General features: G+C 58.3%; 56 protein-coding genes, 1 tRNA gene and 1 pseudogene (1 of these 58 running past the window's edge). 33 read left to right on the top strand and 25 right to left on the bottom strand.

Annotated features, from left to right (window positions below; genetic code table 11):
* Both FQ182_RS12495 and FQ182_RS12490 read right to left on the bottom strand, forming a co-directional pair.
* Positions 1 to 1,347: the 5' portion of a HAMP domain-containing sensor histidine kinase gene (locus FQ182_RS12495; RefSeq protein ID WP_149411969.1), read on the bottom strand. Its footprint begins 690 nt before the window's first position; the window shows 1,347 of its 2,037 coding nt (coding positions 1-1,347); its start codon is at positions 1,345 to 1,347; its stop codon lies beyond the left edge, outside the window.
* 46 nt (positions 1,348 to 1,393) lie between these two features.
* Complete coding sequence (locus FQ182_RS12490; RefSeq protein ID WP_149411970.1) at positions 1,394 to 2,311, bottom strand: putative 2-dehydropantoate 2-reductase; 918 nt, start codon at positions 2,309 to 2,311, stop codon at positions 1,394 to 1,396.
* Positions 2,312 to 2,441: 130 nt separating this feature from the next.
* On the opposite strand from FQ182_RS12490, the gene FQ182_RS12485 reads away from it, so the two are divergent.
* The gene (locus FQ182_RS12485) at positions 2,442 to 2,927 is read left to right on the top strand and encodes a YajQ family cyclic di-GMP-binding protein (RefSeq protein ID WP_133099584.1); all 486 of its coding nucleotides are present in this window, start codon (positions 2,442 to 2,444) and stop codon (positions 2,925 to 2,927) included.
* 132 nt (positions 2,928 to 3,059) lie between these two features.
* Positions 3,060 to 3,902 (top strand): mechanosensitive ion channel family protein, encoded by an 843-nt coding sequence (locus tag FQ182_RS12480; protein ID WP_149411971.1) that lies wholly within the window; start codon positions 3,060 to 3,062, stop codon positions 3,900 to 3,902.
* A gap of 189 nt (positions 3,903 to 4,091) precedes the next feature.
* Here the strand turns inward: FQ182_RS12480 and FQ182_RS12475 are convergent, their stop codons facing one another.
* The gene (locus FQ182_RS12475; RefSeq protein ID WP_149411972.1) at positions 4,092 to 5,372 is read right to left on the bottom strand and encodes an OprD family porin; all 1,281 of its coding nucleotides are present in this window, start codon (positions 5,370 to 5,372) and stop codon (positions 4,092 to 4,094) included.
* Between the two features lie 728 nt (positions 5,373 to 6,100).
* On the opposite strand from FQ182_RS12475, the gene FQ182_RS12470 reads away from it, so the two are divergent.
* Positions 6,101 to 6,526 carry an HIT domain-containing protein gene (locus tag FQ182_RS12470; RefSeq protein WP_149411973.1) on the top strand — a complete coding sequence of 142 codons (426 nt, stop codon included), beginning with the start codon at positions 6,101 to 6,103 and terminating at the stop codon, positions 6,524 to 6,526.
* 3 nt (positions 6,527 to 6,529) lie between these two features.
* Entirely contained in the window at positions 6,530 to 6,736 is a 207-nt protein-coding gene (locus tag FQ182_RS12465) for a SlyX family protein (RefSeq protein ID WP_133099580.1), read from the top strand.
* Between the two features lie 80 nt (positions 6,737 to 6,816).
* Here the strand turns inward: FQ182_RS12465 and FQ182_RS30675 are convergent, their stop codons facing one another.
* Complete coding sequence (locus FQ182_RS30675; RefSeq protein WP_149411974.1) at positions 6,817 to 7,419, bottom strand: cold-shock protein; 603 nt, start codon at positions 7,417 to 7,419, stop codon at positions 6,817 to 6,819.
* A gap of 429 nt (positions 7,420 to 7,848) precedes the next feature.
* On the opposite strand from FQ182_RS30675, the gene FQ182_RS12455 reads away from it, so the two are divergent.
* The 20 genes from FQ182_RS12455 to nadA all read left to right on the top strand — a co-directional run bounded on the left by FQ182_RS12455 (position 7,849) and on the right by nadA (position 23,754).
* Positions 7,849 to 8,322 (top strand): Dps family protein, encoded by a 474-nt coding sequence (locus FQ182_RS12455; protein WP_133099578.1) that lies wholly within the window; start codon positions 7,849 to 7,851, stop codon positions 8,320 to 8,322.
* 257 nt (positions 8,323 to 8,579) lie between these two features.
* Positions 8,580 to 8,801: an FmdB family zinc ribbon protein gene (locus tag FQ182_RS12450; RefSeq protein ID WP_010208103.1), complete on the top strand. Its 222-nt coding sequence runs from the start codon at positions 8,580 to 8,582 to the stop codon at positions 8,799 to 8,801.
* Between the two features lie 107 nt (positions 8,802 to 8,908).
* Complete coding sequence (gene aspS, locus FQ182_RS12445; protein WP_149411975.1) at positions 8,909 to 10,684, top strand: aspartate--tRNA ligase; 1,776 nt, start codon at positions 8,909 to 8,911, stop codon at positions 10,682 to 10,684.
* Positions 10,685 to 10,833: 149 nt separating this feature from the next.
* Positions 10,834 to 11,580 (top strand): YebC/PmpR family DNA-binding transcriptional regulator, encoded by a 747-nt coding sequence (locus tag FQ182_RS12440; protein ID WP_149411976.1) that lies wholly within the window; start codon positions 10,834 to 10,836, stop codon positions 11,578 to 11,580.
* A 123-nt stretch (positions 11,581 to 11,703) separates the two neighbouring features.
* A complete protein-coding gene (gene ruvC, locus FQ182_RS12435; RefSeq protein ID WP_133099575.1) occupies positions 11,704 to 12,228 on the top strand; it encodes a crossover junction endodeoxyribonuclease RuvC in 525 nt (174 codons plus the stop codon).
* 117 nt (positions 12,229 to 12,345) lie between these two features.
* Positions 12,346 to 12,957, top strand: a complete 612-nt coding sequence (ruvA, locus tag FQ182_RS12430; protein WP_149411977.1) for a Holliday junction branch migration protein RuvA — start codon at positions 12,346 to 12,348, stop codon at positions 12,955 to 12,957.
* Positions 12,958 to 14,016, top strand: coding sequence for a Holliday junction branch migration DNA helicase RuvB (gene ruvB, locus FQ182_RS12425; RefSeq protein ID WP_149411978.1), 1,059 nt, complete (start codon positions 12,958 to 12,960; stop codon positions 14,014 to 14,016).
* 139 nt (positions 14,017 to 14,155) lie between these two features.
* A complete protein-coding gene (gene ybgC, locus FQ182_RS12420; protein ID WP_149411979.1) occupies positions 14,156 to 14,623 on the top strand; it encodes a tol-pal system-associated acyl-CoA thioesterase in 468 nt (155 codons plus the stop codon).
* Complete coding sequence (gene tolQ, locus FQ182_RS12415) at positions 14,613 to 15,308, top strand: protein TolQ (RefSeq protein WP_149411980.1); 696 nt, start codon at positions 14,613 to 14,615, stop codon at positions 15,306 to 15,308. Before ybgC ends, tolQ begins: the two co-directional genes overlap by 11 nt.
* Before the next feature lie 23 nt (positions 15,309 to 15,331).
* A complete protein-coding gene (tolR, locus tag FQ182_RS12410; protein WP_178114448.1) occupies positions 15,332 to 15,784 on the top strand; it encodes a protein TolR in 453 nt (150 codons plus the stop codon).
* Complete coding sequence (gene tolA, locus FQ182_RS12405) at positions 15,784 to 16,854, top strand: cell envelope integrity protein TolA (RefSeq protein WP_149411981.1); 1,071 nt, start codon at positions 15,784 to 15,786, stop codon at positions 16,852 to 16,854. Before tolR ends, tolA begins: the two co-directional genes overlap by 1 nt.
* A gap of 17 nt (positions 16,855 to 16,871) precedes the next feature.
* A complete protein-coding gene (gene tolB, locus FQ182_RS12400) occupies positions 16,872 to 18,152 on the top strand; it encodes a Tol-Pal system beta propeller repeat protein TolB (RefSeq protein ID WP_178114441.1) in 1,281 nt (426 codons plus the stop codon).
* Between the two features lie 52 nt (positions 18,153 to 18,204).
* Positions 18,205 to 18,705, top strand: coding sequence for a peptidoglycan-associated lipoprotein Pal (gene pal / locus FQ182_RS12395; protein ID WP_133099567.1), 501 nt, complete (start codon positions 18,205 to 18,207; stop codon positions 18,703 to 18,705).
* Between the two features lie 6 nt (positions 18,706 to 18,711).
* Positions 18,712 to 19,554 carry a tol-pal system protein YbgF gene (ybgF, locus tag FQ182_RS12390; RefSeq protein ID WP_149411982.1) on the top strand — a complete coding sequence of 281 codons (843 nt, stop codon included), beginning with the start codon at positions 18,712 to 18,714 and terminating at the stop codon, positions 19,552 to 19,554.
* A 165-nt stretch (positions 19,555 to 19,719) separates the two neighbouring features.
* A complete protein-coding gene (gene queE / locus FQ182_RS12385) occupies positions 19,720 to 20,367 on the top strand; it encodes a 7-carboxy-7-deazaguanine synthase QueE (RefSeq protein WP_149411983.1) in 648 nt (215 codons plus the stop codon).
* A 1-nt stretch (position 20,368) separates the two neighbouring features.
* The gene (gene queC / locus FQ182_RS12380) at positions 20,369 to 21,058 is read left to right on the top strand and encodes a 7-cyano-7-deazaguanine synthase QueC (RefSeq protein ID WP_149411984.1); all 690 of its coding nucleotides are present in this window, start codon (positions 20,369 to 20,371) and stop codon (positions 21,056 to 21,058) included.
* A gap of 63 nt (positions 21,059 to 21,121) precedes the next feature.
* Positions 21,122 to 21,197: transfer RNA gene (locus FQ182_RS12375), tRNA-Lys, on the top strand.
* A gap of 153 nt (positions 21,198 to 21,350) precedes the next feature.
* Positions 21,351 to 21,755 (top strand): antitoxin Xre-like helix-turn-helix domain-containing protein, encoded by a 405-nt coding sequence (locus FQ182_RS12370; RefSeq protein WP_149411985.1) that lies wholly within the window; start codon positions 21,351 to 21,353, stop codon positions 21,753 to 21,755.
* On the top strand, positions 21,749 to 22,441 hold the full coding sequence (locus FQ182_RS12365; RefSeq protein ID WP_149411986.1) for an RES family NAD+ phosphorylase: 693 nt from the start codon (positions 21,749 to 21,751) through the stop codon (positions 22,439 to 22,441). Before FQ182_RS12370 ends, FQ182_RS12365 begins: the two co-directional genes overlap by 7 nt.
* A gap of 254 nt (positions 22,442 to 22,695) precedes the next feature.
* A complete protein-coding gene (gene nadA / locus FQ182_RS12360; protein ID WP_149411987.1) occupies positions 22,696 to 23,754 on the top strand; it encodes a quinolinate synthase NadA in 1,059 nt (352 codons plus the stop codon).
* Between the two features lie 7 nt (positions 23,755 to 23,761).
* Here nadA and FQ182_RS12355 read toward each other — a convergent pair whose 3' ends face one another.
* The 12 genes from FQ182_RS12355 to arcD (FQ182_RS12300) form a co-directional block, all read right to left on the bottom strand.
* Positions 23,762 to 24,250 carry an RDD family protein gene (locus tag FQ182_RS12355; protein ID WP_149411988.1) on the bottom strand — a complete coding sequence of 163 codons (489 nt, stop codon included), beginning with the start codon at positions 24,248 to 24,250 and terminating at the stop codon, positions 23,762 to 23,764.
* A gap of 95 nt (positions 24,251 to 24,345) precedes the next feature.
* Positions 24,346 to 24,561, bottom strand: coding sequence for a cold-shock protein (locus FQ182_RS12350; protein ID WP_133099556.1), 216 nt, complete (start codon positions 24,559 to 24,561; stop codon positions 24,346 to 24,348).
* Between the two features lie 388 nt (positions 24,562 to 24,949).
* On the bottom strand, positions 24,950 to 26,074 hold the full coding sequence (gene gcvT, locus FQ182_RS12345) for a glycine cleavage system aminomethyltransferase GcvT (RefSeq protein ID WP_149411989.1): 1,125 nt from the start codon (positions 26,072 to 26,074) through the stop codon (positions 24,950 to 24,952).
* Between the two features lie 39 nt (positions 26,075 to 26,113).
* Positions 26,114 to 27,490: an L-serine ammonia-lyase gene (locus tag FQ182_RS12340; RefSeq protein ID WP_149411990.1), complete on the bottom strand. Its 1,377-nt coding sequence runs from the start codon at positions 27,488 to 27,490 to the stop codon at positions 26,114 to 26,116.
* 147 nt (positions 27,491 to 27,637) lie between these two features.
* Complete coding sequence (gene gcvP, locus FQ182_RS12335; protein ID WP_149411991.1) at positions 27,638 to 30,487, bottom strand: aminomethyl-transferring glycine dehydrogenase; 2,850 nt, start codon at positions 30,485 to 30,487, stop codon at positions 27,638 to 27,640.
* A gap of 10 nt (positions 30,488 to 30,497) precedes the next feature.
* The gene (gene gcvH / locus FQ182_RS12330) at positions 30,498 to 30,881 is read right to left on the bottom strand and encodes a glycine cleavage system protein GcvH (protein WP_149411992.1); all 384 of its coding nucleotides are present in this window, start codon (positions 30,879 to 30,881) and stop codon (positions 30,498 to 30,500) included.
* 649 nt (positions 30,882 to 31,530) lie between these two features.
* Positions 31,531 to 33,039: a sigma-54-dependent transcriptional regulator gene (locus FQ182_RS12325; RefSeq protein WP_133099551.1), complete on the bottom strand. Its 1,509-nt coding sequence runs from the start codon at positions 33,037 to 33,039 to the stop codon at positions 31,531 to 31,533.
* 249 nt (positions 33,040 to 33,288) lie between these two features.
* Entirely contained in the window at positions 33,289 to 33,651 is a 363-nt protein-coding gene (locus FQ182_RS12320) for a DUF5064 family protein (RefSeq protein ID WP_149411993.1), read from the bottom strand.
* Between the two features lie 62 nt (positions 33,652 to 33,713).
* The gene (gene arcC, locus FQ182_RS12315) at positions 33,714 to 34,643 is read right to left on the bottom strand and encodes a carbamate kinase (RefSeq protein ID WP_149411994.1); all 930 of its coding nucleotides are present in this window, start codon (positions 34,641 to 34,643) and stop codon (positions 33,714 to 33,716) included.
* Between the two features lie 193 nt (positions 34,644 to 34,836).
* Positions 34,837 to 35,847 (bottom strand): ornithine carbamoyltransferase, encoded by a 1,011-nt coding sequence (locus tag FQ182_RS12310; protein WP_149411995.1) that lies wholly within the window; start codon positions 35,845 to 35,847, stop codon positions 34,837 to 34,839.
* Between the two features lie 69 nt (positions 35,848 to 35,916).
* A complete protein-coding gene (gene arcA / locus FQ182_RS12305) occupies positions 35,917 to 37,173 on the bottom strand; it encodes an arginine deiminase (protein WP_149411996.1) in 1,257 nt (418 codons plus the stop codon).
* 34 nt (positions 37,174 to 37,207) lie between these two features.
* Positions 37,208 to 38,635, bottom strand: a complete 1,428-nt coding sequence (gene arcD, locus FQ182_RS12300) for an arginine-ornithine antiporter (RefSeq protein WP_133099546.1) — start codon at positions 38,633 to 38,635, stop codon at positions 37,208 to 37,210.
* A gap of 450 nt (positions 38,636 to 39,085) precedes the next feature.
* Here arcD (FQ182_RS12300) and arcD (FQ182_RS12295) point away from each other — a divergent pair, with 450 nt between their 5' ends.
* Complete coding sequence (arcD, locus tag FQ182_RS12295) at positions 39,086 to 40,513, top strand: arginine-ornithine antiporter (RefSeq protein ID WP_149411997.1); 1,428 nt, start codon at positions 39,086 to 39,088, stop codon at positions 40,511 to 40,513.
* Positions 40,514 to 40,568: 55 nt separating this feature from the next.
* Here the strand turns inward: arcD (FQ182_RS12295) and FQ182_RS12290 are convergent, their stop codons facing one another.
* From FQ182_RS12290 to FQ182_RS12260, 7 genes are all read right to left on the bottom strand, one after another.
* Positions 40,569 to 41,918 (bottom strand): CoA transferase, encoded by a 1,350-nt coding sequence (locus FQ182_RS12290; protein ID WP_149411998.1) that lies wholly within the window; start codon positions 41,916 to 41,918, stop codon positions 40,569 to 40,571.
* Between the two features lie 40 nt (positions 41,919 to 41,958).
* The gene (locus FQ182_RS12285; RefSeq protein WP_149411999.1) at positions 41,959 to 43,302 is read right to left on the bottom strand and encodes a cell wall metabolism sensor histidine kinase WalK; all 1,344 of its coding nucleotides are present in this window, start codon (positions 43,300 to 43,302) and stop codon (positions 41,959 to 41,961) included.
* 66 nt (positions 43,303 to 43,368) lie between these two features.
* Positions 43,369 to 43,833 (bottom strand): LTXXQ domain protein, encoded by a 465-nt coding sequence (locus FQ182_RS12280; protein ID WP_149412000.1) that lies wholly within the window; start codon positions 43,831 to 43,833, stop codon positions 43,369 to 43,371.
* Between the two features lie 147 nt (positions 43,834 to 43,980).
* Positions 43,981 to 44,658, bottom strand: coding sequence for a response regulator transcription factor (locus FQ182_RS12275; RefSeq protein WP_149412001.1), 678 nt, complete (start codon positions 44,656 to 44,658; stop codon positions 43,981 to 43,983).
* 7 nt (positions 44,659 to 44,665) lie between these two features.
* Positions 44,666 to 45,088 carry a translation initiation factor 2 gene (locus FQ182_RS12270; protein WP_149412002.1) on the bottom strand — a complete coding sequence of 141 codons (423 nt, stop codon included), beginning with the start codon at positions 45,086 to 45,088 and terminating at the stop codon, positions 44,666 to 44,668.
* Between the two features lie 105 nt (positions 45,089 to 45,193).
* The gene (locus FQ182_RS12265; RefSeq protein ID WP_133099539.1) at positions 45,194 to 45,493 is read right to left on the bottom strand and encodes a YciI family protein; all 300 of its coding nucleotides are present in this window, start codon (positions 45,491 to 45,493) and stop codon (positions 45,194 to 45,196) included.
* Between the two features lies 1 nt (position 45,494).
* Entirely contained in the window at positions 45,495 to 46,091 is a 597-nt protein-coding gene (locus tag FQ182_RS12260) for a septation protein A (RefSeq protein ID WP_149412003.1), read from the bottom strand.
* An 87-nt stretch (positions 46,092 to 46,178) separates the two neighbouring features.
* On the opposite strand from FQ182_RS12260, the gene FQ182_RS12255 reads away from it, so the two are divergent.
* The 6 genes from FQ182_RS12255 to rluB all read left to right on the top strand — a co-directional run bounded on the left by FQ182_RS12255 (position 46,179) and on the right by rluB (position 51,183).
* Positions 46,179 to 47,042 carry a PHP domain-containing protein gene (locus FQ182_RS12255; RefSeq protein ID WP_149412004.1) on the top strand — a complete coding sequence of 288 codons (864 nt, stop codon included), beginning with the start codon at positions 46,179 to 46,181 and terminating at the stop codon, positions 47,040 to 47,042.
* A gap of 13 nt (positions 47,043 to 47,055) precedes the next feature.
* The gene (locus FQ182_RS12250) at positions 47,056 to 47,685 is read left to right on the top strand and encodes an L-threonylcarbamoyladenylate synthase (protein ID WP_053257721.1); all 630 of its coding nucleotides are present in this window, start codon (positions 47,056 to 47,058) and stop codon (positions 47,683 to 47,685) included.
* Between the two features lie 120 nt (positions 47,686 to 47,805).
* Positions 47,806 to 48,504, top strand: a complete 699-nt coding sequence (locus FQ182_RS12245) for a ScpA family protein (protein ID WP_178114447.1) — start codon at positions 47,806 to 47,808, stop codon at positions 48,502 to 48,504.
* 12 nt (positions 48,505 to 48,516) lie between these two features.
* A complete protein-coding gene (scpB, locus tag FQ182_RS12240; RefSeq protein WP_149412006.1) occupies positions 48,517 to 49,470 on the top strand; it encodes an SMC-Scp complex subunit ScpB in 954 nt (317 codons plus the stop codon).
* A 130-nt stretch (positions 49,471 to 49,600) separates the two neighbouring features.
* Entirely contained in the window at positions 49,601 to 49,792 is a 192-nt protein-coding gene (locus tag FQ182_RS12235; protein ID WP_149412007.1) for a DUF1289 domain-containing protein, read from the top strand.
* A 143-nt stretch (positions 49,793 to 49,935) separates the two neighbouring features.
* A complete protein-coding gene (rluB, locus tag FQ182_RS12230) occupies positions 49,936 to 51,183 on the top strand; it encodes a 23S rRNA pseudouridine(2605) synthase RluB (protein WP_149412008.1) in 1,248 nt (415 codons plus the stop codon).
* Positions 51,184 to 51,267: 84 nt separating this feature from the next.
* On the opposite strand, the gene FQ182_RS12225 is transcribed toward rluB, so the two are convergent.
* Together FQ182_RS12225 and FQ182_RS29730 are read right to left on the bottom strand one after the other, a co-directional pair.
* Positions 51,268 to 52,227, bottom strand: coding sequence for a leucyl aminopeptidase (locus tag FQ182_RS12225; protein WP_149412009.1), 960 nt, complete (start codon positions 52,225 to 52,227; stop codon positions 51,268 to 51,270).
* 74 nt (positions 52,228 to 52,301) lie between these two features.
* Entirely contained in the window at positions 52,302 to 52,439 is a 138-nt protein-coding gene (locus FQ182_RS29730) for a hypothetical protein (RefSeq protein WP_178114440.1), read from the bottom strand.
* Positions 52,440 to 52,866: 427 nt separating this feature from the next.
* On the opposite strand from FQ182_RS29730, the gene FQ182_RS12220 reads away from it, so the two are divergent.
* Both FQ182_RS12220 and tssI read left to right on the top strand, forming a co-directional pair.
* The gene (locus tag FQ182_RS12220) at positions 52,867 to 54,255 is read left to right on the top strand and encodes an amino acid permease (RefSeq protein ID WP_149412010.1); all 1,389 of its coding nucleotides are present in this window, start codon (positions 52,867 to 52,869) and stop codon (positions 54,253 to 54,255) included.
* A 625-nt stretch (positions 54,256 to 54,880) separates the two neighbouring features.
* Positions 54,881 to 56,188, top strand: a pseudogene (gene tssI / locus FQ182_RS12210) (type VI secretion system tip protein TssI/VgrG); the annotation flags it as partial.
* Positions 56,189 to 56,312 lie beyond the last annotated feature (124 nt).

The following is a 56,312-nucleotide window of genomic DNA, read 5'->3' as shown; positions in this document are numbered from 1 at the left end:
GTTTTTCGGCAGTTCCGCTGACAAGCGGCGGCGGATGTTCTGCACGTTATGCAGGATTGCCCCCAGCGGGTTATTGATTTCGTGGGCCATGCCAGCGGCGAGGCCACCGACGGACAACATCTTCTCCGACTGCACCATCATTTCTTCCAGGGACAGGCGCTGGGTGATGTCATCGATACGGATCACCACCCCGCGTCCGGCACCGCCCATCAGTGGGTAGAAGGTCAGGGCGTAATGCTTGGGCTCGTCGTCCTTGATCCAGGTCACGCGCTCGATTCGCTCCACGGTGTGTTGTTCCACCGTTGCCTTGAGTTGCGGCAGGTACGGCTTGAGCGGTTCGAAGGCGAGGAAGATTGGCTGGTTTAACGCCTCGTTCAGACGGGTGCCGGAAAGTGCGCTGGCCTCCTGGTTCCATTGGGTGACGTAGAGTTGTTCGTCCAGGGCGATCAGCGCCGACGGCATCGAGTCGATGATGCTGTTCAGGTAATTCTGAAAGCCCGTGAGTTTTTTCTCGATCTTGCTGCGTACCTGGACTTCCAGTTCCAGCTTGCGGTTGGTGTGGCGGGTTTCCTCGGCCAGGGCCTGAGCCTGGTCATAGGCGGCCTGGGAGTCGTCGCGAGCGCGCTTGAGCTGCTGCTCACGGGCTTCAATGCGCGAAAGCATGGTATTGAAGGCTTCGGCCAGGCTGCCGATTTCGTCATGGTTGCCGCGACTGGCGCGCAAGGCGTAGTTCTCTTCCCGCGTGACCTGGCGTGACAGCTCTTCCAGTTCATGGATCGGTCGGGTAATCAGGCGCTTGATCTGCCGGGCAATCACCATCCACAACAGTACACTGAAAATCAAGATGCCCAGGCTGGCGGTCAAGGTGCCGGTATAGAAGGCTACCGGTAGTTCGCTGGTGGCCACCAACAACAAATGCCCCGAAGGTTTGCCGGGGCTGGGCAGGGTGATCACCTGGTTGTTGCGAAATTCGGTGATACGCCAGGCTTCGATGTGCCGGTAGTTGTCCGGCAGGTGCAGACGATCACCGTGTTGCAATTGCGCCAGGCGATTGCCTTCGCCGTCGTACAGCGCAGCGGCCCGCAGCGGCGAATAGCTGGTCAGCTCGTTGAGCAGGGTTTGCGCCTTGACGGGTGAGTCCAGGGCTTCGGTGGCGAGCGCCGGGTTGGAGACCAGCCGGCCGATGGCCTGCAAGGCCTGGGGTGCCATGCTTTCCTGGGAGATCCAGTAGGCGGCGCTGATAAAGGTCAGGTTGGCCACCAGCAGCACGGTGGTCAGCAGCACCAGCAGGGCCGCCAGCAGTTTCTGCCCAACCGGTAGATTTTCGAGGCGCTGGCGCAGTGGCATCAGGGTTTTCGCAGGCAAGGAACAAGGAGGCAGGGTAGCGCGTGCTTCAGTCGCTGGGCAATCCGTGTGCGCTCAGGTGGTTTACCAGCCGCACCTGCAGTTGTTGCAGGTGTGGCAAGCTCAACTGATGGCGCGTGGCTGCCTGGCAAGCATAGCCCAGCAAATAGCTGATTTCGGTGCGCCGTCCATTGGCGACGTCCTGATACATCGAGGAATAATTGGCCGCCGTGGCCTGGATCACCCTTTCCACTTCTGCCTGCAGGTCCTGCGCTGCCGCAGGCTGGCCGCAGCATTCCAGCAGTTCGGCCAGCTCGGCACATAACGTCGCTACTTCACACTGATGGTCTTGCAGGCCGCCGTTGCGGCATTGGTGCAGCACCGTCAGCGGATTGATCGCGCAATTGAGCGCCAGTTTTCGCCACAGGCGAGTAAGGATGTCGGTGTTCCATTCATGGGGAATACCTGCGCCGCGCAGATCGTCCAGCCAAAGCGGTGCAGTGGGGTGGCTGGCGTCACCCAACCAGGTGTAGCCATGGCCAGCAAAGACCACACACCAGTCACTTTCGCGAAAGGCACCTTCGGTGCTGGAGGCGAAAATGCAGCGTGCCAGGGGCAGTTGAGCGGCGACCGCATCCTGGCTGCCGAGGCCGTTTTGCAGGAGAATCAACTCGGCGTCGGGCGCCAGGCGATGTTCAAGCTGTGCGACGGCGCCTGGGGCGTCATAGGCTTTGCACGCTACCAGTAGCCGATGAATGGGTTCCGGGCTGTCGACGGTTTCGCCGGTGACAGGGTAGGTACGGGCTTGGCCCTGCTCAACCAGGGTCAGCCCCGAGACTGCCTGATAGCTCGCCAGGCGGGCCTTGTCACGCAGGATCAACCTGACAGGAAGGCCCGCACGCGCCAGGCGCGCGGCCCACAAAGTCCCGAGACTGCCAGCGCCAAGGACATGCCAGGTGGTCGACATCAGTTTTTGCTCCGCAAAAGCTCACAGTGAAGGAGGGTAAAGAACCGTTATAATGGCCGCGCATTTTACCCGCAAGCCAGGCCTGCTCCATCTCTACTGAGCCGCGCCCCTTTTTTATTGGAGAAACTACATGCCGTCGTTCGACGTGGTATCCGAACTGGACAAACACGAAGTCACCAACGCCGTCGAGAACGCCGTCAAGGAACTGGACCGTCGCTATGACTTGAAAGGCAAGGGCAGCTTTGAGTTCAAGGAAAAGGACCTGACTGTCAACCTGACCGCTGAAGCTGATTTCCAGCTGGAAGCGATGATCGAGATCCTCAAGCTGGCGCTGGTCAAGCGCAAGATCGACGTGCAGTGCCTTGAAGTCAAGGACGCCTACGCCTCCGGCAAGCTGATGAAGCAGGAAGCCGTACTCAAGGAAGGTATCGACAAGGAGATGGCGAAAAAAATCGTCGCCCACGTCAAGGACGCCAAGCTCAAGGTCCAGGCCGCCATCCAGGGCGAACAGGTGCGTATCACCGGCAAGAAGCGTGACGACCTGCAAGACGCGATTGCCGCCTTGCGTGCCAAGACTTTCGACATGCCGCTGCAGTTCAATAATTTCCGCGACTGATAGCGCATTGGGGAACCTGCGGGCGTTTTCGACGTCCCACGCCCCAGAACCTGCAGAAACGATTGAGCCCTTCGGGGCTCGATTGCTGTGGGCACCATAAAAGCAGCACACCCACTCAACAGGAGAAAGTAGATGGATTTAAACGCTGAAGTGGACCAATTGATCAAGGCTTCCCAGGCCTGGATCCCGATGATCATGGAATACGGCAGTCGGGTATTGCTGGCCGTCATCACCCTGGCCGTTGGCTGGTGGTTGATCAACAAGCTGACCCACAAGATGGGCCGTTTGCTGGCCATGCGCAATGCCGACATGGCGCTGCAGGGCTTCGTCACCAGTCTGGCGAATATTGTCCTCAAGGTGATGCTGATCGTCAGCGTGGCCTCGATGATTGGTGTGGAAACCACGTCGTTCGTCGCGGCGATCGGTGCGGCGACCCTGGCCATTGGCTTGGCATTGCAAGGCAGCCTGGCGAACTTCGCCGGTGGCGTGCTGATTCTGCTGTTCCGCCCGTTCCGTATCGGCGACTGGATCGAAGCCCAAGGCACTGCGGGTACTGTCGACAGCATCCAGATCTTCCATACCGTGATCCGTACGGGCGACAACAAGACGGTCATCGTGCCCAACGGCATTCTGTCCAACGGCATCATCACTAACACTAACCGCCAACCTACCCGCAAAGTGGTGTTTGACGTGGGTGTCGACTATGAAGCCGACCTGCAGAAAGCCCGGGAAGTGTTGCTGGAACTGGCCAAGGACCCACGAGTATTGGCTGATCCTGAGCCGGTAGCGGTGGTATCGACCTTGGGTGACAGTTCAATTACCGTTTCCCTGCGGGTCTGGACCAAGACTGCGGATTATTGGGATGTGATGTTCCAGTTCAACGAACTGGCCCGTGATCGTTTGAAAGCGGCTGGGATTGATATTCCATTTCCGCAGCGAGTTATTCGCGTTATGCAGGAAGCGCCGGCCAAGTAATAACAGGTTTGTGGATTGAACTTGGCCGAATGGTCAGGTTTGATCTGAGTCCGCAAACTAGATAGTTAGCTTGCTAGTTATGGGGCGCGTAGAAATATAACCGCAATAAAAAGCCGCTCACTTGTAACAAGTGAGCGGCTTTTTATTTAGGGCCGAGGCCCTGAGTCATCGTCGTAATCTAACGGCCAATTACAAGATGTTCAGCGGGTATTGCGCGATCAGACGCAGTTCGTCGATCGACGACGAACCGTAGTAAACGCCATCAGACGAACGATATGTCGCTTGGCGGATACGCAGGCTCAGGTCTTTGGCAGGGCCTTCCTGGATCACGTACTTGGCTTCGATGTCGCGTTCCCACTCTTTGCCGTTCGAGGTCGTGGCGGTGTTCGCGCCGCTACCTGTTACGTAACGAGTCATGAAGCTCAGACCTGGTACACCAAAGGTGGCCATGTTGATGTCGTAACGAGCTTGGTAGGACTTCTCGCCTTCGGCGTTGAAGTCGGAACGTGCAATGGAGTTGGCCAGGAACACTGAGCCGCCGCCGTCTACGCCGTAGCCGTAGTCACCGTCACCGCTAACCTTTTGAGCTGCCAGGGTGAAGGTGTGAGCACCGATGGTGTAGGCGCCCTGCAAGCTGAACGCACGGTTGTCGAGCTTGGTTGTACCGTCCTTGTAGGCACGTTGCCGGCCTTGGCCGTCGCTCTTGGTGTCGTAGATGTTGAAGTCGATGGCGAAGGACTGGTCGTCGCTCAGCGCGTGGGTGTAGTTAATGTTGCTATAGATTTTGCGGAAGTAATCTTCCACTTTCGAGTAGTACAGGCTACCGGTCAGCTCTGGAGTAAAGGAGTACACCGCACCGACGAAGTCGGCTTGGGTCAGGTGCAGGCTGTCACTGAAGGTCTGTGATTGTGCCTTGATACCGGTAAAGTGACCGGCTTCCAGCTTCAGGCCTTTGATTTCGTTGCTGGTGATAGAGATGCCTTCCGGTACCTCTGGCAGCAGACGGCTGTCATCGGAAGCGAATACCGGAGCGGTGGTGTACTGGTCACCGAGTTTCAGCACGGTATTGGAGATGCGGAACTTGATCGCTGCGCCGCCACTCGAGTAGTCATCTTGCGAACGACCGTCGGAACCTGTAGGGAACAGGCCGGTGCCTGCACGACCCTTGCCGCTGTCGAGCTTGATGCCCAGCAGGCCAATGGCGTCAACACCGACACCAATGGTGCCTTGGGTGAAGCCCGACTGGTAAAGGGCGTTGAAGCCAAGACCAGATTCTTCGGCGCGGCTTTGCGAGCCTGGGCCCGACGGGTTGTTACGGAAATCGCGGCTAAAGTACAGCGCGCGGGTGTTGATACCGAACGTACTGTCTTCAACAAAGCCCTTGGCATCGTCTTGAGCGGACGCCATTGCGAACTGCGAGGTACCTGCTGAAACAGCCAGGGCGATCATGCTCCACTTCATCACGCGCATCGTGATTTGCTCCTTTGGTTTTTAGGAAGAGTACTGCCGTCCCACCTGTATTTTTGTCTGGGCGGCTCTTTCTTTTTTGTGTCAGCGCAAACTTATAGCACGCTGACAATATTGGCGATACTTGCCCATCTATCCTTGCAGCTTCTTTACGAGGCTGTCGTAAATTGCTAGGTCCATGTCGCAAACTCACAGTCTGTGTGTAACCAAACTGACAACTTCAATGCGGTTTTTAATACTCTGAGCGTCGGTAAAAAATACCGCGTTCTAAGTTACAAAACTTCCCTGGTGTGCATTGATTCACTGCTGTTTTCTACCGTGAAACACCCGCTTCCTGCTGGGTGCCGTTGCCGACGATATGGGTGGGAATGCAACAAGCGTGCACAAACCGGTAACTGAATGTCATTTTTTCGTGAAAAGCTCTGTGGCACTGTAAAAACCGCATAAGCACGGGCTTTTTGCGCCGTTTGGTTTGGCCTTGACGGTCGAGCGTTGCTCCTTTTTGCAGGGACATAAATCAGGTGCCAACGAAAACGTTACCCATTCACCCCGAGTGGTGAGTACTTGGCGGATGAGCCTTGCACGATTCGGGGCATAAACGACTCATTTTGGTGCGAGGTGCTCGGCCGCCTGGTTGGCTCGATAGTTACCGCAGCATTGGCGGTGAAGCACGGCCCATTCGCAGGTATGCTGGGCACCTGAAACCTGACCAGCCGAACGGAGTGACTGCGGTGTTCGCCTTAGATCCACGTCTGCAAAATGACACGCTGCCCATCGGGGATTTCCCCCTGTGCCGCCTGCTGCTGTCCAATGACTCAAATTACCTTTGGCTCATCTTGGTGCCACGCATCAACGGTATCAGCGAAGTGTTTGAGTTGGATGTCGCTGACCAGCAACAGGTGTGGCAGGAAAGCACTGCCTTGGCGCAATTGCTTAATGACGGGTTTGCTGCCGACAAAATGAACATCGGTGCCTTGGGCAATGTTGTTAGCCAACTGCATGTGCACGTGATCGTGCGCAAGCGTGATGACGCTGCCTGGCCAGCTCCCGTCTGGGGCAAGCATCCGGCACAGCCTTATACCGAAGAACAGGTAGAGGTGATTCGTGCACGTTTGCGCGAACTACTGCCTCCAGATTTCATTTTTGCGCAGGACTGAACCATGGAACTGCAAGATCGCGTGACGGAGCTTGAGAGCCGACTGGCCTTTCAGGATGACACCATTGAGACATTGAACGATATTTTGGTCACCCAGCAGCGGGCGGTCGAACGCCTGCAGTTGCAGATGTCCGCGTTGCTCAAGCGCCAGGAAGAGATGGGCGGTCAATTCGAGTCGTCCGAAGAAGAGGCGCCTCCGCCCCATTACTGATTGGCCGGGTTAAACCTGAGGCCATAAAAAACCGCGATGCAGCGTTGGCTGCATCGCGGTTTCTTTTTTGCAGACTGAAATCAGCGGCGCGGCAAGGCGGCGATCACGTCTTCAGCTTGCAGGCCCTTGTCACGGTTCATCACGGAGAACTCCACGCGCTGGCCTTCGACTAGGACGCGATGGCCTTCGCCACGGATGGCCCGGAAGTGGACGAAGATATCGTCGCCCGAATCCCGAGAAATAAAGCCGAAGCCTTTGGACGTGTTGAACCACTTGACGGTCCCGGTATCCCGGTTGGTCATGTCGTAGCTTTGCGATGCGGCGGCCGGGGATGAACGGTAGAAGCTAATGGCCAGATGAAGAACGATAGCAATCAGGGTAATCACCAGGCTGAGCAGGACAGCCGGATGGCCACCGACTTCAGGCATTGGCGCCAGCAGGGTAAGGGTTTGCACGACGACAGCCAGCACCAGCAGGGCGCTGACCAGATTTTGCAGTTGATGACGCGGGCCTTTGTTCCAGTAAGGAATGACTGGAGCCAGTGTCAGGTTAATAAGACCGAAAAAGGCCAGGTACAGAGCATCGGGTTGTTGCAGGTAGGGTAGGGTTTCGGTTCGCAGACTAGGGGTAAAGGACAGCAGCAAAGCTGCAGCGCCCGTTAGCAGGTGGACGATTTTCAACATTTTGATTAACTCACGTTAAGACGGATCACAAGGAAGAGCTGACTGGCACGGTTCGCTTCTGAACAATGGGAGGCGTTGGGCACGTGCGCGGGTATCAGCCTATGCGCTGAACGCGGGAAAATAGCGGCAGCGACACGCCGCCTATTTAACAGCAAAGCCTGTGCCTTCTCAAATCAAGCGTTTCAGGCCATTACGACAGCCACTGCATTTCCCCTGCAAACGCGTGTCCTAGACAGGTGCGGCGCTTTTTTCGCCCATCGTGCGTTTTTTTTTTGCAATGGGAAAAGCCTTGCCCGCTGCTGTTGTGTGCGCTGCAAGAGGTGATTTGCCGCACGTCGCGCATAGGTGTTGGGCTGCACAAGGCCGATACTCTTGCTAGAGTGGTCCTGCACCTGATCAATGAATGTCCATTAATTGAAGGGGATAAACATGGCAATCGATATTGGTATCAGTGAAGAAGATCGTAAATCCATTGTTGACGGACTTTCACGGCTGCTTTCAGATACCTATGTACTTTACCTGAAGACCCATAACTTCCATTGGAACGTGACTGGCCCGATGTTTCGTACGCTGCACTTGATGTTTGAAGAGCAATATAACGAGCTGGCGCTGGCAGTTGATTCAATTGCCGAACGTATTCGTGCCTTGGGTTTTCCAGCGCCTGGCGCGTACTCTGTCTATGCCCGTCTTTCTTCCATCAAGGAAGAAGAGGGTGTGCCCAGTGCTGAAGACATGATCAAGCAACTTGTCCAGGGTCAGGAAGCTGTTACCCGGACCGCGCGCGGGATCTTCCCGCTGCTCGATAAAGTCAGTGACGAGCCCACTGCGGATTTGTTGACCCAGCGCATGCAGGTTCACGAGAAAACTGCATGGATGTTGCGTTCGCTGCTCGATAGTCAGTAAGCCACGCTGGTGAGTGGCGTTTTTTGGCGTCACTCGCCTGTCTACCTTTCCTGCCCGCAGGCTTCCTGCTGACAGCAGGGTTGGGTATCGGGCAGAAACCGGGCTGACAGGTTCTCTATAAAGAGCTGCGCACCACTACGGCTGCACAGCCTCGATTTACCAGATATAATCCCGCCCTTTGCTGCGCATGCCGGGCTTTTTTCCAAGGTCCGGGTCAGAGCGCAGCGCAGCAGTGACCTGATCGCCGAGACATCTCCATGCCCATGTACGACTATCAATGCGCTTCCTGTGGTCATCAGTTGGAAGCCATTCAAAAGATCAGCGCCGCGCCGTTGGTCGATTGCCCTGCTTGTCAGGCGCCAGAGCTTAAAAAGATGTTGTCCATGCCGGGCTTTCGCTTGAGCGGTTCTGGCTGGTACGAGACCGACTTCAAGACCGGCTCGAAGAAGAATTTGGCCGGCGGCGACAAAGCAGACTGAGTTGAACTCTACGCGCGAGCGCTTGCATTATCCGGTGCCTGACTTAAGGTGCTGAGTTAAGCAAGACCTCCACCGAATTTCGAATTACGAGAAGTGAAACCACTATCATGATGCGCAGCCACTATTGCGGCCAACTGAACGAGACCCTGGAAGGTCAGGAAATCACCCTGTGCGGATGGGTTCACCGTCGCCGCGACCACGGCGGGGTGATCTTCCTCGATATCCGTGATCGTGACGGTCTGGCCCAAGTGGTGTTCGACCCGGACCGCGCTGAAACCTTCGCCGCCGCCGACCGCGTGCGCAGCGAGTACGTGGTCAAGATCACCGGCAAGGTACGCCTGCGTCCAGCCGGTGCCGGCAACGTCAACATGGCGTCGGGCATGATCGAGGTTTTGGGTTACGAGCTGGAAGTGCTGAACGAAGCGGAAACCCCGCCGTTCCCGCTCAACGAGTTCTCCGACGTTGGCGAAGAAACCCGCTTGCGCTATCGTTTTATCGACCTGCGTCGTCCGGAAATGCTGGAGAAGCTGCGACTGCGTTCGCGCATGACCACCAGCATCCGTCGCTATCTGGACGAGAACGGCTTCCTCGACGTCGAGACGCCGATCCTGACCCGTGCGACTCCGGAAGGCGCTCGTGACTACCTGGTGCCGAGCCGTACCCACGCCGGTTCCTTCTTCGCCTTGCCGCAATCGCCGCAACTGTTCAAGCAACTGCTGATGGTTGCCGGTTTCGACCGTTACTACCAGATCGCCAAGTGCTTTCGTGACGAAGACCTGCGAGCCGACCGCCAGCCGGAATTCACCCAGATCGACATCGAGACCAGCTTCCTCGATGAAAAAGACATCATGGGCCTGACCGAAGGCATGATCCGCAACCTGTTCAAGGAAGTGCTGGGTCTGGAATTCGGTGAGTTCCCGCACATGACCTGGGACGAGGCCATGCGCCGTTACGGTTCCGACAAACCAGACCTGCGTAACCCGCTGGAACTGGTGGACGTTGCCGATCAACTCAAAGACGTCGACTTCAAGGTGTTCAGCGGCCCGGCCAACGACCCGAAATGCCGCATCGCTGCCTTGCGCGTTCCTGGCGGGGCGAGCATTGCGCGCAAGCAGATCGACGACTACACCAAGTTCGTCGGCATCTACGGTGCCAGGGGCCTGGCGTACATCAAGGTCAACGAGCGCGCGAAGGGTGTCGAGGGGTTGCAATCGCCAATCGTCAAAAATATCCCTGAAGCCAACCTCAACGTGATCCTTGATCGCGTTGGCGCGGTCGACGGCGACATCGTATTCTTCGGCGCCGACAAGTCGAAGATCGTCAGCGAAGCCCTGGGCGCACTGCGGATCAAGGTCGGCAACGACCTGAACCTGCTGACCAGCGAATGGGCGCCAATGTGGGTCGTCGACTTTCCGATGTTCGAAGAGAACGACGACGGTAGCTTCAGCGCCTTGCACCACCCGTTCACTGCGCCCAAGTGCACCCCACAAGAGTTGGAGGCCAGCCCGGCCACCGCCCTGTCCCGTGCCTACGACATGGTGCTGAACGGTACTGAGCTGGGTGGCGGTTCTATTCGTATCCACCGCAAGGATATGCAGCAATCGGTCTTCCGCCTGCTGGGTATCAGCGAAGCGGAACAGGAAGAGAAATTCGGCTTCCTGCTCGACGCCCTGAAATACGGCGCGCCACCCCACGGCGGCCTGGCCTTCGGCCTTGACCGTCTGGTGATGCTGATGACCGGTGCGCAGTCGATCCGTGAAGTGATCGCCTTCCCGAAAACCCAGAGTGCTGCCTGCGTGATGACGCAAGCACCGAGTGTGGTGGATGCCAAGGCTCTGCGCGAGCTGCACATCCGTCTGCGTGAAGTGCCGAAGGCTGAGTAAGGCTGCTGCGTGAAAGCGCGATAAGGTTTACGCAGTCAAAAAGGCGCATCTTCGGATGCGCCTTTGCGTTACAAGGTCTTTGCGTTAAAGAAAGAAGTCCTGCCTGGGGCGGGATCGTTAAGGTTTCTAGAGAATTTCGGAGTTGTGTTATGGCTGGCCATTCCAAGTGGGCGAACATCAAGCACCGCAAAGAGCGTCAGGATGCCAAGAAGGGCAAGATCTTTACCAAGTGGATTCGCGAGCTGACCGTCGCTGCCCGCCAGGGTGGCGCTGATCCGGGCTCCAATCCGCGTCTGCGCCTGGCGCTGGATAAGGCCCTGGGCGCCAACATGAGCCGCGATATTATTGATCGCGCCGTGGCCCGTGGTGCCGGTGCGGCCGAAACCGACGATATGGTCGAACTGAGCTACGAAGGCTATGGCCCCGGTGGCGTGGCGGTGATGGTCGAGTGCATGACCGATAACCGCAACCGTACTGCGGCGGCAGTGCGCCATGCGTTCAGCAAGTGCGGCGGCAACCTGGGCACTGATGGTTCGGTGGCTTATTTGTTCGAGCGCAAGGGGCAGATTTCCTTTGCGCCAGGCGTTGACGAAGATGCGCTGATGGAAGCGGCCATGGAGGCCGACGCCGACGACGTGGTGACCAACGAAGACGGTTCCATCGACGTGTTCACCTCGTTCGCCGGCTTCTATTCCGTGCGCAATGCCCTGGAAGCCGCCGGCTTCAAGGGTACCGATGCGGAAATCGTCATGCTGCCGACCACCAGCGCGGAGCTGGATCTGGACGGCGCCGAGAAGGTGCTGAAGTTGCTCGATATGCTGGAAGACCTGGATGACGTGCAGAACGTCTACTCCAACGCCGATATTGCGGAGTCCGTGGCCGAACAGCTCGGCTGATTGGCTTTGTGTCTGGATACATCACCTCTGTGGTGAGGGAGCAAGATCCCTCGCCACAATGAGTGTCTGGCCTCAGGTTTTGGGTTCCGCGTTTCATTCCTTAACTGTTCGGCAATAGGCGTTATGACTCTTATCTTAGGTATCGACCCCGGTTCGCGAATCACCGGCTTTGGCGTGGTCCAAGATACCCCGCGAGGCTGTGTCTACGTCGCCTCCGGTTGCATCCGCACGGGCTCTGGCGAGTTGGCCGAGCGTTTGCAAATTGTCTATCGCGGCGTACGTGAAGTGATCCAGACCTACGGCCCGGTGACCATGGGCATTGAAAAGGTCTTTATGGCTAAAAACGCCGATTCTGCCTTGAAGTTGGGCCAGGCCCGTGGCGCCGCCATTGTTGCCGGTGCCGAGGAAGGCATGGAGATCGCCGAATACACTGCGACCCAGGTCAAGCAAGCGGTCGTCGGCACTGGGGCCGCCAATAAAGATCAGGTGCAGATGATGGTCATGCACATGCTTAAGCTCACTGCCAAACCGCAGATCGACGCCTCCGATGCCCTGGCCATTGCCATTTGTCACGCCCATACCCGCTCCAGCCTGCTGCCTCATGGATTGGGCGCGGCACGCAGTCGTGGCGGGCGGCTGCGTCTCTGATAGCATCAGCGCAATCATTTTGCATGTGGCGCATGAGACGGCCTGTGTTGTCGGCCGACATGGCTACGTTATTCCAGGTCAGGCCCTGATCTGACTGAAGCTTTAAGGATCTGAAACGTGATTGGACGCTTGCGCGGCACCTTGGCTGAGAAACAGCCGCCGCACCTGATTCTGGATGTAAACGGGCTGGGGTATGAGCTGGAAGTGCCCATGACCACCCTCTATCGCCTACCGTCGGTCGGCGAGCCGCTGACCTTGCACACGCACCTGGTGGTGCGCGAAGACGCGCAATTGCTCTATGGTTTTATTGGCAAGCGCGATCGTGATTTTTTCCGCGAGCTGATTCGTCTCAACGGCGTCGGGCCAAAACTGGCCCTGGCCTTGATGTCGAGCCTGGAAGTCGATGAGCTGGTGCGCTGCGTCTCGGCCCAGGACACGTCGGCGTTGACCAAGGTGCCGGGTGTCGGCAAGAAAACCGCCGAGCGACTGCTGGTGGAACTCAAGGACCGCTTCAAGGGTTGGGAGGTGGTGCCGAGCATGTTTGCCCTGGTACCCAATCAACCGGATGCTCCGGGTGTGCCGGTGGCCAGCGCCGAGAGTGATGCAGTCAGCGCGCTGATTTCCCTGGGTTACAAGCCTCAGGAAGCCAGTAAGGCTGTGTCGGCGATCAAGGACAAGAACCTGAGCAGTGAAGACATGATCCGCCGCGCCCTGAAGGGAATGATTTAAGTGATTGAAGCTGATCGTCTGATTGCGGCCACCGGCCCTCGCGACCGTGAAGAAGTACAGGATCGGGCCATTCGCCCCCTAAGCCTTGCCGAATACATTGGCCAGCCCACCGTGCGCGAGCAGATGGAGCTATTCATCCAGGCGGCGCGCGGGCGTAACGAGTCCCTGGACCACACGTTGATCTTCGGCCCGCCGGGCCTGGGCAAGACAACCCTGGCCCACATCATTGCCCAGGAAATGGGTGTGTCGATCAAGAGCACCTCGGGGCCGGTACTGGAGCGTCCGGGCGACTTGGCGGCGCTGCTGACCAACCTTGAGCCTCATGATGTGCTGTTTATCGACGAAATCCACCGGCTCTCACCTATCGTCGAAGAAGTGCTGTACCCGGCCATGGAAGACTTCCAGCTGGACATCATGATCGGCGAAGGGCCGGCGGCGCGCTCGATCAAACTCGACTTACCTCCCTTTACCCTGGTGGGCGCGACCACTCGTGCCGGGATGCTGACCAATCCGCTGCGAGACCGTTTCGGCATTGTTCAACGTCTAGAGTTCTATAGCACTGCCGACCTGGCGACTATTGTCGGTCGTTCTGCGGGGATTCTCGGTTTGCCGCTGGACCCTGATGGCGGCTACGAAATCGCCCGTCGCGCCCGTGGGACGCCGCGTATTGCCAACCGTTTGTTGCGTCGGGTAAGGGACTTTGCTGAAGTGCGCGCCAATGGCCATATCACCAAGGCCGTCGCCGACCGAGCGCTCAACCTGCTGGATATCGATGAGCATGGTTTCGACCATCAAGACCGGCGCTTGCTGTTGACCATGATCGAGAAGTTCGACGGTGGCCCGGTGGGTGTGGACAGCCTCGCGGCGGCCATCAGTGAAGAGCGACATACCATCGAGGACGTGCTGGAGCCTTACCTGATCCAGCAGGGCTATATCATGCGTACGCCGAGGGGCCGCGTAGTGACTCGGCATGCGTACTTGCACTTCGGGTTAAACATTCCGTCACGATTGGGCGAGATGCCCGTGGTAGACGAATTCCTTGATGCGGTAGACGATTAAAAAGGCGTGGCGAGTCGATTTATTCAACGTTTGTGCTGTCCTAGTGGCTGGTGTCGTCATTCTTTCGTTAGAAATGTGTACGAGAATGCAAAAACAGTTGCCTGGCCGGATTGGCAACCTGAGGAGTAAGCACTAGAGTATGCGCGCGCAAAATGGGGATCAGTCGTTCACACATCGTTGTCGCGTTTATTACGAGGACACCGATGCTGGCGGCATCGTGTATTACGTCAATTACCTCAAGTTCATGGAGCGGGCTCGAACCGAGCGGCTACGGGAGATGGGCTTTGCCCAATCCACGCTTGCAGGGGAGGACCTGTTGTTCGTCGTGCATTCCAGCGAGGCTCGTTACTACGCGCCGGCGCGACTGGACGATGAACTGTTGGTCAGTGCGCAAATAACCGAATTGAACCGTGCCAGCCTGCGCTTTAAACAGCAGGTCAGGCGGGCTACGGATGCAACGCTGCTCTGTGAGGGGCAGTTCCTGGTGGCCTGTGTGCGCACCAATAGTTTGAAACCCCGGGCCATTCCCGAAGCTCTACGTGCGGCCTTTGCCGCCGTGAGCGGCGCGGGTAAACATTCAGAGCAGGAGATAAAGCGTGGAAGCTAACGTCGTCGACCATTCCTCCATGTGGAGCTTGGTCAGCAATGCCAGTGTCGTGGTTCAACTGGTGATGCTGATCCTGGTAGCCGCATCGGTTACCTCATGGGTCATGATTTTTCAGCGCAGCAACCTGATGCGCGCCGCTCGACGTGCCCTGGAGAGCTTCGAGGAGCGCTTCTGGTCGGGTATCGACCTATCCAAACTGTACCGCCAGGCTGGCAGCAATCCGGACCCGGATTCGGGCGTGGAGCAAATCTTCCGCGCCGGCTTCAAGGAGTTCTCCCGTCTGCGTCAGCAGTCGGGTGTTGATCCGGAAGCGGTCATGGAAGGCGTGGCCCGTGCCATGCGCGTCGCCATTTCCCGTGAAGAAGAGAAGCTGGAGCAGAGCCTGCCATTTCTCGCCACCGTCGGTTCCGTCAGCCCGTACATCGGTCTGTTTGGTACCGTGTGGGGGATCATGAACTCCTTCCGCGGCTTGGCCACGGCCCAGCAAGCGACTCTGGCCACTGTGGCCCCCGGTATCGCCGAAGCCCTGATCGCCACGGCCATCGGTCTATTCGCTGCCATTCCCGCAGTAATCGCCTACAACCGTTTTGCTGCTCGCGGCGAAACCTTGATCAGCCGTTACTACACCTTCGCCGATGAGTTCCAGGCGATCCTGCACCGTAAAGTGCACACCAGCGAAGAATAAGCAGGTAATTCCCAATGGCTTTAATCGCTCGAGCTCGGAAAAAGCGCAAGCCGGTCGCCGAGATGAACGTAGTGCCTTACATCGACGTGATGCTGGTGCTGCTGGTTATCTTCATGGTGACCGCGCCGATGCTCAATCAGGGCGTGAAGGTTGATCTGCCCAAGGTTTCCAGTGAAGCCTTGCCGCAAGACAACAACACCCAGGTCCTGACCATTTCGATCAAGGCTGACAAGACCTATTACTGGAACCTTGGCAGCGAAGTCGATACCCAGAAACAGCAAGACAAGGCCATGACCTTGCCGCAGATGACCGAGGCAGTGACCAAGATCATTCGCGCCGGCAACGAAGGCGGCAAGCACACCCAGGTGTTCATCCGTGGCGACAAGGTCGTCGACTACGGGTCCGTCATGGGTGCCATGGGCGGCCTGCAGAAGGCTGGGGTCGGTAATGTTGGCTTGATTACCGAGGCGCCCTGATGCACCAACAGCGAGAGCCGTCCGCTTCGGAAAGCTTCTTTTGGCCTAGCGTCTGGGCAATTGCCCTGCACGTCCTGGCGTTTGGCATGCTGTTCGTCAGCTTTGCCATGACGCCGGACCTGCCGCCAGCCAAGCCGATCGTGCAGGCGACCCTGTATCAACTGAAATCGAAAAGTCAGGCCACCACCCAGACCAATCAGAAGATTGCGGGTGAGGCCCAGAAGTCGGCTGCGCGCCAGACTGAAGTCGAACAGATGGAACAGAAGAAGGTCGAGCAGGAAGCGGTGAAGGCTGCGGAACAAAAGAAAGAAGAGTCTGCTCAAAAGGCCGAGGAAGCTAAAAAGTCTGACGAAGCGAAGAAAGCCGACGAGGCTAAAAAGGCTGATGAAGCCAAAAAAGCCGATAAAGCTGCCGAAGCTAAAAAGGCTGAAGAGAAACAGTTGGCTGATGTAGCCAAGAAAAAATCTGAAGAAGAAGCCAAGAAAGCTGCCGAAGAAGAGGCCAAGAAAAAGGCCGCTGAAGAGGCTAAGAAAAAGATAGTCGAAGACGCGAAGAAAAAAGCCGCGGACGACGCCAAGAAGAAATCTGAAGCAGACGAGGCGAAGAAAAAAGTCGCCGACGATGCGAAGAAGAAAGCCTCTGCTGATGCGGCCAAGAAAAAGGCGCAGGACGCAGCGCGTAAATCGACCGAAGACAAAAAGGCCCAGGCCTTGGCCGATTTGCTTTCCGACACGCCTCAGCGTCAGCAGGCCTTGGCCGATGAACGTGGTGATGAAGTCGCGGGCAGTTTCGACGATCTGATTCGAGCACGGGCAGCGGAAGGTTGGGCACGCCCACCTTCGGCGCGCAAAGGCATGACAGTAGTGCTGCAGATCGGCATGTTGCCGGACGGTACGGTGACTTCGGTCAGTGTGGCCAAGTCCAGTGGTGATGGTTCGTTCGACAGTTCCGCGGTTGCAGCGGTCAAGAATATTGGCCGGTTGACCGAGATGCAGGGAATGAAACCAAGCGACTTCGCTCCCTATCGTTCATTCAAGATGACATTCACACCTGAGGATCTAGCCTTGTGAGAAACCTTCTTCGAGGAATGCTTGTCGTTATTTGCTGCATGGCAGGGATAGCGGCGGCGGATGAAAAGAACATCCTGGTCACCAGCGGTAGCGATCGGGCCACTCCGATTGCTGTTGTACCGTTTGGCTGGCAGGGCGGCAGCGTACTGCCGGACGACATGGCGGAAATCATTGGTAATGACCTGCGCAACTCGGGTTACTACTCGCCAATTCCAAAACAGAACATGATCAGCCAGCCGACCCAGGCCAGCGAAGTCATCTACCGTGACTGGAAGGCCTTGGGTGCCCAGTACTTGATGGTGGGTAGCATCGTTCCGGCCGGTGGTCGCCTGCAGGTGCAATACGCCCTGTTCAACGTTGCCACCGAGCAACAAGTGCTGACCGGTAGCGTTTCGGGAAGTGTCGATCAACTGCGGGACATGGCGCACTACATTGCCGACCAGTCGTTTGAAAAGCTGGTCGGTATCAAAGGTGCGTTCTCCACTCGCATACTGTACGTGACAGCCGAGCGCTTTTCGGTGAACAACACTCGCTACACCCTGCAGCGTTCGGACTACGACGGTGCCCGTGCGGTGACCCTGTTGCAGTCCCGTGAGCCAATCCTGTCGCCGCGTTTCGCGCCGGATGGCAAGCGTATTGCCTACGTGTCGTTTGAACAGAAGCGTCCGCGCATCTTCGTTCAGCACATCGACACCGGTCGCCGCGAGCAAATCACCAACTTTGAAGGCCTGAACGGCGCGCCTGCGTGGTCGCCGGATGGCAATCGCCTGGCATTCGTACTGTCCAAGGACGGTAACCCGGATATCTACGTGATGAACCTCGGTTCGCGCCAGATCAGCCGTGTCACCAATGGTCCTGGCATTAACACCGAACCGTTCTGGGGCAAGGATGGTTCAACCATCTACTTCACCTCCGACCGTGGCGGCAAGCCACAAATCTATAAAAGCAGCGTCAGCGGTGGTGGTGCCGAACGTGTGACTTTTATTGGTAACTACAACGCCAATCCGAAGCTTTCGGCCGATGAAAAGACTCTGGTGATGATCCATCGTCAGGAAGGCTTCACTAATTTCAAGGTTGCGGCCCAGGATTTGCAGCGCGGAAGCGTAAAAATCCTTACAGAGAGCACTCTTGATGAGTCGCCTACTGTTGCGCCCAACGGCACCATGGTAATCTACGCCACCCGCCAGCAGGGCCGGGGAGTCTTGATGCTCGTGTCCATTAATGGACGCGTAAGGCTCCCGCTTCCTACCGCACAAGGCGAAGTCAGAGAACCGTCCTGGTCCCCTTACCTGAACTGACGCGGCGCTACAAGATTTGCTTAACACACTGGGGTTCATTAGGAGTTTCACGATGGAAATGCTGAAGTTTGGTAAGTTTGCTGCTCTGGCTCTGGCTTTGTCCGTAGCCGTTGGTTGCTCGTCTAAAGGCGGCGACAATGCCGGTGAAGGCGCAGCTGTTGATCCAAACGCTGGTTACGGCGCTAACACTGGTGCAGTTGACGGCTCCCTGAGCGAAGAAGCTGCTCTGCGCGCTATCACTACTTTCTACTTCGAATACGACAGTTCGGACCTGAAGCCAGAAGCTATGCGCGCTCTGGACGTTCACGCCAAAGACCTGAAAGCTAACGGCGCTCGCGTTGTTCTGGAAGGTAACACCGACGAACGTGGTACTCGTGAGTACAACATGGCACTGGGCGAGCGTCGTGCTAAAGCCGTTCAGCGCTACATGGTACTGCAAGGCGTTTCCCCAGCTCAGCTGGAACTGGTTTCCTACGGTGAAGAGCGTCCAGTTGCTACCGGCAACGACGAGCAATCCTGGGCTCAAAACCGTCGCGTCGAACTGCGTAAGTAATTCGTCATGCGAACGTGCCGTCGTGTTGTAACTGTATTGGCTCTCAGTCTCGCACCGCTTGCGGTGTGGGCTGCGGTTCCTGTGGAAGATAGCAACTCTGGCTATAACAATAGCGGGAGCAGCTATCCGCCAGCAGGTTATGGCACGAACGGCGCCTATGCCGGAGGTGGGGTTACGGCCCCTCCTTCGGCACAGGGCGAGCTGTTCAACCAGCTGCAACGTATGCAGGATCAATTGGCGCAGCAACAAGGCACCATTGAAGTTCTGCAAAATGAAGTAAATCGCCTGAAACAAGAAGGCCTGGAGCGATACCAGGATCTTGATAAGCGCATAGGAACCGGCGTTACACCAGCCGCCACTCCTGATAATTCTTCTGCCGGTGGCGCCGCAAGCGCCGCCGGTGGTGCCGGTGGTGCCGCTGCGGGGGCTGGGGCTGCCAGCCAGGCCCCTGCCGCCAGCAGTGAGCCGGGTGATCCAGCGAAGGAAAAGCTGTACTACGACGCAGCCTTCGACCTGATCAAAGCAAAGGATTTCGACAAGGCCAGCCTGGCTTTCGCCGCCTTCCTGCGCAAATACCCGAACAGTCAGTATGCGGGCAATGCCCAATACTGGTTGGGTGAGGTGAACTTGGCCAAGGGTGATCTGCAAGGTGCAGGCCAGGCTTTTGCCAAGGTCAGCCAGCTCTACCCAAAGCACGCCAAGGTGCCTGACTCGCTGTACAAGCTTGCTGACGTAGAGCGCCGCCTGGGTCATGCCGACAAAGTCAAAGGCATTCTGCAGCAGGTGGTGGCCCAATATCCGGGTACATCCGCCGCTCAGTTGGCCCAGCGTGATCTGCAGCGTATGTAAGCGGTGCTACTCTGCTTGGAAGAAACCCGCGCTTGTCGCGGGTTTTTTCGTTAGAATCCACGCCCTTTTATGAAACACGCTTTTTGGGGTTTGCGCGTTAGCGGAGCTCCTTGAAGTGCCTGACGGAGGCGGACAGCCTGTTTAGCTGTTACGCCCGTGGCGACTATGCAAGATACATTACGTATTACCGAAGTTTTTTACTCGTTACAGGGTGAAACGCGCACCGCCGGCTTGCCCACAGTATTTGTGCGCCTCACCGGCTGCCCGCTACGCTGCCAATACTGTGACAGCGCCTACGCCTTCAGTGGCGGTACCGTGCGTACCCTCGAAGACATCCTCCAGCAGGTTGCCAGCTACCGGCCCCGCTACGTCTGTGTGACGGGCGGCGAGCCGTTGGCCCAGCCCAATGCCATTCCTTTGCTCAAACAACTGTGTGATGCCGGTTACGAGGTGTCCCTGGAAACCAGTGGTGCCTTGGATATTTCCGCGGTCGACCCTCGGGTAAGCCGAGTGGTCGACCTCAAGACGCCTGGCTCCAAGGAAGTGAATCGCAACCGCTACGAGAACATCGAGCTGCTGACGGCCAACGATCAGGTCAAGTTCGTCATCTGTTCCCGTGACGACTACGACTGGGCCAGCTCCAAGCTGATCCAGTATGGTCTCGACCGGCGCGCAGGCGAGGTGCTGTTTTCTCCAAGCCACCACGACTTGAACGCTCGCGAACTGGCCGACTGGGTGGTCGCGGACAATTTGCCGGTACGCCTGCAACTGCAACTGCATAAATATCTTTGGAATGACGAGCCGGGGCGCTGAAATGACTGAACAAACGCTAGATCAAAAACGTGCTGTGATCCTGCTGTCCGGCGGCCTCGATTCCGCCACCGTAGTGGCCATGGCTCGTGCTGACGGCTACAGCTGCTACACCATGAGCTTTGACTACGGCCAGCGTCACCGCGCCGAACTGGATGCTGCCGCCCGCGTTGCTCGCGACCTGGGTGTGGTTGAACACAAGGTGATCAGCCTGAACCTCAACGGCATCGGCGGCTCGGCCCTGACCGACAGCTCCATTGACGTCCCCGAAGCGCCCAGCGAAGGCATTCCAGTAACCTACGTACCGGCGCGCAACACCGTGTTCCTGTCCCTGGCCCTGGGCTGGGCTGAAGTGCTCAATGCGCGAGACATCTTTATCGGCGTCAATGCCGTGGATTATTCAGGCTACCCAGACTGCCGTCCCGAGTTCATCGAGTCTTTCGAGCGCATGGCCAACCTGGCTACCAAGGCCGGTGTAGAGGGGCAGGGCTTCCGCATTCAGGCACCCCTGCAGAACCTGAGCAAGGCCGATATCGTTAAGGCAGGCGTGCGTCTTGGGGTTGATTACGCACTCACCGTTTCCTGCTATCAGGCAGACGATCAGGGCCGTGCCTGTGGCAAGTGCGACAGCTGTCGCCTGCGTGCAGAAGGCTTCTCGGCAGCCGGAATCAGTGACCCAACACGTTATTTCTGATTTATTTCGTATTAGGTGTTGAATTTCCGTTAGAAATCAGTATTATACGCACCACCACGAAGCGGGTCGTTAGCTCAGTTGGTAGAGCAGTTGGCTTTTAACCAATTGGTCGTAGGTTCGAATCCCACACGACCCACCATATATTGCAGTTTAGAAAATCCGGAAGGCCCACGAAAGTGAGGATTTCCGGGTTTTTTTTTGCGTGGAAAAAGGTAGGGCAGTTGCTTTGGGTTGATCTATAGATTAAAAATTCCTATATTTGAGTCTGTAGATCAATTATGAGGTTGTGAACATGACACTACCCCTCCAAGCGCAAGCATTTTCCAAGGACCAATGCGTGACCGGCCTGCGCGCTGCCGTAGGCATTCTCGAAAAATGGCAGGCAACCAGTGACCAGGCTTGCCGTATCTTGCGTATTTCCCGCAGCACCTTTACGCGTGCCAAGCAGCGTGATGTCGATTGGTCGGTGGGTCTGGATTCTGACCAGATGCAGCGAATCAGCTTTGTACTGAACATCCACGCAGCTCTTCGCCTGGTCTTTGATAATCCCGAGAACGTATATGGCTTCCCGGCGATGGCGAATGACAACAGCTTTTTCAACGGTCGTACGCCCCTCGAAATCATGGCCCAGGGCGATATGATTTCCCTGTACGAGACGTTTCGCCGGATTGATGTTCTACGTGGAGCGCAATGGTGATGTTGAGTCGGTTGTCAGACATGGCCGCAGAGCAATTGCAGGCCTATCGACTGGTCAACTCAAAGTTTCCGCCCATTGCCCTGTTTGACGACGTGGCGAGCGCAGACGAATTTGATGCGCTCTATCAGATTCAGGCCCTGACCAATCCCAGGCTGCATAACGAGGTCGGTCTCATTGAGTTGATACCTCGCAAGGAAATCCCCTTTGGCATTCCTGGGTGTTCATATGCAACGGCACCGTTCACTCATGTAAACCCTGCTGGGTCGCGTTTCAGCGATGGCAGCTTCGGTGTGCTGTACCTGGCCGCCACGATGGAGACTGCACTGGCAGAGGTGCGTCATCATCAGAGTCAGTACTGGTCGAACGTTCACGGCCTCAACTACGAACGCTTTATGTTCCGGGGGCTGTCCTGTTCTTTCGTTGATAATTCGATGAAGGATGCGACATCCATTCCTATGACTGATCCTATTTACGATCCCGACGATTACACGCACTCCCATCGTTTGGGGAGGGCTATCAAGGAAGCAGGCTTTCCCGGCCTTCGGTACAGGTCCGTGCGCTCCCAGGAGAATCACTGTTGGGCGTTGATGACGCCCATGCCTGTCTCATCCATCGTTCAAACGGCGCATTACGAGATGATCTGGAACGGTGAGATCACCAGTGTCAACAAAATCAGCGAAGCCTGACGGCTTGGCTTCTTCCTGGGCGATGCGAGCGTATTTGTAGTTGTAGCCGGTGGTAAGCACCACCGGCTACAACGGACAAAGCGCCAGCACCCCAGATTAGGCTTTTGAATCCAATCGATATTCTGTAGCCTTGCGCAGCTTCACCGTTGTCCGTGCTGATGAACACAATCACTTCGTCCGGCGGTACCCGCAAGGGGCCCAGAGCCGGTGGTACACTCGACTTTCGCGCAACTGCGCCTGCAGGTCTTGCGAACATGACGCAAATTTCCGAACGTCTTCTGGTTCAAGCCCACCTTGATGCCAAACAGCCCAAGGTACTTAGTGCTGCCGAGGAGGCGGTTTTACGTGCCGCTATCGCCGCCGAGCTGAAGGCTCAGGACGCGGTGCTGGTGGCTCACTTTTACTGCGACCCGGTAATCCAGGCCCTGGCCGAAGAAACCGGCGGCTGTGTCTCCGACTCCCTGGAGATGGCCCGTTTTGGCGCCGCTCACCCGGCCAAGACCGTACTGGTCGCCGGTGTGCGCTTTATGGGCGAGACAGCCAAAATCCTCACCCCCGAAAAACGCATCCTGATGCCCACCCTGGAAGCTACCTGCTCCCTGGACCTGGGTTGCCCGGTGGATGAGTTTTCCGCGTTCTGCGATCAGCATCCCGAGCGCACCGTGGTGGTTTATGCCAATACTTCGGCGGCGGTCAAAGCCCGTGCCGATTGGGTGGTGACCTCCAGTTGTGCCCTGGAGATCGTCGAAAGCCTGATGGACAACGGCGAGACCATCATCTGGGGCCCGGACAAACACCTGGGCACTTATATCCAGCGTCAGACCGGTGCCGACATGTTGCTGTGGGACGGTGCCTGCATCGTCCACGAAGAGTTCAAGTCCAAGCAACTGGAAGACATGAAGGCGCTGTACCCGGACGCGGCGATTCTGGTGCATCCGGAATCACCGACTTCGGTAATCGAACTGGCGGATGCCGTGGGCTCTACCAGTCAGTTGATCGCCGCAGCGCAGCGCCTGCCGAACAAGACTTTTATCGTCGCCACCGACCGCGGTATCTTCTACAAGATGCAGCAGCTGTGCCCGGACAAGGTGTTTGTCGAAGCGCCGACCGCTGGGAACGGCGCGGCGTGCCGCAGTTGTGCGCACTGCCCGTGGATGGCGATGAATACGCTGGAGCGGACTCTGCAGTGTTTGCGCGAGGGCAGTAACGAGATCTTCGTCGAACCGTCGGTGATCCCCCACGCGGTGCGCCCGCTCAAGCGTATGCTGGACTTTACCCAGGCCGCGCGTCTGAAACTGGCGGGCAACGCCTGATAAGCGCTTATTTTTTCTTCTTTGGAATACGAACCAGCTGGCTGTCGGAATAGATGTCATGCCAGCTGCGCTTCTTCTTGTCGACCAGCGACCAGATAAAGCCCAGCCCAGCGCACAACCACGACGCAATCGACACCACAAAGCGCAGCAGCGCCTGCCACAGGCTGATCCGCGAGCCATCCGCGTTCTGCACCCGCACGCCCCATACCTGCATGCCGAGCGTCTGCCCGGAATGGGTCCAGAATTTGGCGAAGAAACCAAACAATACAAAAAACAAAATCGTCGACAGCAATGGATCACCGTCCAGGGCACCAGATTCAGAGAGCGCACGCATTTTGCTTTCACCGACAAAGGCCATCCACACCAGCTTGTAGAGGAGGGCCGTGACGATCAGCAGGGCGGTGCACAACAGGAAGTCATAGAACATCGCTGCTAGACGACGGCCCAGGCCAACGGCGGGAAAATCGCCTTGAGGGCTTAGCAGGTGTTTCGACATGGCAGGGCTCTCGGAAGGAAAAAAGCCATTTTACGGATAAAACATATAAAAAAGCCTCTGATGTCACCATCAGAGGCTTTTTGTCGCAGCAAGGATCAGTCTTCTGCTGCTTGTACTTCGTCAGCCTGCATGCCTTTCTGGCCTTGCACGGCAATGAAGGTCACTTTCTGGCCTTCTTTAAGGCTCTTGAAGCCGTTGCCCTGAATCGCGCGGAAATGCACGAACAGATCTGCACCGCTTTCCGGAGTGATAAAACCAAACCCTTTTTCGTCGTTGAACCACTTGACGGTACCGCTCTGACGATCAGCCATTTTCTTATTTCCTTGACGCTAAAAGTTAATGACAGCCCCTTTCACATGAAAGAGTACTGGGCTGGATTGCAGGAAAGTAAGAGACATCGAACGGGTTGTAGCAAGCTTTGGCTACTGCCCAGGTCCAGGTTCAAAGCGACCCATGCAAACACAGTGGGCAAACTCTACGCCAACTAAGGCGAAAAAAACAAGCCCTCTGCAAGCCACGGTTTTCCTCAGTTTTATGACACTTCGGTCAACGTTTGGCATAAGGCTTATTCGATAGGCTTGATCACTTGTTATAGGTTAAGGCACATAACGCTGACTATCGTCAGTGCACTTTTTTGTGGCGGTTGCGTTACAGATTAGTGCACACAACCGCATTTGCGTTACTTATAGGAACAGCCAATCAACCACGGTAGTAACGTTGTGGAACGAATGGCATTTTACTTACATGAAGTGGCACCTTTTTCCCACGCACCAGCGCCCAGACCTCGGTACCCAGAGCAACGAACGCACTGTCGAGGTATCCCATGGCCAGCGGGCCGCCAAGGCTCGGACCAAAACCGCCGCTGCACACGCTACCGATCACTGTGCCGTGCTCATCGACGATTTCTGCACCTTCGCGGACCGGGGTACGCTCCTGCGGCAGTAGGCCAGCGCGCTTGCGGCTGACACCGGTTTGTTGTTGGGTGAAGATCTTGTCGGCACCCGGAAAGCCACCAGCGCGTGCACCATCGGCGCGGCGGGCCTTGGAGATGGCCCACAACAGGCTGGCTTCAATCGGTGTGGTTTGGGTGTTCATGTCATGGCCGTAGAGGCACAGGCCGGCTTCCAGGCGCAGGGAGTCGCGGGCGCCAAGGCCAATGGCCTGTACTTCGGTTTCTGCCAGCAGGCTGCGGGCCAGGGCTTCGGCACTGGCGGCAGGCACGGAGATTTCGAAACCGTCTTCGCCGGTATAGCCGGAGCGGCTGACGTAGCAGTCCACGCCCAGCAGGCGCGTAGGAGCGAATTGCATAAAGGTCATGTGCTTGATCTCAGGCGCCAGTCGCGCCAATACGCTGACCGCCGCCGGACCTTGCAGGGCGAGCAGGGCGCGCTCTTCGAACAGCGGCTCAATGGTGCACTGGTCACCGATATGCTGGCGCAAGTGAGCCAGGTCCTGATCCTTACAGGCGGCGTTGACCACCAGGAACAGCTCGTCGTTACCCAGGTTGGCGACCATCAGGTCGTCGAGGATGCCGCCCTGCTCGTTGGTGAACATGGCGTAGCGCTGCATGCCCACCGGTAGGTCGATGATGTCCACCGGCACCAGGGTTTCCAGGGCCTTGGCGGCGTTGGCGCCGGTCAGGCGAATCTGGCCCATGTGCGATACATCGAACAACCCGGCCTGTTCACGGGTGTGCAGGTGTTCCTTCATCACGCCCAGCGGGTATTGCACCGGCATGTCGTAGCCGGCGAACGGCACCATGCGCGCACCCAGTTCGATGTGCAGGGCGTGCAGCGGGGTTTTCAACAGGGTTTCGGTGGACATATTCAGCTCCTGAAAAACGTACGGACGTGCTTGAGAACGTCAGCACTCGATAATGTTGACTGCCAAACCGCCACGGGCGGTTTCCTTGTATTTGCTTTTCATGTCGGCGCCGGTCTGGCGCATGGTGCGGATGACCTTGTCCAGCGAGACGAAGTGTTGCCCGTCGCCGCGCAGGGCCATGCGCACCGCATTGATCGCCTTGACCGAGCCCATGGCATTGCGCTCGATGCAGGGCACCTGCACCAGCCCGCCGATGGGGTCGCAGGTCAGGCCGAGGTTGTGTTCCATGCCGATTTCGGCAGCGTTTTCCACCTGGGAAACCGTACCGCCCAACACCTCGCACAAGGCGCCGGCGGCCATGGAACAGGCGACGCCGACTTCACCCTGGCAACCGACTTCAGCGCCGGAGATCGAGGCATTTTCTTTATAGAGGATGCCAATGGCGGCTGCGGTGAGTAGAAAGCGCACCACGCCGTCTTCGCTAGCACCGGGGATAAAACGCATGTAGTAGTGCAACACCGCCGGCACAATCCCGGCCGCACCGTTAGTGGGCGCGGTCACTACGCGCCCGCCGTTGGCGTTTTCTTCGTTGACCGCCAGGGCGTAGAGGTTGACCCAGTCCAGCACCGACAGCGGATCACGCAGCGCCGACTCCGGGTGCTTGCACAACTGGCGATGTAGCGCCGCCGCCCGCCGCTTGACCTTGAGGCCACCGGGCAGAATCCCTTCGTTGCGACAGCCCGCGTCCACACAGTCCTGCATCACCTGCCAGATCTTCAGCAAGCCGCTGCGGGTCTCCGCTTCCGGGCGCCAGGCACTTTCGTTGGTCAGCATCACCTGGCTGATGGACAGCCCATAGGTGGCGCAATGGCCAAGCAAGTCCTTGGCACTTTTGAAGGGAAAGGTCAGGGGTGTGGCGTCCTCGACAATCCGGTCGGCGCCGGCTGCGTCTTCATCCACCACAAACCCGCCGCCGACCGAGTAGTACTCGCGGCTGCGAACTTGCAGGCCCGCCTCATCGAAGGCACGAAAGATCATGCCGTTGGGGTGATAGGCCAGGGGTTTGCGAATCATCGCCAGGTGTTCTTTCTCGTTGAACGCAATGCTGTGTTCGCCGAGCAGGTTCAAGCGCCCGTTGCTGCGGATTTCCTGCAAGCGTGCAGCAACGGTTTCAGTGTCCACGGTGTCCGGGTGTTCGCCTTCCAGGCCCAGCAACACGGCCTTGTCGCTGCCGTGGCCTTTACCGGTGGCGCCAAGCGAGCCGTAGAGTTCGACCTTGATGCGGGTGGTCGCACTCAACAGGTTGTCACGTCGCAAGCCCTCGACGAAGCGCGCTGCAGCACGCATGGGGCCGACGGTATGGGAGCTGGAGGGGCCGATGCCAATCTTGAACAGGTCGAACACGCTTAAAGACATGGTTGTTCTCCGGTTTCTTGTTATTGGGTACCGCTTTTCTGTAGGAGCGAGCTTGCTCGCGAAGAACTGATAGGCACCGCGTTCATTCAGGATGATCGCGGCGCTCTCAGGTTTTTCGCGAGCAAGCTCGCTCCTACAGGTTCACGGTCAGGCGTAGCTTTCGATCGACGGGCACGCACACACCAAGTTGCGATCGCCAAACACGTTGTCGACCCGGCCAACCGGCGGCCAGTATTTGCCTTCGATCAACGACGCTACCGGGTACACCGCTTGTTCGCGGCTGTACGGATGCGTCCACTCACCCACCAGTTCGGCTGCGGTGTGCGGGGCGTTTTTCAGCGGGTTGTCGTCTTTGTCCAGCGAGCCATTTTCCACTGCGCGGATTTCTTCGCGGATGCGGATCATGGCGTCGCAGAAGCGGTCCAGTTCTTCCTTGGATTCACTTTCGGTCGGCTCGATCATCAAGGTGCCGGCCACCGGGAACGACATGGTTGGTGCATGGAAACCAAAGTCGATCAAACGCTTGGCCACGTCATCGACGCTGATGCCGCTGCTGTCTTTCAACGGGCGCAGATCCAGGATGCATTCGTGGGCCACCAGGCCGTTGCTGCCGGTGTAGAGCACGGGATAGTGCTCTTCCAGGCGACGGGAAATGTAGTTGGCATTGAGGATCGCCAACTGCGACGCGCGCTTAAGGCCGGCGCCGCCCATCATGCTGATGTACATCCAGGTGATCGGCAGGATGCTTGCGCTGCCGAACGGTGCCGCGCAGACCGCGCCTTCCTTGCGTTCCAGGGCGCCGTGACCCGGCAGAAACGGCGTCAGATGCGACTTCACGCCAATCGGGCCAACGCCTGGGCCGCCACCGCCGTGAGGGATGCAGAAGGTCTTGTGCAGGTTCAGGTGGGACACGTCGCCGCCGAACTTGCCTGGTGCGCAGAGGCCGACCATGGCGTTCATATTGGCGCCATCGATGTACACCTGGCCGCCGTTGTCATGAATGATCTCGCAGATTTCGCGGATGCCTTCTTCGAACACGCCGTGGGTCGACGGGTAGGTGATCATCAGCGCAGCGAGGTGTTCGCGGTGCTCGATGGCCTTGGCCCGCAGGTCTTCGATGTCGACGTTACCGCGTGCATCGCAAGCGGTGACCACAACACGCATGCCCGCCATGTTGGCGGTGGCCGGGTTGGTGCCGTGGGCCGACGAAGGGATCAGGCAGATGTCGCGGCGTTCTTCGCCACGGCTCTGGTGATAGGCACGAATGGCCAGCAGGCCTGCGTACTCGCCCTGGGAACCGGCGTTCGGTTGCAGGGAGATGGCGTCGTAACCGGTGGCCGCGCAAAGCATGGTTTCCAGTTCGTCAGTCAGCTGTTGGTAGCCGGCGCTTTGCGAGGCCGGGGCGAACGGATGCAGGGCACCGAATTCGGCCCAGGTCACCGGTATCATTTCGCTGGCGGCGTTGAGTTTCATGGTGCAGGAGCCCAGCGGGATCATGGTGCGATCCAGTGCCAGGTCCTTGTCGGCGAGCTTGCGCAGGTAGCGCATCAGCTCGGTTTCCGAGTGATAGCGGTTGAACACCGGGTGGCTGAGGATTGGCGACTGGCGCAGCAGCGCGGCCGGCAGGGTGCTGTCAACGCTGGCGGCCAATGCGGCGAAGTCCGGCAGTGTTTTACCGTTTGCGAACACACTCCACAGGGTTTCGATATCAGCCTGATGGGTGGTTTCGTCCACCGACAGGCCCAGGCGTTCGCCATCGACCACGCGCAGGTTGATGCGCTGGGCACGGGCCTTATCGTGCAGGGCGGCGGTGTTGGCGCCGGTGGCCAGGGTCAGGGTGTCGAAGAAGTTGGCTTGCTCAACCTTGAGGCCCAGCGCGGTCAAGCCTTTGGCGAGGATCGCGGTCAGGTGATGAATGCGGTTGGCGATTTGGGTCAGGCCTTTAGGGCCGTGATACACCGCGTACATGCTGGCGATGTTGGCCAACAGCACCTGGGCGGTGCAGATGTTGCTGGTGGCTTTCTCGCGACGGATATGTTGCTCGCGGGTCTGCATGGCCAGGCGCAGGGCCGGCTTGCCGAAACGGTCGACGGAGACGCCCACCAGGCGGCCGGGCATGTCGCGTTTGAACGCATCCTTGGTAGAGAAATACGCCGCGTGCGGGCCACCAAAGCCCAGCGGTACGCCGAAACGTTGCGCGCTGCCGATGGCCACGTCGGCATCGAACTCGCCCGGCGGGGTCAGCAGGGTCAGGGCCAGCAGGTCAGCGGCTACGGCCACCAGCGCATTGGCGGCGTGGAAGCGTTCGGTCAGTTCGCGGTAGTCGAACACGTCACCGTTGCTGGCTGGGTATTGCAGCAGCGCGCCGAAGAAGGCGCTGACGTCGGTCAGTGCGCGCTCGTCGCCCACCACCACGTCAATGCCTAACGGCTCGGCACGGGTGCGCAATACGTCGAGGGTTTGCGGGTGGCTATGGATGGACGCAAAAAAGGCGTGGCTGCCCTTGTTCTTGCTCAGGCGCTTGCAGAAGGTCATGGCTTCGGCAGCGGCGGTGGCTTCATCGAGCAGGGAGGCGTTGGCGATCGGCAGGCCGGTGAGGTCGCTGATCAGGGTCTGGAAATTCAGCAGCGCTTCCAGGCGGCCCTGGGAAATCTCCGGCTGGTACGGGGTATAGGCGGTGTACCAGGCCGGGTTTTCCAGCAGGTTGCGCAGGATCGGCGACGGCGTGTGGCAGTTGTAGTAGCCCTGGCCGATGTAAGTCTTGAACAGTTGGTTTTTGCCGGCGATGGCCTTGATCGACGCCAGGGCATCGGCTTCGCTCAGGCCGTCTTCCAGGCCCAGCACGCTGGTGCCCTTGATGCTTTGCGGGATCACACTGGCGCTCAGGGCTTCCAGGGAGTCAAAGCCCAGGCTGGCGAGCATCTGTTGCTCGTCTTCCTGGCGCGGGCCGATGTGGCGCGCGATGAATTCGTTGGCGGTGCTCAATTGAATTGTCATGACACGCTCCTCAGGCTTCGGCGTTGGCTTTGATCAGGCGGTCGTATGTATCCTGATCCAACAGTTTAGCCACCGCATCGGCATCGGCCGGTTTAAAGCGGAAGAACCAGCCTTCGCCCATCGGGTCTTCGTTGACCAACTCGGGGCTGGCGTCCAGCTTGTCGTTCACTTCGAGGACTTCTCCGTCCAGGGGCATGTACACACCGCTGGCCGCCTTGACCGATTCCACGGTGGAGGCTTCTGCACCTTTGTCGTAGGCCTGCAATTCAGGCAGTTGCACGAAAACCACATCACCCAGCGCGTTCTGCGCGAAAGCGGTAATACCTACGGTAACGCTGCCGTCGGCTTCGGCGCGCAGCCATTCGTGATCTTCAGTAAAGCGCAACTCGCTCATGGAAACTCCTCAGGACCAGATTCGTCTGGTGGACGGGATTGTAATAATGAAGAATTACTTAGCAAAATCGCGGCCAATGTTTTTTAGTTGTTATAAATCAATTGGTTATTTGATTTCTGTGGGAATGGTTGATTTGTGGGTGTAGCGATATCGCTACGGTTGAGAGGGTGAAAAAAAGGCTATGAGGATCAAAGCCTTGCATGGGGACGGCTGCGGATGCGTGTAGTGATATCGTTACGCTGTAGCGTTTTCAGTACGGAAAGGGGTCGGTTTTAGGTACTTGGCTGGGTGTGAGGTGGTTAACGCGGGAGCCCGCTTTTGCTTTTCACCACTCAGGTCGGCTACCAGGCCGCCGTGCTTTTGCTTTTGCTTTTGCTTTTGATCTAAGGCGCCCCGTTAACCACGATGGCTGAACGCAGGCATTGGTCCGTGGGTAAACCGGCAGGACGCCGGTTTAGCCGCGCTGGGCCAAGGATGGCCCATCGCGGCGGCCCACGGAGCAATGCCGGAGTGAAGGCATGCCGAGCCACAGCGAGGCACCAAGTGGTGGGGCAAGAGCCTTTGGTTACTTTGGGCTTTTCAAAGTGACACGCCGTAAGGGCGTAACCCCAAGCCGCCCTTACCGCCACAACGGATATGCACCCAACTTTCAGACCTTCGTAGGAATCCCGTACTTGCGCAAGCGATGAGCGATGGCCGTATGCGAAGTCTGCAACCGACTCGCCAACTGCCGCGTCGACGGATAACTGGCATACAGCTTCTCCAGCAGCGAACGCTCAAAGTCCTCCACCGCCTGCTCCAGGCTGTCGACTTCACCATCACTCTGACGCGCCACCGAAGTCCCGGCAATATCCAGATCACCAATATCCACCAAGCTGCTTTCACAAATAGCCGCCGCCCGAAAAATCACATTCTGCAGTTGCCGCACATTCCCAGGCCAACGATTCCCCAGCAACGCCGGATAAGTGCCCGGCGCCAGGCGACAGACCGGACGCTGGATCTGCGCACAGGCCTGCTGCATGAAATAGCGTGCCAACAGCAAAATATCCTGGCCACGTTCGCGCAGGGGCGGCACTTCGACGTTGAGCACATTCAGCCGGTAGAACAAGTCCTCACGGAAAGTCCCCTCGCTGACCATCTTTTCCAGGTCGCGGTGGGTGGCGCTGAGGATACGCACATTGACCTTTACCTCACGGTCGCCGCCCACCCGGCGAAAGCTGCCGTCATTGAGAAAACGCAGCAGCTTGGCCTGCAAATACGGCGACATCTCGCCGATCTCATCGAGAAATACCGTGCCCTGGTTGGCCAACTCCATCAGCCCCGGCTTGCCGCCGCGCTGGGCGCCGGTAAAGGCGCCGGGGGCGTAGCCGAACAGTTCGCTCTCGGCCAGGTTTTCCGGCAGCGCCGCGCAGTTCAGCGCCAGGAACGGCGCGCTGTGACGGGCACTGATCGCGTGACAGGCTCGGGCTACCAACTCCTTGCCGGTGCCGGTTTCACCCTGGATCAACAACGGTGCATCCAGCGCCGCTACCCGCTGTGCCCGCGCCTTGAGGGTGCGGATCGCCGGGGATTCGCCCAGCAGCGCATCGAAGCCTTCGGCGTGATCGTGATGCAGCGCCGACAAGCGTTCGCCGATGCGGTTGGGTTGGTACAGAGTCAGTAGGGCACCGGCGTCGGTGATTGGCGTGGCGTCCAGCAACAGAGTCTGGCCGTTGACGCTGATTTCCCGCAGGGGCAGGCGAAAGCCCTGCTCCAGCAGGGTGTCCAGCAGCGCCGTGTCGTCAAACAGCTCGGCGATGCTTTCCCCGGCGGGCTCGCGGCCGTAGAGGGCGATCAGCGCCGGGTTGGCCAGCAACACCTTGCCGGCGCTGTCCAGGGCCAGCACCGGATCGGTCATGGCCGCCAGCAAGGCGTCGAGTTGCAGGTGCCGGCGTTGGCCAGGGAGGATGTCCACCACGGTGACGGCTTGCACGCCGTGGACGCTGAACAAGGCATCACGCAACTCTTCCAATACCTCGGCGCTCAGGGTCGGGGCGTCGATATAGACGTTGGGCGGAACCATTTCCACTGCGTCCAGGTTGAGATTGCGCCCACCGAGCAAGGCCAGGACTTCCTGGGTAATGCCGACGCGGTCGATGAAGCTGACGTGGATACGCATGGGGGCTAACGGTTCTGGAATGCGGAGGATGGCCAGTATGCCTTGGCGCGGGGCCGAGGTGAAATCTGCCGTCTGTGGCGAGGGGGCTGATGGTTCCTACGCTCTGCGTGGGAATGCCGCTTTGGACGCTCTGCGTCCTGGGCTCGATGCAGGGTTCAGTCTTGCGCACTGGTGAAGCGCAGTGTCACAGGATGCGTTCCCACGCGAAATGAACGTGGGGACGATCAACCAGGTCAGGTGCTCGGTGAGTTATTCGAGGTGTTCGAGTTTCACCGGATCTCCCGGTTTCACATCCAGTTGGTGGCGTACGTCTTCAAACATCAGGTCGTACTGCTTGTGCATGGTGCCGTTCAACACTGCAATCTTCGGCATGCCGTACTTCTGCGTAATATTCATCGCCTGCCGGGCAAAGTCGAAGGCCTGGTCCTTGGGCAGGAAGAATTCCTCCTTGAGGTCCTTGCCTTGCACCGAACCATGCATCTTGAACAACATCCCCTTGCCTTCCTTGGGGTCCTGGCTGACTTCATAGTCGATGCGCAGGTTGTAGCTGTAGTCGTCCTTGTTCAGCGCGTGGCGTTCGATATGCAAGTGACCGGGTTCAAACGTGGCCATGAGGCGTCTCTCCTTTACAAGGCATTGGAGAAGGGCGGGTTTGAAACCCGCCCTAGGTGCATTTATAAGTAAGTGATGCCAGGTTTTGCCGTGCTGATACGGGTGCCGGCGGTGCCCTGGACGATGGATTCGATGTCCGAGAGTGAGCCGATCACTGCGGTTTTGCCAGTGTTGCGGGCGAACTCGCAGGCAGCCTGAACCTTGGGGCCCATGGAGCCGGAGGCGAAGCCGAGTTTTTCCAATTCGTCGGGATGGACCTGACCAATGGCTTTCTGAGTCGGTTTGCCGAAGTCGATAAATGTTGCACTGACGTCGGTGGCGATCACCAGCAAGTCGGCGTTCAGTTGCTCGGCCAGCAAGGAGGAACACAGGTCCTTGTCGATCACCGCTTCCACACCCTTGAGCTTGCCGTCTTCGTCGTACATGGTCGGAATCCCGCCACCGCCAGCGCAAATCACGATGCTGCCTTTTTCCAGCAGCCACTTAATCGGACGGATCTCAAAGATACGCTTTGGTTTTGGACTGGCCACCACACGGCGGAACTTGTCGCCATCTGGAGCAATAGCCCAGCCCTTTTCAGCTGCGAGTTTTTCCGCTTCGGCCTTGGAATAGACCGGGCCGATAGGCTTGGTAGGGTTCTGGAACGCAGGGTCTTTGGGATCGACTTCGACCTGGGTGAGCAGGGTGGCGAAGGGTATGTCGGCGTGCAGCAAGTTGCCCAGTTCCTGTTCGATCATGTAACCGATCATGCCTTCAGTTTCGGCACCAAGCACATCCAGCGGGTAAGGGCTGACGGAGGTATAGGCTGCCGCTTGCAGCGACAACAGGCCGACTTGTGGGCCATTGCCGTGGGCCACCACCAGTTCGTTGCCCGGCGCGATGCGGGCGATCTGTTCGGTGGCGATGCGGATATTGGCGCGTTGATTGTCTGCTGTCATGGGTTCGCCACGACGCAGGAGGGCGTTACCGCCCAGTGCAACGACGATGCGCATAGAGGCTGTCCTTCTAAAATTCAGTGGGGTATTTGATCGTTCCCACGCTCTGCGTAGGAGTGCATCCTGTGCCGCTCCGCGTCACCATCGCGCAAGGCTTGAGCCCGGCGTGGTCAGTTGGACGCGGAGTGTGCGGAGCGGTATTCCCACGCTCTGCGTGGGAACGATCAGTCAGTAAGAGCCGTATCGGGGTTTAGATATCCGCCAACGCGGACACCAGAATCGCCTTGATGGTATGCATGCGGTTTTCCGCTTGCTCAAAGGCGATGTTGGCGGGCGACTCAAACACTTCTTCGGTCACTTCCACGCCACCGGCCAGGTTCGGATAACGGGCGGCGATGTCCTTGCCTACCTTGGTTTCGTTGTTGTGGAAGGCTGGCAGGCAGTGCATGAACTTCACGCGTGGGTTGCCCGAGGCTTTCATCATCTTGGCGTTGACCTGGTACGGCAGCAGTTGCTCGATGCGCTCGTCCCACGCTTCCACTGGTTCGCCCATGGACACCCAGATATCGGTGTGGATGAAGTCCACGCCTTTGACGGCTTCGACAGGGTCTTCAGTGATGGTGATGCGGGCGCCGCTTTCTTCAGCGAACGCTTTGCACTGGTCGATAAACTCTTGGGTCGGCCACAGCGCTTTTGGCGCGCCGATGCGCACGTCCATGCCCAGTTTGGCGCCGATCATCAGCAACGAGTTGCCCATGTTGTAGCGTGCGTCGCCCAGGTAGGCGTAGCTGATTTCATGCAGCGGCTTGTCGCTGTGCTCGCGCATGGTCAGGGTGTCGGCGATCATTTGCGTAGGGTGGAATTCAGCGGTCAGGCCGTTGAACACCGGTACGCCAGCGAACTTGGCCAGCTCTTCGACGATTTCCTGCTCAAAGCCACGGTACTCGATGGCGTCGAACATGCGGCCGAGTACGCGGGCGGTGTCTTTCATGCTTTCTTTGTGGCCGATCTGCGACGACATCGGGTCGATGTAGGTGACGTGAGCACCCTGGTCGTGGGCTGCAACTTCGAAGGCGCAGCGGGTGCGAGTCGAGGTTTTTTCGAAGATCAGTGCGATGTTTTTGCCTTGCAGGTGTGGACGCTCAGTGCCGGTGTACTTGGCGCGTTTGAGGTCACGGGACAGGTCTAGCAGGTAGTTCAGCTCGCGAGTGGTGTGGTGCATCAGCGAGAGCAGGCTGCGGTTGCGCATGTTAAAAGCCATGGTGGATCTCCTTCGGTTTAGGTTATCCCCTTGGCCGGCGCCTTGTGAGCGGCGGCCAAGGCCTGAAAGTTAGTAGTCGAGAGGGTCACGAATGATCGGGCAGGTCATGCAGTGGCCGCCGCCGCGACCCCGGCCCAGTTCGCCGGCGCTGATGGTGATGACTTCCACGCCAGCCTTGCGCAGCAGGGTGTTGGTGTAGGTGTTGCGGTCGTAACCGATCACCACGCCTGCCTCCAGGGCGACCACGTTGTTGCCGTCATCCCACTGCTCACGTTCGGCTGCGAAGCTGTTGCCGCCAGTCTCGACGACGCGCAGGGTTTTCAGGTTCAGCGCGTCGGCCACGGTGTCTAGGAAGCTTGCGTCTTCACGGCGAATGTCGATGCCACCTTGCTTGCTTTCATCAGGGCGCAGGGTGAAGGCGACGATCTGGCTGACCACTTCAGGGAAGATGGTGACCAAGTCGCGGTCGCAGAAGCTGAACACGGTGTCCAAGTGCATGGCGGCGCGAGATTTTGGCAGACCGGCGACAATCACGCGTTCCACTACATTGTTCTTGAACAGGTTCAGCGCCAGTTGGCCGATGGCCTGGCGGGACGTACGTTCGCCCATGCCGATCAGCACCACACCGTTGCCGATTGGCATCACGTCGCCGCCTTCAAGCGTTGCGTTGCCGTGTTCCAGGTCCGGGTCGCCGTACCAGATCTGGAAGTCGGCGTTGGTGAACTCAGGGTGGAATTTGTAGATAGCGCTGGTCAGCAAGGTTTCTTGGCGTCGCGCCGGCCAGTACATTGGGTTGAGCGTCACGCCGCCGTAGATCCAGCAGGTATTGTCGCGAGTGAACTGGGTGTTTGGCAGCGGCGGCAGGATGAAGCTCGAGTGGCCGAGGAAGTTGCGGAACATCTCGATGGTTTTGCCACCGAAAGTGTCGGGCAGATCATCGGCCGATACGCCACCGATGAGGAACTCGGCGATCTTGCGCGGCTCCAGGCTACGCAGCCACGAACTGACTTCATTAACCAGGCCGACGCCGACCATATCGGAGGTGACCTTGCGTTCCAGAATCCAGTCCAGGGCTTCGGGAATGGCGACGATGTCGGTCAGCATGTTGTGCATTTCCAGCACATGTACATCCCGTTCGCGCATCTTGTTGACGAAATCGAAATGGTCACGCTTGGCCTGGGCAACCCAGAGCACGTCATCGAACAACAGATCATCGCAGTTATTTGGGGTTAGCCGCTGGTGGGCCAAACCTGGGGAACACACCATGACTTTGCGCAGTTTGCCGGCTTCGGAATGTACGCCGAACTTAACTTTTTCAGTGGTCATTACAGATCCTCCAGTAAAAGAAATCTAACTTGGGTTACAGAGTCAGGAAGCCGTCGTAGAGCCCATAAGCTGCCACCAGGGCGCCGATGACTACTATGACGAAAATCAACTTTTCAATATTGGTGAAAACTTGTTTGCCCAGTTCACGCTTGGCCTTGGCAAACAGGATCGCGCCAGGGGCGTAGAGCAGGGCGGACAGCAGCAGGTACTTGGTGCCGCCGGCGTACAGCAGCCAGACCGCGTAGATCAGTGCGACAGCGCCGATAAACAGGTCTTTCTTGCGTTGGGCCAAGGCGTTCTCGTAGGTCTCGCCGCGCACCGCCAGCAGCAGCGCATAGGCCGCCGACCACAGGTAAGGCACCAGGATCATCGAGGTGGCGAGGTAGATCAGCGACAGGTAAGTGCTGGCGGAGAACAGCGTGATTATCAGGAAAATCTGCACCATGGCGTTGGTCAGCCAAAGGGCGTTGACCGGCACATGGTTGGCGTTTTCCTTACGCAGGAACTCCGGCATGGTGTGGTCCTTGGCGGCGGCGAACATGATCTCCGCGCACAGCAGTACCCACGACAGCAACGCTCCCAACAGAGAGATGATCAAGCCGACGCTGATCAGAATCGCACCCCAATGCCCGACCACGTGCTCCAGCACGGCAGCCATCGATGGGTTTTGCAGCTTGGCCAGTTCCGGTTGGGTCATGATCCCCAGAGACAGCACGTTCACCAGCATCAGGAACAGCAGCACGGTGATAAAGCCGATTACAGTAGCCTTGCCCACATCGGAGCGTTTCTCGGCACGGGACGAGAAGATGCTCGCGCCTTCGATGCCGATAAATACCCAGACGGTGACCAGCATCATGTTGCGCACTTGGTTCATCACACTGCCCAAGTCCGGGTTCTTGATGCCCCATATGTCGGCGGTGAAGATGTCCAGTTTGAAGGCAAATATCGCGATCAGTACGAACAGTACCAGCGGCACGATCTTGGCAACGGTGGTCACCAGGTTGATGAACGCCGCTTCTTTGATGCCACGCAGTACCAGGAAATGTACGGCCCACAGCAGCACCGAAGCACCGATCACCGCCGCCGGGGTATTGCCTTCACCGAAGATGGGAAAGAAGTAACCGAGGGTGCTGAACAGCAGTACGAAGTAGCCGACGTTACCCAGCCAGGCGCTGATCCAGTAACCCCAGGCGGACGAGAAACCCAGGTAGTCGCCAAAACCAGCCTTGGCGTAGGCGTAGACGCCGCCGTCCAAGTCCGGCTTGCGATTGGCCAACGTTTGAAAAACGAAGGCCAAGGTAAGCATTCCGATGGCGGTAATAAGCCAGCCAATCAATACTGCGCCAACATCGGCACTGGCGGCCATATTTTGCGGTAGTGAGAAGATCCCGCCACCAATCATTGAACCCACGACAAGAGCAACCAGTGCACCTAATCGTAGTTTTCCGGGAGATTCAGACATTGCATAACTCCAATGCAGGAGAAGAGAGACCACAGAATAAGTCCGTGCGCTAGGCAAGCAGCTGACTCAGATCACTTAATTGACACATTCCATTGTGAATTAATGACTTATGATGAAAAATAGTACGGGCGCTAGAGTGTCTCGGGGAGGTGTTCTTCAGAGCCTTTCTCCGCTGCAAGGAGCGGATTACCAAGGGTGTGGAGGTTTGAAACTAGCCCTTTTTTCAAGATGTGCAAACTATTTCAGTAAGGTTTGCCAAATAGCCTTCAGTCGAAAAAGTTCAACCTTTATTGAAAATCTAAATTTGCCTAAACACTATTTATTGACATGCATTTAAGTTATTAAGCGTTCGGCTTTATTAGCTATATCTAATAAACGTTGATCTCGCTCAATAAATTTACTGAGTGCACAGTTGTTGGCTCAATCATTACTTTTTTCTCAGGAGCATCCATGTCGCAACCGGCACAAAAACTACGACTAGGCGCATTGATCGCTCTAGTGGTGGGTTCGATGATCGGCGGCGGGATTTTCTCCTTGCCGCAGAACATGGCGGCGCGGGCGGAAGTCGGTGCGGTACTGATCGGCTGGGCAATCACCGCCGTGGGCATGTTGACCCTGGCCTTTGTCTTCCAGACCCTCGCCAACCGTCAGCCCCATCTGGATTCCGGGGTCTATGCCTACGCCAAGGCCGGCTTTGGCGATTACATAGGTTTCTCGTCTGCCTGGGGTTACTGGATCAGTGCGTGGATGGGCAACGTTGGTTACTTCGTGCTGCTGTTCAGCACCCTGGGCTACTTTTTTCCGGTGTTCGGCCAGGGCAATACGCCAGTGGCCATCGGCTGCGCCTCGCTGTTGCTGTGGGCCGTGCATTTCCTGGTACTGCGTGGCATTAAGGAAGCCGCGTTCATCAACCTGGTGACCACCGTGGCGAAGATCGTGCCGCTGCTGATGTTTATCGTCATCGCCGCCGTGGGGTTCAAGGCCGAGATCTTCACCCGCGACATCTGGGGCCTGAGCAACCCGAGTCTTGGCAGTGTCGTCGACCAAGTGCGCAACATGATGCTGGTCACCGTGTTTGTGTTTATCGGTATCGAGGGCGCCAGTGTCTACTCGGCGCGGGCCGAGAAACGCTCGGACGTCGGTCGGGCCACGGTGATCGGATTTTTCGGGGTGTTGGTGCTGCTGGTGCTGGTCAACCTGTTGTCCCTGGGGATCATGAACCAGCCGGAGCTGGCCAGTTTGCAGAACCCGTCCCTGGCCGGTGTGCTGGAGCATATCGTCGGCCCGTGGGGTGCGCTGTTGATCAGCATCGGCCTGGCGGTTTCCCTGCTTGGAGCGTTGCTTTCCTGGGCCTTGCTCTGCGCGGAAATCCTCTATGCCACCGCCCATGACAAGACGATGCCGGCGTTCCTGAAAAAGGAAAACGCCAACCATGTGCCGGTCAATGCACTGTGGCTGACTAACTTGATGATCCAGATATTCCTGGTGATCACCCTGTTTTCCGAAAGCACCTACACCACCCTGATTTACCTGGCTTCGTCGATGATCCTGGTACCGTATTTGTGGTCGGCAGCCTATTCGGTGCTGCTCAGTACTCGTGGCGAAACCTACGAAGGTGCCCAGGGCGAGCGAGTCAAGGACCTGCTGATCGGCATGATCGCCTTGGGCTATGCGGTGTGGCTGCTCTACGCCGGCGGCTTGAAGTACTTGCTGTTGTCGGCGCTGCTGTATGCGCCGGGGGTGATTTTGTTCGCCCAGGCCAAGCGAGAGCAGGGTGAGCCCTTGTTTACCCATGTGGAAAAAGGCATTTTCGTCTGTGTGATTGCCGGGGCGAGCCTGGCCGCGTATGGGCTGTACAGCGGGGTGTTGTCGTTGTGAAGGTGCAAGTTGGCATATCGGCCGACGTACGCCTGATGCGATAGCGATCTGAAGATCACCACTGAGGCCGATGTGCCCCCAATTCCCCAGCCGGCAAATCCCACTGCAACGGTGTCCCATTGATATTCACCGGCGCCAGTAACCGATGGGCGGGGCCCCAGGCTGTTTGTTCCACCACCAAGCCCTGGTCTGCCGGTTCTTCGGGTCTCAGCGGTGGTTGCTCAGAGACTTGTCCCGCGTCCACCAACAGCTTCGCCGTGCGCGCCAGTGACAATCGCGCCGAACCGCTACGCCCTGATTTCAAGCGCTCGGCCAGCGCCTGTATCGCCGCGGCCGCCATCAAATAACCGGTGGCATGGTCCAGCGCCTGCAAGGGCAGCGGCACCGGTTTGTCCGTCTGTTGCCACTGCATCCCAGCCTCGGCGATGCCGCTGCTCATCTGCACCAGGCTGTCAAAGCCCCGGCGATTGCGCCACGGGCCGGTCCAGCCGTAGGCGTTAAGGCTGACGTCGATCAGGCCGGGGGCGATTCGTTGCAGCTCGACACAGGTGTAACCCAATTGTTCCAGAGCATCGGCACGGTATCCATGCACCAGAATGTCGGCCTGCTTGAGCAAGTCTTCAAAAACAGCACGGTCGTCGCTTTGCTTCAGGTTCAGGCGAGCGCAGCGCTTGCCCAGGGTCATTTCCGGTACCACCCCCGGCTCATTCCAGTCGGGCGAGTCGATGCGCAGCACGTCGGCACCCAGGCCTGCGAGAAAGCGACTGGCAGTGGGGCCGGCCAGCACACGGGTCAGGTCCAGGACCTTGATCCCCGTCAGTGGCCGTGCCACGGAGCCGAGCCAGGTTTCTTCGCTGACGCGATCAAAGACCTGGCGCCGGATCAACGGTTCCTGATTGACCGCCAGGCCCTGGGGGTGAGCCTGCCAGGCCTGCGAGGAGCGCATCTGCGCCGCGCAGCCACCAGCATCGACAATCGCTTGTTCCAGTTCGGCAGCGTTCCATTGCACAACCTTGAGCGCCATCGCCGCACGATCCGTCACTTGCCCCAGCACCCGTTCGGCCGCAGCACGATGGTGCGGCGCGTTGGTGTGCAGGCGAATCCAGCCATCGGCGCTGGCGTAGTCGCCGGCAATCGGGTCCCACAGCGGTGGCACTTTCCAACCGTCGGGGCGCAGGGAGCTGGAAAACCAGAATGAAGTGAGGCGCCGGTCCACTGAGACCGTGGGCAAGCGACCGGTTTGTTGCAGCAGAAGCTGGGCAATGGCCTGGCCCGTTGCGCCCACACATGCGCTGGCAAGTTGGGTGACGGCAAAGGTCGAGGGCAGGGCGCCGGCCTCGGTGAAGGTCAGCGGGGTGAGTGGCAGATCGAGTGCGGCTTGGATGGATGTGAGCAGATCAGTCATCAAAGGCCCTCCTTATGCGAAGGGCCATCATAGAAGACTCCTAGGGCTGTACGGCAACCCCCGGCACCAGCGGTAAATCCAGGTTGGCGATAAAACCGCCCTCGGGATGATTGGCCAGGATCAGGTTGCCACCGTGGCGTTCGGCAGCGCGGCGGGCGATGGCAAGTCCCAGGCCGTGGCCCTGGGCGGTTTGCCCCGGCGCACGATAGAACGGTTCGCCCAACTGGCTCAGGTATTTGGCCTCAACCCCCGGCCCATGGTCGCGCACGCTGATCACAATGCGCTCGCCCTGGCGTTGGGCCTGCATTTCAATCGGCCGGCCGGCCGGGTTGAAGCGCTGGGCATTGCGCAGCAGGTTGTCCAGCGCCCGTTCGATCATGGTTGGCCAGCCCTTGAGTTGCAGGTTTGCTTCAACGTCGAGCTGTATCTGCTGATCGGGAGCTCCCAGTTGGGCGTCTTTTTGCAGGGTCTTGAGCAGCAGGTTGAGGTCGATGTCTTCTGCGCTGGCGTTGTCGGCATCGACCCGGGCCAGTACCAGGATCTCGCTGATCAAGGCTTCGAGACGGTCGCACTCGCGGGTCAGTCGCGGCCAGAGTTTCTCCCGCGCTTCGGGAGTGGCCCGCTCGGCCAAGGCCAGGGCGATACGCAGGCGCGCCAGGGGTGAACGAAGTTCATGGGACACGTCCCGAAGCAACTGGCGTTGGCTGCCGATCAGGCTTTGCAGGCGGGCGCCCATGCGGTTGAAATCGGTGGCTAGAACACCGAATTCATCTCGACGGTTAGCCAATTTCGCCAGGCTGTTTTGCTGGTAGGTGGCCTGGCCCAAGTCGTGGACCGCACCTCGCAGACGGCTCAGCGGGCGGGTGATGGACAGCGTCACCAGCAGGCTGAATAGGGTCAACACCACCAAGGCAATCGCTAGTGCGCTCAGGGGCCAGAGCAGGCTGCTGCGGTGCCAGGCGTCGAGTTCCGGGTTGGGGATGCGGTAGATCAGCAGGTAGGTGTCGCCGGTTTTCGCACTGGTGTACTCCGCCGTCAGGCGGCGCCAGGGCAGGTGACCGTCCTGTCTGTCACTCTGTCGTGCTTCAAAGGCGGCGGCCCGGCGTGGGAAGGTGCCGCGTACCACCGGTTCGCCGCTCTCGTTAAGCACTTGCACGTCAATGTGGTACTGGCGCTTGCGCTGTTGCAGCATGTTCTGGGCGGCGTTCTCGCCCTGGGATTCGTAGAGCTGGGTCCACTCTTCGGCCAGATTATTGAGGCCGGGGTGACGGCTGAGAATCCAGGCGTCCTGGTTGAGCATGTGCCCAAGCAGGATCGACAACCCGGCAACCAGGGCGATGGCCAGCCAGAAGCTGGCAAGGATGCGCCAGAACAATGAACGCACAGGGAACCCTCAAACAGGAAAAGCCCAGCGGCACGGGCCACTGAGCTGGGAGGTGGAGCTAACGCATTATTGCGCTTTTTGCGGTTGTTGTGCTTTCCAGGCCTGGAATTCCTTCCACTCGGCGCGGCGCTCGGTTTGCTTCTTGACGATCTCGTCGAATTTCTTCTGTTGATCGGGTTTGAGCACGGCGCGGATGTCGGTCTGGGTTTTCTGCTTGGCGGCAGCCATTTCGTCTTTCATGGCTTTCTGGTCAGCGGCCGGGAGTTTGTCCAGGTACTTCTTGACCAGTTGCTGGCGACCTTCACGCTGTTCGCCCATCAATTTGCCGATCTGCTGGCGCTGTTCACGGCTCAGGTCCAACTGGCTGAAGGGACCGCCTTTGCCGCGCATGCGGTGTTCGCCGCCGTGGCCCGGGCCGCCCATCATGTGGCCTTCAGGACCACCCATCGAGCGTGGACCTTCTGGCATGGCTGCCAGGGCAACGGTAGGCAGGGCTGCAGCGAACATCAGAGCGATAAGGGTCTTGCGCATGGTGTTTCTCCTTGTCTCGATTCCGGTGAGTCCGGATGTGAGTAGATTAAGGAGATCAAGGTCAGCGGCGGTCAGGGGAGGGTAAAGCTTGAGTAAAGACGATTTTGGTGGAAGCTGACAAAACTCTGCGCAGAGGCTGCCACAGGCTCAGAGGCTGTAGTAGTACCCGCGGCTGCGCAGCGCCACGATCCGTGGCCGGCCGTCAGGGTGCGGGCCGATCTTCTTGCGCAGGTTGCTGACGTGCATGTCCAGGCTGCGGTCGTACAGGGTCAGCTTGCGACCCAGGGCGATTTGCGCCAGTTCCTGCTTGTCCAGGGGGGCGCCGGGCTGGCGCATCAAGGCTTCCAGCAGGCGGCTTTCGGAGACGGTGAGGGTGAATTCCTGTTCGTCGATGGTGACCACACCACGCACCGGGCTGAAACACAGGTCGCCCAATTCCAGCTGCGTCGACACGGCTGTCGGGTGGCTGCGGCGCAACACGGCGCGCAGGCGCGCGGTCAGCTCGCGCGGGTCGCAGGGCTTGGCCAGGTAATCATCGGCGCCCAGTTCCAGGCCGAGAATCCGGTCCAGGGGTTCGCCACGGGCCGACAGCATCAGAACCGGCAGCTCCGGGTGGTCACTGCGCAATTGCTTGAGCAATTCCAGGCCACTGCCGTCTGGCAGCATCACATCGAGCACTACAGCAGCGGGAGCTGCTTCGGCCAAGGCCTTGCGTGCGCTCAAGCCGTCATGGCAGGCGCGCACCTGGAAACCTTCCTGGCTCAACCAACTGGTCAGCAGCTCACAGAGCTCCTGGTCATCATCTATCAGTAACAGCTCGCTCATGACTCACTCAATTTAGCCATTGTCGACGACGCCGATGCCCGCCACTGGCGAAGATACCGCACAGCAGGGCGATCAGCGCTACTCCTGCACCTGTAACGAACCATTGCTGCTGCTCGGTGAGCCAGCGCGGCAGAGCGCCGGTCTGTGCTTCCTTGAGCTGTTGGGCCAGGCGCTGGTTGTCCTGGCGCAGCCGACTCAACTGGGCACTTTCCCGTGCCGCGTCGGTGCCTTTCAATTCAGTGCCTTGCAATTGCTTGCTTAGTTCTGCACGCAGACGTTCGCTTTCTTTCAAGCGTTGCTGCAACTCGGTGATCTGGCTGCCGGCACTCAAGGACAGGGGCGTAGAACTGCCGGTGTTCGAGGTTTCTTCAGCGTGGGCCGTAGCCCCGATCATTAACACTGCCAACAGACACAACTGACGTAAGCGCATCGGAACTCCTGATTCCACACGAATATTCAGAACGTTGTCGGCAGGTTACCGAGAATAATGAGCGATTAGGAGTGCGCCGAACCCAATAGGTTCAGCGCAACGCAATCAAGGCAGGACTTGCTTGAACGGTTTGACCACTACATTGGCATACACGCCCGCCGCCACATACGGGTCAGCCTCGGCCCAGGCTTGTGCATCTGCCTGGGATGGGAACTCGGCCACGATCAGGCTGCCGCTGAATCCGGCATCTCCCGGATCATTGCTGTCGACGGCCGGATGAGGACCGGCAAGCACCACGCGCCCTTCGGCTTGCAGCTGCTTGAGGCGCTCGACGTGGGCTGGGCGAGTGGCCAGGCGTTTCTCCAGCGAGTTGGCAACGTCGGTGGCAATAATGGCGTAGAGCATGTCAGTCCTCGGTTTTTGGCGTGGTAGGGTCGGTGTCATGCAGGTGACGGGACAGGTAGATGCCTTGGGCGACCAGGAACAGCACGGTCATGCCCAGGCTGCCGAATACCTTGAAGTCGACCCAGTAGTTCTGGAAGGTAAAGGCGACAAACAGGTTGGCCGCACCGCAGAACAGGAAAAAGACGACCCAGGCGATGTTCAGGCGGACCCAGATAGGCTCTGGCAAGCTCAGCGCGTGGCCCATGATCCGCTTGATCAGCAGGCGATCGCCTATGAAGTGGCTGCCAATAAAGGCCAGGGCGAACAGCCAGTTGACCACCGGGGCTTTCCACTTAAGGAAGGTTTCGCTGTGGAAGGCCAGGGTCAGGCTGCCGAAGACCAGGCAGGCGATCAGGGTCAGCCACTGGCTTTTTTCCAGCTTGCGCTGAGAGATGAAGATCGCACCGTAGACCACCAGGGAACTGATGATCAGCATCGCCGTGGCGCTGTAGATGCCACCAAACGACAGCTCATGGCCGCCGATATCGATGGCCCGAGGGTCGAGTTTGTAAACGATGAAAAACAGCAACAGCGGGATGAAGTCGATGAATTGTTTCACAGTAAGAGCCAGAAGCTGGATGTGGCGGCATAATAACAAACATCCTTGGTAGCGAAAGCGCCAGCTGACTTGAGGTTACACACTCCCGTGAATGTTGATTTGCACTGCCACAGCACGGCTTCCGACGGCGCCCTGGCCCCCGCGGTACTGGTTGCACGTGCATTTGAAAAAGGCGTGCGAGTCTTGTCATTGACCGACCACGACACCCTCGAAGGCCTGGAAGAGGCCCGTACAGCGGCAAATGCCCTGGGGATGCAGCTGGTCAACGGTGTTGAATTGTCCTGCACCTGGGGCGGCGCAACCATTCATGTATTGGGCTACGGTTTTGACGTAAATGCGCCGCCTTTGGTGGAGGCCATCGCCAAACTGCACGATGGCCGCTGGCTGCGGTCCGAAGAAATAAGCCGCAAACTGGCCCTCAAGGGTATGCCCAACGGCCTCGAAGGCGCCCGCGCCATCCAGCAGGAACTGGGCGACAGTGGCAACGCCCCGGCCCGTCCGCACTTTGCCGACTGGATGGTACGTGAAGGTTTTGTAAAGGATCGCGCCGAGGCGTTTCGCAAATGGCTGGGCGCGGGCAAACTGGGGGACGTCAAGCAACACTGGCCGACCCTCGAAGACACCGTCGCCACCCTGCGTGCCGCCGGAGCCTGGGTCAGCCTGGCACATCCCTGGCATTACGATTTCACCCGCAGCAAGCGCCGCAAGCTGATTGGCGACTATATTCAAGCGGGCGGCCACGCCATTGAAGTGGTCAACGGGCATCAACCTGCCGAACAGGTCGGCAGCCTGGCGATTCTTGCCCGCGAATTTGGTCTGCTGGTCAGCGCCGGCAGTGATTTCCATGGCCCTGGCGGCTGGTCCGAGATTGGCGAATACCGCCCACTCCCGGAAGATTTGCCGCCCCTTTGGTGTCGCTTCAAACATGACCCCATTATTGCCACCGTCTGAACAGGTAGAGAACGTGAGTCAATTTTTCCAGATTCATCCGGAAAACCCGCAAGCGCGCCTGATCAAACAGGCCGTGGAGATCATCCGTGCCGGTGGTGTGGTGATCTACCCCACCGACTCGTCCTACGCCATCGGCTGCCAGATCGGCGATAAAAGCGCGGTTGAGCGAGTAAGACGCTTGCGTGACCTGGACAAAAACCACAATTTTGCGCTGATTTGCAGTGACTTGTCGCAGTTGGGGCTGTTCGCCAAGGTCGACACCGGCACCTTCCGCCTGCTCAAGGCCCACACGCCGGGCCCTTACACGTTTATTCTTAACGCCACGCGGGAAGTGCCGCGCCTGTTGCTGCATCCCAAGAAGCGCACCATCGGCCTAAGGGTGCCGGAACATCCGATTGCCCTGGCGCTGCTGGCGGAGTTGGGCGAGCCGCTGATGAGCGTGTCGCTGATCCTGCCCGGCGAAACCGAGCCGTTGTACGACCCCTACGAAATGCGCCGGTTGTTGGAAAAGCACGTCGACCTGATCATCGACGGCGGCTATGGCGGCAACAAGGCGTCTACCGTGATCAACCTGGCCGATGGCGAGCCTGAAGTGGTCCGCGTCGGTTGTGGCGATCCAACGCCGTTCATGGTTGAGGCCTGAATGCCGGCTGTGGAAGCCGTCGACAGCCAGGCCGGAGCCCAGCAGGAGCTGCCATTCGCCATGGTCTACGGCCAGGCGGTCATGGAAATGCCGCTGGACCTGTACATCCCGCCGGACGCCCTGGAAGTCTTCCTTGAAGCCTTTGAAGGCCCGCTGGACTTGCTGCTGTACTTGATCCGCAAGCAGAACATCAACATCCTCGACATCCCGGTGGCGGAAATTACCCGCCAGTACATGGGCTATGTCGAGTTGATGCAGACGGTACGCCTGGAATTAGCCGCCGAGTACCTGGTGATGGCGGCCATGCTGGCGGAGATCAAGTCGCGCATGTTGCTGCCTCGTTCGGAAACCATCGAGGCGGAAGAAGATGACCCCCGCGCCGAACTGATCCGTCGTCTGCAGGAATACGAGCGCTTCAAGGCCGCCGCCGAAGGCATCGACGGCTTGAGCCGCGTTGGCCGCGACGTGGTGGTGCCCAAACTTGATGCCCCAGAGGCCCGTGCGCGCAAGCTGTTGCCGGACGTGAGCCTGGAAGAATTGCTGATGTCCATGGCCGAGGTGCTGCGCCGGGGCGACATGTTTGAAAGCCACCAGGTCAGCCGCGAAGCCTTATCCACCCGCGAGCGCATGAGTGATGTGCTGGAGCGTCTCAAGGGCGGCGGTTTTGTACCGTTTGTCGAGCTGTTTACCAAGGAAGAGGGGCGCCTGGGAGTGGTAGTGACCTTTATGGCGATCCTCGAACTGGTCAAGGAATCCTTGGTTGAGCTGGTCCAGAATGAGCCTTTTACGGCTATCCACGTGCGGGCGCGAGCCGAATAAAGAGCTGAATCGATGAATCTGACAGAACCCCGCGAACTGGCCCCGCTGCTGGAAGCCTTTCTCTTGGCCTCGGGCAAGCCGCAATCGCTGGAGCGCTTGTTCGAACTGTTTGAAGAGGCCGAGCGTCCGGAACCGCCGGTGTTCAAGAAGGCCCTGGAAATCTTGCGCAAGTCCTGCGACGGAAGGGCCTTTGAGTTGCGGGAAGTGGCGTCGGGTTATCGCCTGCAAATTCGCGAGAAATTTTCGCCGTGGGTTGGCCGCCTGTGGGAAGAACGCCCGCAGCGCTATTCACGGGCGATGCTGGAGACCATGGCGCTGATTGCTTACCGCCAGCCGATCACCCGGGGCGAGATCGAAGATGTGCGTGGCGTGGCGGTCAACAGCCATATTGTCAAGACGTTGCTGGAGCGCGAGTGGATCAGGGTCGTCGGCTACCGCGATGTGCCCGGTAAGCCGGCGATGTTTGCCACCACCAAAGTGTTTCTTGATCACTTCAACCTGAAAAATCTCGACGATTTGCCGCCGTTGGCCGAACTGCGGGAGCTGGAACCTGATCCAGTGCTGGACTTTGACGATGCCCCAGTCCCGGCTGCATTGCAGGAATTGGCCGACGCCAGCGCCGAGCCGGAGGAGGCGAAGGACGAAACCAGTTTCCATACGTTGTTGCTGGAACTGGACGACATGGAGCAGGGGATCAAGACTGACTTCGATGATTTGTTGCGTGATGGCGTGGTGAGTGACGGTGAGCCTGGGCCTGAGCTGCAACTGAACGTTGAGGTTGAGCCGCCCGTCGACGTTGAAGCCGAGCCCGAGCCCGAAGAAGACATCCTCGGCGTCGCCCAAGCCCGTGCAAAACTCCTGGCTGCTGTTGCCGCCCTCGAACAACCGCCGCTGAGCGACGAAGAAGACGAAGCCCGGGCCCTGGCCGAAGCCATCGAAAACGAGCGACGCGAATTCGAAGACTGACGCAGAACAAAATGTGGGAGCGGGCTTGCTCGCGAATGCAGTGTGTCAGTCGCCGGATGCATGGCTGACCCGCCGCATTCGCGAGCAAGCCCGCTCCCACACTTGAATCGTCGCCTACAGGAGAACTCATATGAGCTCCACCAAAGACCCCTGCATCAGCATCTGCAAGTTCAGCGACGATATCTGCGTCGGCTGTGGCCGCAGCAAACGCGAGATCCGCACCTGGAAGAAACTCGACAAGGTCGACAAGCGCACGGTGTTGGCCGAAGCCCAGCTGCGCCTGATCGCCCTGGACGCCACCGGTCGGCGGAAAAGCAAATGACAGCGTCCTTATCGGCTAGTCTCTGATGCGCAACGTGCGCCTTACGCGTATGATTCGCGACCCTTTGGCGATGCGTTCGCCAGAAGCCCAGCTTTTACTATCTTCAGGCCAAGCCTGAATCGACACACCGGGAGGTGCTTAAGATGAGTGACCAAGACCAGAAAGACAGCCAGGAAATCGGCCCCGCAGGCGAAAAGCTGCAGAAAGTCCTCGCCCGTATCGGCGTCGGCTCACGCCGCGACGTTGAAGCCTGGATCACCCAGAAGCGGATCAAGGTCAATGGCGTTGACGCCACCCTCGGTCAGCGGGTCGACCTGCACGACGCCATCAGCATCGATGGGAAGGTCATCAAGCGTGAAGAGGCCGCCGAATCGGTGCGCCGCGTCATCATGTACAACAAGCCCGATGGCGAAATCTGCACCCGTGACGACCCGGAAGGCCGCCCAACCGTATTCGACAAGATGCCGCGCCCTAAAGAAGGTCGCTGGATCAACATCGGCCGTCTCGACATCAACACCACGGGTCTGTTGATGTTCACCACTGACGGTGAACTGGCCAACCGCCTGATGCACCCGTCCTACGAAATGGACCGTGAATACGCGGTACGTGTTCGTGGCGAAGTCGATGACGACATGATCGCGCGCCTGAAAGCTGGCGTGGTGCTGGAAGATGGCCCGGCCAAGTTCACCGACATCAAGCAGGCTCCAGGCGGCGAAGGTTTCAACCATTGGTACCACTGCGTGGTGATGGAAGGTCGTAACCGTGAAGTACGTCGTCTGTGGGAATCCCAGGGCCTGGTGGTCAGCCGCCTGAAGCGCGTGCGTTTCGGTCCGGTGTTCCTCAACTCCGACCTGCCGATGGGCCGCTGGCGCGAAATGAGCCAGTACGAAGTCGACATCCTCAGTGCCGAAGTGGGCCTGACGCCTGTGTCCATGCCGCAGATGAACGCCAAGAGCAAAGATAAGCTTGAGCGCATGCAGCGCAAGTCGTCGCGTCCTGTGGCGCGTACCGAGCGCGTTGCCCCTCGTGCCTTGCGCCCGGCATTGGATGCACCGGCGACTGGCGGTCGTATCTCCCGTGAGCCGCACATTGAAGGCGAGCGTCGTCCTTCGGCTCCTGCTCGTCAGGACGGCGAACGTGCTCCACGCCCGTCGCGTCCGGCCGGCCGTGGTGAGGCGCCAACGGGCGGTCGCGGCAATCGTGGCGAGCCTGGTCGTGGTGCGCCTGCGGCGGATCGTTCGTCCGACAGCGCCAGCACCAAGCGGCCAGCCAAGCCCGCGCCGAAAAAGCGTCCGGGGCTGAAGTTGGTGGATGATGCGCCATCGGGCAAGCGTCGTGGTGCACCGGCCGGTTCCGGCCAACGTCCAGGTTTTGGTCGCAAGAAGCCTTAAGGGCAGCTGCAAGCGTTAAGCTTCAAGCTGTAAGAAAAAAGCGCCAACTCTTGAGTTGGCGCTTTTTTTTGCTTGAGGCTGGTCCTAAAACACAAAGGCCCCGTCAAACACCGGCTTGTCATCCAGCGCCAACACGCCACTGGCAAAGATTAAATCCAAGTGATGGCTGCCTTTCTGGCCGCCGCCCAGACCCAAATGCAGCCCGCAGTGGCGCTCCTCAAAGCCAGCATTACGCGCATACAGATCCTTGACCCCTTCATTTGTACCAATACCCAGCTCCTCCACCCGACGGTTGGAAGGGTTGGCATTCAGGTATTTGTTGAAATCATCCGCCAGCCCCGGCACATCAGTGGCGACGGTGCAGATGGTCGAGTTCTCAATCCACAATTCTAGCGGTGATTGCAGCACGCCGTATTTGCGGGCGAAGGGAATGGTGCTGAGGAAGGTGCCAACAAACTTGACTTGGCCGTTGATGGCTTCGCTGTGGGTCGCGATCTCACCGGGGGCCAGGTCGTGGTTGCCGACGCCGTTGATATTGGTCCACTTCTTGATGCTGCTCATGGGCGCCTCAAGGCGCGAGCCATGTTCGTCGGTAAAGCTCAACACGCTGGCCTGGGACATGCGCCGGATGAGTGTGGCGTTGAGGTCGGCAATGCGCTGTGGGGCGACGCTGAAGGTGTCGTAGAAATAGTCGCCATAGTCCTTGAGCAGCAGGGACTTTTTCCAGTGCTCGGCCATCACGTCTTGCAGGGCACGAATAAAGTCTGGACCTTCGGCGCGCGGGTTGGGCAAGGTCGAGGAATCGTAGAGAAACATGTACAGGTCGCAGTCTTCGATGGACTTGGCCAGAGCTTCATTGGGCGCAAGCTCCAGGCGCTGCAGCTGGAAGTTGAATCGGGCGGCACTGCCTTGGGTGATCGCTTGAGTGATGGCTTCATAGCGCTCGGTGTAGCCCACGAGCACGGTGGGGTGGTGAACGCCGGTCAGGGCCGGGTGATGGGCGAGGTAGTAGAGAAAATGTTCAACGGCGCGGGCCTTGTCCATGACGTCCTTCCTTCAAAGCCTTCGGTAGGAGTGGCAGATGTGGCGCACCGCATCTGCCCGGATGGCTGATCAGGTCAGAAAGGCCACATCGCCGTGCCAAATGGCACAACGGCATCGGCTTGCATCATTTCAACGGCGGCCTCATGGGTCGGCGCTTCAAACCAATCGTCGAGTTGCAGTTCGGTTTCCAGGTCGGTTTCCAGTGCTTGCATGGTGAATCTCCTAGAGGACGTTGTTTGAGGGCGGACATGCCAACGGGCTTCGTTGAGCAAGTGGAAAGAACCTAGGCGAGAGCGTTTCATAATGCAAAAAATATATTGACACGGTTCCATTTGGATAAATTTTTCTGTTTTTTCGTGCTTGTTTTTATCAATTGAAAACAGTGGTCTAGCTGGGAGTTGTCAGCAGGAAAGATCCTTCGCCAATTTCCTGTTGTCGCACGAATTTGCCTCAGCGAGTGCTGAACAGACACCTGCAGATAACTGGTCGGTGAAACTCGGAGTTCGGTCCGAGTGGGTTTTGCGGTGTACAATGCGCGGATTTTTTACTGTGTTGGGGTTTGATCGGCGCTTCCCGATTACGTTACCGGGGTAGCAACGTGCAACGAACATCATCAAACACTGGCGTGAGGCCTTTTTCATGAGTGAACCCAACTCGCATTCAGGTGAACTGAAGCGCGGCCTGAAAAATCGTCATATTCAACTGATCGCCCTCGGTGGCGCGATTGGTACGGGTCTGTTCCTGGGGTCGGCCGGCGTGCTGAAGTCCGCCGGGCCGTCGATGATCCTCGGCTACGCCATCTGCGGCTTTATCGCCTTCATGATCATGCGCCAGCTCGGCGAAATGATCGTCGAAGAGCCGGTAGCCGGTTCCTTCAGTCACTTTGCCCACAAGTATTGGGGCGGATTCGCCGGCTTCCTGTCGGGCTGGAACTGCTGGATTCTCTACATCCTGGTGGGCATGTCGGAGCTTACGGCTGTCGGCAAATACGTGCATTACTGGTGGCCAGATGTCCCGACCTGGGCCTCGGCGGCCGTATTTTTCGTGATGATCAACGCGATCAACCTGGCCAACGTCAAAGTCTTTGGCGAGGCAGAATTCTGGTTTGCAATCATCAAGGTGATCGCCATCATCGGCATGATAGCCCTGGGCAGCTACCTGCTGGTCAGCGGCAATGGCGGGCCACAAGCCTCGGTGACCAACCTGTGGGAACACGGCGGCTTCTTTCCCCACGGCGTCGGTGGTTTGGTGATGGCCATGGCGATCATCATGTTTTCCTTCGGCGGCCTGGAAATGCTCGGCTTCACCGCTGCTGAAGCGGACCAGCCACGAACCGTGATTCCCAAGGCCATCAACCAGGTGATCTACCGGATTCTGATTTTCTACATCGGCGCCCTCGTCGTGCTGTTGTCACTTACGCCGTGGGACAGCTTGCTGGTGACCCTCAACGCCTCCGGCGATGCCTATAGCAGCAGCCCGTTCGTCCAAGTGTTCTCGATGCTGGGCAGCAACACCGCCGCGCACATCCTCAACTTCGTCGTGCTGACGGCAGCGCTGTCGGTGTACAACAGCGGCACCTACTGTAATAGCCGTATGCTGCTGGGCATGGCCGAGCAGGGCGACGCGCCCAGGGTTCTGGCGAAGATCGACAAGCGCGGCGTGCCGGTGCGTTCGATCCTGGCGTCGGCGGCGATTACGTTTGTCGCGGTGCTGATGAACTACCTGATCCCGCAACATGCGCTGGAACTGTTGATGTCGTTGGTGGTTGCGACGCTGGTGATCAACTGGGCGATGATCAGTTTTTCGCATTTCAAGTTTCGCCAGCATATGAATCGGACGGGGCAGGTGCCGTTATTCAAGGCGCTCTGGTATCCGTATGGCAACTACATCTGCTTGGCGTTTGTGGTGTTTATCCTGGGCATCATGCTGCTGATTCCAGGGATTCAGGTGTCGGTGTATGCGATTCCGATTTGGGTGGCGTTTATGTGGGTTTGCTACGGGGTCAAGAATAAGCGCAGGGCTCGGTAAGATTGAGGGCCGAGGTTGAGTAAGCGGCGTTGGGGGGTATGTACACCCTCTACCCAGTCTCTGATCGGCATCGTCCACTTCTTGCTGATGTTGTTCAATGCAAGATAAAAGAGCTTCATAACTGCGTCGTCAGTCGGGAACTGATGCTTGGAGATCAGCGGTGGCTCGAACATGCCCTGACGGGCGCGGGGAATTTCCAGCGGTGAACCGCGAACTGCTTTCCAATATCAGCAATCCTAGAGGGCAAGTGCAGTCGATTCGATGACGGCCTTGGTAGGATGGCCCTACCAATATTCAATAATATGCATCCGACATCGCTCACAGAGGGCTTTGGTTGCGACAGATCTGGAATGGTTTTGTGTTTATCAAGTAGCTCTCCGCAGACAGGTTATCTCAAGGATGGTACCTAGACAGGTGCGGAAATGAACTCAGCATCATTTCCGCTGGCTCTGTCGTTCGCCGAAGAAACTATTCTGAATAATTGAAAACCCTGACTCAATTTAGGACGTTTCCTACATCAATTCTTTTGCCGCTTTGTTAGCGTGCTCGGAAATTTAAGCTTGTTCAGGCTAGGTATGGCTTGGGCAGCGCGTTTTTCCTCCTCTCTCAGCTTAAGGATAAGCGTATGTTCGCGCCGGCTAATGCTGCGCACTTCGCGCTACTGATCCCTACTGTTCGCAACGACTTCAAGGTACTGGCCTTTCACGGCACTGAAGCTATCAGCAGCTTGTACGCGATCCAGGTTGAACTCGTCAGCGAGTCCCCTGATTTCGATCTGGAAAGCCTGCTCAGTCAGCCGGCTTTTCTCCAGTTTGGCCTGAATGACGAAGGTATTCATGGGCGCATCGAAGATGTGTACGTGGGTGAGGCCGGTAAGCGCCTAACCCGTTATCACCTGACCTTGGTGCCCGCTCTGCACTATTTGCAGTTCAGCCACAACCAGCGAATTTTCCAGCACCTGACAGTGCCACAAATCATCGCCCAGGTACTCAACGGCCACGGTATTCAGGGGGATGCGTATACCTTGAATGTCAGCACCAGCCCTGAGCGCGAATACTGCACTCAGTACGGGGAAAGCGATTTCGAACTGATACAGAGGTTATGCAGCGAGGACGGGATTTCGTGGCACCACCAACACAATCAGGATGGCCATCAGTTGGTGTTCGCGGCTGATCAGACCTGTTTTCCCATGCTGGGCGACACACCGTATCAGCAAGGCTCCGGCCTGACAGCGGATCATCCTGTCGTCAGCCAGTTCTCCATGCGGTTCAGCACCCGCACCAGCACAATCACGCGCCGGGGCTATGATTTGAAGCGCCCAAGCCTGTTGCTGGAAAGCCAATTCACTGCCGAGTTCAGTCCTGCGCTTGAAGACTACCGCTACCCGGTGCTGATCAAAAATGAAAAGGTCGGCAAACAGCTTGCCCGGCAGGCCCTGGAGCGGCACCGTACCGACTACCAGTTGGCCGAGGGTAAAAGCGACCAGCCGATCCTGCGCAGCGGCCACTTTTTCAACCTGACCGAACATCCGCGTCAGCAATGCAACTCGTTGTGGCTGTTGCTCAGTGTGGCGCACTCAGGCAAGCAACCTCAGTCACTGGAGGAAGCAATAACCAGCGACGTTAAACCTGAAGACGGCTTCACTCAAGGTTACCGCAATACCTTCAGCGCGATCCCCTGGGACGTGTTCTACCGTCCACCGCTGGTCACGCGTAAATCGGTATTGGTCAGTCAGACTGCCCGTGTCACCGGGCCTGTGGGCGAAGAAATATTCTGTGATGAACATGGGCGGGTTAAGGTCGAGTTCCATTGGGACCGCGCCGAACTGGGCAGTGACAAGAGCAGTTGCTGGCTACGGGTGTCATCCAACTGGGCGGGGGACGGTTTCGGTGCAGTGACCATTCCGCGCATCGGCATGGAAGTAGTGGTGACTGAACGAGCCCCATGAAAGACAGGACACCGTTTCCCCCTTACGATAAGGGATAGGCAAACGGTTATGTTTATGACTAATAGCAACGATAAGAGTGGTGAGCTTTTGGGTCAGGAGCGGCGGCGCC

It is taken from the genome of Pseudomonas sp. ANT_H4 (assembly GCF_008369295.1).
GTDB lineage: Bacteria > Pseudomonadota > Gammaproteobacteria > Pseudomonadales > Pseudomonadaceae > Aquipseudomonas.
Note: the sequence above shows the minus strand (reverse complement) of the source record. Positions and strands in the feature narration are given on the sequence as shown.

Excerpts from the sequence above, each read along its gene's own strand:
- FQ182_RS12490 (WP_149411970.1), bottom strand. The coding sequence starts at position 2,311 with ATGTCGACCACCTGGCATGTCCTTGGCGCTGGCAGTCTCGGGACTTTG.
- FQ182_RS12485 (WP_133099584.1), top strand. The coding sequence starts at position 2,442 with ATGCCGTCGTTCGACGTGGTATCCGAACTGGACAAACACGAAGTCACC.
- FQ182_RS12480 (WP_149411971.1), top strand. The coding sequence starts at position 3,060 with ATGGATTTAAACGCTGAAGTGGACCAATTGATCAAGGCTTCCCAGGCC.
- FQ182_RS12475 (WP_149411972.1), bottom strand. The coding sequence starts at position 5,372 with ATGCGCGTGATGAAGTGGAGCATGATCGCCCTGGCTGTTTCAGCAGGT.
- FQ182_RS12465 (WP_133099580.1), top strand. The coding sequence starts at position 6,530 with ATGGAACTGCAAGATCGCGTGACGGAGCTTGAGAGCCGACTGGCCTTT.
- FQ182_RS30675 (WP_149411974.1), bottom strand. The coding sequence starts at position 7,419 with ATGTTGAAAATCGTCCACCTGCTAACGGGCGCTGCAGCTTTGCTGCTG.
- FQ182_RS12455 (WP_133099578.1), top strand. The coding sequence starts at position 7,849 with ATGGCAATCGATATTGGTATCAGTGAAGAAGATCGTAAATCCATTGTT.
- FQ182_RS12450 (WP_010208103.1), top strand. The coding sequence starts at position 8,580 with ATGCCCATGTACGACTATCAATGCGCTTCCTGTGGTCATCAGTTGGAA.
- aspS (WP_149411975.1), top strand. The coding sequence starts at position 8,909 with ATGATGCGCAGCCACTATTGCGGCCAACTGAACGAGACCCTGGAAGGT.
- FQ182_RS12440 (WP_149411976.1), top strand. The coding sequence starts at position 10,834 with ATGGCTGGCCATTCCAAGTGGGCGAACATCAAGCACCGCAAAGAGCGT.
- ruvC (WP_133099575.1), top strand. The coding sequence starts at position 11,704 with ATGACTCTTATCTTAGGTATCGACCCCGGTTCGCGAATCACCGGCTTT.
- ybgC (WP_149411979.1), top strand. The coding sequence starts at position 14,156 with ATGCGCGCGCAAAATGGGGATCAGTCGTTCACACATCGTTGTCGCGTT.
- tolA (WP_149411981.1), top strand. The coding sequence starts at position 15,784 with ATGCACCAACAGCGAGAGCCGTCCGCTTCGGAAAGCTTCTTTTGGCCT.
- tolB (WP_178114441.1), top strand. The coding sequence starts at position 16,872 with ATGCTTGTCGTTATTTGCTGCATGGCAGGGATAGCGGCGGCGGATGAA.
- pal (WP_133099567.1), top strand. The coding sequence starts at position 18,205 with ATGGAAATGCTGAAGTTTGGTAAGTTTGCTGCTCTGGCTCTGGCTTTG.
- ybgF (WP_149411982.1), top strand. The coding sequence starts at position 18,712 with ATGCGAACGTGCCGTCGTGTTGTAACTGTATTGGCTCTCAGTCTCGCA.
- queE (WP_149411983.1), top strand. The coding sequence starts at position 19,720 with ATGCAAGATACATTACGTATTACCGAAGTTTTTTACTCGTTACAGGGT.
- queC (WP_149411984.1), top strand. The coding sequence starts at position 20,369 with ATGACTGAACAAACGCTAGATCAAAAACGTGCTGTGATCCTGCTGTCC.
- FQ182_RS12370 (WP_149411985.1), top strand. The coding sequence starts at position 21,351 with ATGACACTACCCCTCCAAGCGCAAGCATTTTCCAAGGACCAATGCGTG.
- FQ182_RS12365 (WP_149411986.1), top strand. The coding sequence starts at position 21,749 with ATGGTGATGTTGAGTCGGTTGTCAGACATGGCCGCAGAGCAATTGCAG.
- nadA (WP_149411987.1), top strand. The coding sequence starts at position 22,696 with ATGACGCAAATTTCCGAACGTCTTCTGGTTCAAGCCCACCTTGATGCC.
- FQ182_RS12355 (WP_149411988.1), bottom strand. The coding sequence starts at position 24,250 with ATGTCGAAACACCTGCTAAGCCCTCAAGGCGATTTTCCCGCCGTTGGC.
- FQ182_RS12350 (WP_133099556.1), bottom strand. The coding sequence starts at position 24,561 with ATGGCTGATCGTCAGAGCGGTACCGTCAAGTGGTTCAACGACGAAAAA.
- gcvT (WP_149411989.1), bottom strand. The coding sequence starts at position 26,074 with ATGTCCACCGAAACCCTGTTGAAAACCCCGCTGCACGCCCTGCACATC.
- FQ182_RS12340 (WP_149411990.1), bottom strand. The coding sequence starts at position 27,490 with ATGTCTTTAAGCGTGTTCGACCTGTTCAAGATTGGCATCGGCCCCTCC.
- gcvP (WP_149411991.1), bottom strand. The coding sequence starts at position 30,487 with ATGACAATTCAATTGAGCACCGCCAACGAATTCATCGCGCGCCACATC.
- gcvH (WP_149411992.1), bottom strand. The coding sequence starts at position 30,881 with ATGAGCGAGTTGCGCTTTACTGAAGATCACGAATGGCTGCGCGCCGAA.
- FQ182_RS12325 (WP_133099551.1), bottom strand. The coding sequence starts at position 33,039 with ATGCGTATCCACGTCAGCTTCATCGACCGCGTCGGCATTACCCAGGAA.
- FQ182_RS12320 (WP_149411993.1), bottom strand. The coding sequence starts at position 33,651 with ATGGCCACGTTTGAACCCGGTCACTTGCATATCGAACGCCACGCGCTG.
- arcC (WP_149411994.1), bottom strand. The coding sequence starts at position 34,643 with ATGCGCATCGTCGTTGCACTGGGCGGTAACGCCCTCCTGCGTCGTGGC.
- FQ182_RS12310 (WP_149411995.1), bottom strand. The coding sequence starts at position 35,847 with ATGGCTTTTAACATGCGCAACCGCAGCCTGCTCTCGCTGATGCACCAC.
- arcA (WP_149411996.1), bottom strand. The coding sequence starts at position 37,173 with ATGACCACTGAAAAAGTTAAGTTCGGCGTACATTCCGAAGCCGGCAAA.
- arcD (WP_133099546.1), bottom strand. The coding sequence starts at position 38,635 with ATGTCTGAATCTCCCGGAAAACTACGATTAGGTGCACTGGTTGCTCTT.
- arcD (WP_149411997.1), top strand. The coding sequence starts at position 39,086 with ATGTCGCAACCGGCACAAAAACTACGACTAGGCGCATTGATCGCTCTA.
- FQ182_RS12290 (WP_149411998.1), bottom strand. The coding sequence starts at position 41,918 with ATGACTGATCTGCTCACATCCATCCAAGCCGCACTCGATCTGCCACTC.
- FQ182_RS12280 (WP_149412000.1), bottom strand. The coding sequence starts at position 43,833 with ATGCGCAAGACCCTTATCGCTCTGATGTTCGCTGCAGCCCTGCCTACC.
- FQ182_RS12275 (WP_149412001.1), bottom strand. The coding sequence starts at position 44,658 with ATGAGCGAGCTGTTACTGATAGATGATGACCAGGAGCTCTGTGAGCTG.
- FQ182_RS12270 (WP_149412002.1), bottom strand. The coding sequence starts at position 45,088 with ATGCGCTTACGTCAGTTGTGTCTGTTGGCAGTGTTAATGATCGGGGCT.
- FQ182_RS12265 (WP_133099539.1), bottom strand. The coding sequence starts at position 45,493 with ATGCTCTACGCCATTATTGCCACCGACGTTGCCAACTCGCTGGAGAAA.
- scpB (WP_149412006.1), top strand. The coding sequence starts at position 48,517 with ATGAATCTGACAGAACCCCGCGAACTGGCCCCGCTGCTGGAAGCCTTT.
- FQ182_RS12235 (WP_149412007.1), top strand. The coding sequence starts at position 49,601 with ATGAGCTCCACCAAAGACCCCTGCATCAGCATCTGCAAGTTCAGCGAC.
- rluB (WP_149412008.1), top strand. The coding sequence starts at position 49,936 with ATGAGTGACCAAGACCAGAAAGACAGCCAGGAAATCGGCCCCGCAGGC.
- FQ182_RS12225 (WP_149412009.1), bottom strand. The coding sequence starts at position 52,227 with ATGGACAAGGCCCGCGCCGTTGAACATTTTCTCTACTACCTCGCCCAT.
- FQ182_RS29730 (WP_178114440.1), bottom strand. The coding sequence starts at position 52,439 with ATGCAAGCACTGGAAACCGACCTGGAAACCGAACTGCAACTCGACGAT.
- FQ182_RS12220 (WP_149412010.1), top strand. The coding sequence starts at position 52,867 with ATGAGTGAACCCAACTCGCATTCAGGTGAACTGAAGCGCGGCCTGAAA.